Source organism: Vibrio rumoiensis 1S-45, from assembly GCF_000286955.2.
GTDB lineage: Bacteria > Pseudomonadota > Gammaproteobacteria > Enterobacterales > Vibrionaceae > Vibrio > Vibrio rumoiensis_A.
In genome coordinates this window covers 1-57,671 of the sequence record NZ_AJYK02000003.1, presented here as the reverse complement: position 1 = coordinate 57,671, position 57,671 = coordinate 1, and the positions used below count along the sequence as shown (strand labels likewise).

Annotated in this window: 50 protein-coding genes and 1 pseudogene (1 of these 51 running past the window's edge); 29 read left to right on the top strand and 22 right to left on the bottom strand. The window is 42.5% G+C overall.

The window, feature by feature from the left end; genetic code table 11:
• The 6 genes and pseudogenes from cytR to rraA form a co-directional block, all read left to right on the top strand.
• Window positions 1-213 carry the end of a DNA-binding transcriptional regulator CytR gene (cytR, locus tag A1QC_RS00795; protein WP_017025367.1) on the top strand. The gene continues 792 nt to the left of window position 1, outside the view, so 213 of the gene's 1,005 nt are visible here — the last part of the coding sequence; its start codon lies beyond the left edge, outside the window; it ends in the stop codon at window positions 211-213.
• A gap of 160 nt (window positions 214-373) precedes the next feature.
• Complete coding sequence (locus A1QC_RS00790) at window positions 374-955, top strand: SPOR domain-containing protein (RefSeq protein WP_017025366.1); 582 nt, start codon at window positions 374-376, stop codon at window positions 953-955.
• 210 nt (window positions 956-1,165) lie between these two features.
• Window positions 1,166-1,684: an ATP-dependent protease subunit HslV gene (hslV, locus tag A1QC_RS00785; protein WP_017025365.1), complete on the top strand. Its 519-nt coding sequence runs from the start codon at window positions 1,166-1,168 to the stop codon at window positions 1,682-1,684.
• A gap of 118 nt (window positions 1,685-1,802) precedes the next feature.
• A pseudogene (hslU, locus tag A1QC_RS00780) lies at window positions 1,803-3,139 on the top strand (HslU--HslV peptidase ATPase subunit).
• Window positions 3,140-3,247: 108 nt separating this feature from the next.
• Window positions 3,248-4,159: a 1,4-dihydroxy-2-naphthoate polyprenyltransferase gene (locus A1QC_RS00775; RefSeq protein ID WP_017025364.1), complete on the top strand. Its 912-nt coding sequence runs from the start codon at window positions 3,248-3,250 to the stop codon at window positions 4,157-4,159.
• A 126-nt stretch (window positions 4,160-4,285) separates the two neighbouring features.
• The gene (gene rraA / locus A1QC_RS00770; RefSeq protein ID WP_017025363.1) at window positions 4,286-4,807 is read left to right on the top strand and encodes a ribonuclease E activity regulator RraA; all 522 of its coding nucleotides are present in this window, start codon (window positions 4,286-4,288) and stop codon (window positions 4,805-4,807) included.
• 82 nt (window positions 4,808-4,889) lie between these two features.
• Here rraA and zapB read toward each other — a convergent pair whose 3' ends face one another.
• Window positions 4,890-5,132, bottom strand: coding sequence for a cell division protein ZapB (gene zapB / locus A1QC_RS00765; protein ID WP_017025362.1), 243 nt, complete (start codon window positions 5,130-5,132; stop codon window positions 4,890-4,892).
• A 345-nt stretch (window positions 5,133-5,477) separates the two neighbouring features.
• Between zapB and glpX the strand changes: the two genes are divergently transcribed.
• Window positions 5,478-6,485 (top strand): class II fructose-bisphosphatase, encoded by a 1,008-nt coding sequence (glpX, locus tag A1QC_RS00760; protein ID WP_017025360.1) that lies wholly within the window; start codon window positions 5,478-5,480, stop codon window positions 6,483-6,485.
• Between the two features lie 226 nt (window positions 6,486-6,711).
• The gene (locus A1QC_RS00755) at window positions 6,712-8,028 is read left to right on the top strand and encodes an MATE family efflux transporter (RefSeq protein WP_017025359.1); all 1,317 of its coding nucleotides are present in this window, start codon (window positions 6,712-6,714) and stop codon (window positions 8,026-8,028) included.
• A gap of 94 nt (window positions 8,029-8,122) precedes the next feature.
• Here A1QC_RS00755 and A1QC_RS00750 read toward each other — a convergent pair whose 3' ends face one another.
• On the bottom strand, window positions 8,123-8,542 hold the full coding sequence (locus A1QC_RS00750; protein ID WP_017025358.1) for a DUF805 domain-containing protein: 420 nt from the start codon (window positions 8,540-8,542) through the stop codon (window positions 8,123-8,125).
• Between the two features lie 34 nt (window positions 8,543-8,576).
• A complete protein-coding gene (locus A1QC_RS00745; RefSeq protein WP_017025357.1) occupies window positions 8,577-8,927 on the bottom strand; it encodes a 5-carboxymethyl-2-hydroxymuconate Delta-isomerase in 351 nt (116 codons plus the stop codon).
• 244 nt (window positions 8,928-9,171) lie between these two features.
• Here A1QC_RS00745 and tpiA point away from each other — a divergent pair, with 244 nt between their 5' ends.
• A complete protein-coding gene (gene tpiA / locus A1QC_RS00740; protein WP_017025356.1) occupies window positions 9,172-9,945 on the top strand; it encodes a triose-phosphate isomerase in 774 nt (257 codons plus the stop codon).
• Window positions 9,946-10,079: 134 nt separating this feature from the next.
• Here tpiA and pfkA read toward each other — a convergent pair whose 3' ends face one another.
• The 3 genes from pfkA to uvrD form a co-directional block, all read right to left on the bottom strand.
• Window positions 10,080-11,042 (bottom strand): 6-phosphofructokinase, encoded by a 963-nt coding sequence (gene pfkA, locus A1QC_RS00735; RefSeq protein WP_017025355.1) that lies wholly within the window; start codon window positions 11,040-11,042, stop codon window positions 10,080-10,082.
• Window positions 11,043-11,349: 307 nt separating this feature from the next.
• The gene (fieF, locus tag A1QC_RS00730; RefSeq protein WP_017025354.1) at window positions 11,350-12,249 is read right to left on the bottom strand and encodes a CDF family cation-efflux transporter FieF; all 900 of its coding nucleotides are present in this window, start codon (window positions 12,247-12,249) and stop codon (window positions 11,350-11,352) included.
• A 37-nt stretch (window positions 12,250-12,286) separates the two neighbouring features.
• Complete coding sequence (gene uvrD, locus A1QC_RS00725) at window positions 12,287-14,461, bottom strand: DNA helicase II (protein ID WP_026025853.1); 2,175 nt, start codon at window positions 14,459-14,461, stop codon at window positions 12,287-12,289.
• Between the two features lie 950 nt (window positions 14,462-15,411).
• On the opposite strand from uvrD, the gene A1QC_RS15790 reads away from it, so the two are divergent.
• The 8 genes from A1QC_RS15790 (at window position 15,412) to A1QC_RS00690 (ending at window position 22,101) form a co-directional block, all read left to right on the top strand.
• Window positions 15,412-15,720: a DUF4870 domain-containing protein gene (locus A1QC_RS15790; protein ID WP_084021833.1), complete on the top strand. Its 309-nt coding sequence runs from the start codon at window positions 15,412-15,414 to the stop codon at window positions 15,718-15,720.
• A 428-nt stretch (window positions 15,721-16,148) separates the two neighbouring features.
• Window positions 16,149-16,727: a DedA family protein gene (locus tag A1QC_RS00720; protein WP_017025352.1), complete on the top strand. Its 579-nt coding sequence runs from the start codon at window positions 16,149-16,151 to the stop codon at window positions 16,725-16,727.
• A gap of 1 nt (window position 16,728) precedes the next feature.
• Window positions 16,729-17,871 carry a hypothetical protein gene (locus A1QC_RS00715; protein WP_017025351.1) on the top strand — a complete coding sequence of 381 codons (1,143 nt, stop codon included), beginning with the start codon at window positions 16,729-16,731 and terminating at the stop codon, window positions 17,869-17,871.
• 89 nt (window positions 17,872-17,960) lie between these two features.
• On the top strand, window positions 17,961-18,524 hold the full coding sequence (locus A1QC_RS00710; protein WP_017025350.1) for a DinB family protein: 564 nt from the start codon (window positions 17,961-17,963) through the stop codon (window positions 18,522-18,524).
• Window positions 18,524-19,261 (top strand): NRDE family protein, encoded by a 738-nt coding sequence (locus A1QC_RS00705; RefSeq protein WP_017025349.1) that lies wholly within the window; start codon window positions 18,524-18,526, stop codon window positions 19,259-19,261. Before A1QC_RS00710 ends, A1QC_RS00705 begins: the two co-directional genes overlap by 1 nt.
• Before the next feature lie 31 nt (window positions 19,262-19,292).
• Window positions 19,293-19,757, top strand: coding sequence for a YHS domain-containing (seleno)protein (locus A1QC_RS00700; protein WP_017025348.1), 465 nt, complete (start codon window positions 19,293-19,295; stop codon window positions 19,755-19,757).
• A 32-nt stretch (window positions 19,758-19,789) separates the two neighbouring features.
• Window positions 19,790-20,326 carry a hypothetical protein gene (locus A1QC_RS00695; RefSeq protein WP_017025347.1) on the top strand — a complete coding sequence of 179 codons (537 nt, stop codon included), beginning with the start codon at window positions 19,790-19,792 and terminating at the stop codon, window positions 20,324-20,326.
• A 35-nt stretch (window positions 20,327-20,361) separates the two neighbouring features.
• Window positions 20,362-22,101, top strand: coding sequence for a lysophospholipid acyltransferase family protein (locus A1QC_RS00690; RefSeq protein WP_017025346.1), 1,740 nt, complete (start codon window positions 20,362-20,364; stop codon window positions 22,099-22,101).
• A 483-nt stretch (window positions 22,102-22,584) separates the two neighbouring features.
• Here the strand turns inward: A1QC_RS00690 and A1QC_RS15485 are convergent, their stop codons facing one another.
• From A1QC_RS15485 to ftnA, 4 genes are all read right to left on the bottom strand, one after another.
• On the bottom strand, window positions 22,585-22,737 hold the full coding sequence (locus A1QC_RS15485; RefSeq protein ID WP_017025343.1) for a hypothetical protein: 153 nt from the start codon (window positions 22,735-22,737) through the stop codon (window positions 22,585-22,587).
• Window positions 22,738-22,814: 77 nt separating this feature from the next.
• Window positions 22,815-24,041 carry an NAD(P)/FAD-dependent oxidoreductase gene (locus tag A1QC_RS00680; protein WP_017025342.1) on the bottom strand — a complete coding sequence of 409 codons (1,227 nt, stop codon included), beginning with the start codon at window positions 24,039-24,041 and terminating at the stop codon, window positions 22,815-22,817.
• 172 nt (window positions 24,042-24,213) lie between these two features.
• Window positions 24,214-24,537 carry a universal stress protein UspB gene (gene uspB, locus A1QC_RS00675; protein ID WP_017025341.1) on the bottom strand — a complete coding sequence of 108 codons (324 nt, stop codon included), beginning with the start codon at window positions 24,535-24,537 and terminating at the stop codon, window positions 24,214-24,216.
• A gap of 71 nt (window positions 24,538-24,608) precedes the next feature.
• A complete protein-coding gene (ftnA, locus tag A1QC_RS00670; protein WP_017025340.1) occupies window positions 24,609-25,139 on the bottom strand; it encodes a non-heme ferritin in 531 nt (176 codons plus the stop codon).
• A 249-nt stretch (window positions 25,140-25,388) separates the two neighbouring features.
• Between ftnA and A1QC_RS00665 the strand changes: the two genes are divergently transcribed.
• Both A1QC_RS00665 and A1QC_RS00660 read left to right on the top strand, forming a co-directional pair.
• Complete coding sequence (locus A1QC_RS00665) at window positions 25,389-25,814, top strand: universal stress protein (protein WP_017025339.1); 426 nt, start codon at window positions 25,389-25,391, stop codon at window positions 25,812-25,814.
• A gap of 71 nt (window positions 25,815-25,885) precedes the next feature.
• The gene (locus A1QC_RS00660; RefSeq protein WP_017025338.1) at window positions 25,886-26,761 is read left to right on the top strand and encodes a carboxylate/amino acid/amine transporter; all 876 of its coding nucleotides are present in this window, start codon (window positions 25,886-25,888) and stop codon (window positions 26,759-26,761) included.
• A gap of 144 nt (window positions 26,762-26,905) precedes the next feature.
• Here the strand turns inward: A1QC_RS00660 and A1QC_RS00655 are convergent, their stop codons facing one another.
• The 4 genes from A1QC_RS00655 to A1QC_RS00640 all read right to left on the bottom strand — a co-directional run bounded on the left by A1QC_RS00655 (window position 26,906) and on the right by A1QC_RS00640 (window position 32,451).
• On the bottom strand, window positions 26,906-27,664 hold the full coding sequence (locus A1QC_RS00655; RefSeq protein ID WP_026025851.1) for a hypothetical protein: 759 nt from the start codon (window positions 27,662-27,664) through the stop codon (window positions 26,906-26,908).
• A 234-nt stretch (window positions 27,665-27,898) separates the two neighbouring features.
• Entirely contained in the window at window positions 27,899-28,417 is a 519-nt protein-coding gene (locus A1QC_RS00650; RefSeq protein ID WP_158006020.1) for an ATP-dependent zinc protease family protein, read from the bottom strand.
• Window positions 28,418-28,452: 35 nt separating this feature from the next.
• Window positions 28,453-29,235 carry a class I SAM-dependent methyltransferase gene (locus A1QC_RS00645; RefSeq protein WP_017025335.1) on the bottom strand — a complete coding sequence of 261 codons (783 nt, stop codon included), beginning with the start codon at window positions 29,233-29,235 and terminating at the stop codon, window positions 28,453-28,455.
• 57 nt (window positions 29,236-29,292) lie between these two features.
• Window positions 29,293-32,451 carry an EAL domain-containing protein gene (locus tag A1QC_RS00640; protein WP_017025334.1) on the bottom strand — a complete coding sequence of 1,053 codons (3,159 nt, stop codon included), beginning with the start codon at window positions 32,449-32,451 and terminating at the stop codon, window positions 29,293-29,295.
• A gap of 217 nt (window positions 32,452-32,668) precedes the next feature.
• Here A1QC_RS00640 and asnC point away from each other — a divergent pair, with 217 nt between their 5' ends.
• Complete coding sequence (gene asnC / locus A1QC_RS00635) at window positions 32,669-33,133, top strand: transcriptional regulator AsnC (protein ID WP_017025333.1); 465 nt, start codon at window positions 32,669-32,671, stop codon at window positions 33,131-33,133.
• A gap of 140 nt (window positions 33,134-33,273) precedes the next feature.
• Window positions 33,274-35,163, top strand: a complete 1,890-nt coding sequence (locus A1QC_RS00630; RefSeq protein ID WP_017025332.1) for a PhoX family protein — start codon at window positions 33,274-33,276, stop codon at window positions 35,161-35,163.
• 155 nt (window positions 35,164-35,318) lie between these two features.
• Here the strand turns inward: A1QC_RS00630 and A1QC_RS00625 are convergent, their stop codons facing one another.
• Entirely contained in the window at window positions 35,319-36,857 is a 1,539-nt protein-coding gene (locus A1QC_RS00625) for a DUF3612 domain-containing protein (protein WP_026025849.1), read from the bottom strand.
• A 233-nt stretch (window positions 36,858-37,090) separates the two neighbouring features.
• Here A1QC_RS00625 and A1QC_RS00620 point away from each other — a divergent pair, with 233 nt between their 5' ends.
• Together A1QC_RS00620 and A1QC_RS00615 are read left to right on the top strand one after the other, a co-directional pair.
• Complete coding sequence (locus A1QC_RS00620) at window positions 37,091-39,277, top strand: malate synthase G (protein WP_017025330.1); 2,187 nt, start codon at window positions 37,091-37,093, stop codon at window positions 39,275-39,277.
• Between the two features lie 193 nt (window positions 39,278-39,470).
• A complete protein-coding gene (locus A1QC_RS00615; protein WP_241796507.1) occupies window positions 39,471-41,030 on the top strand; it encodes an isocitrate lyase in 1,560 nt (519 codons plus the stop codon).
• A gap of 147 nt (window positions 41,031-41,177) precedes the next feature.
• Here A1QC_RS00615 and A1QC_RS00610 read toward each other — a convergent pair whose 3' ends face one another.
• The gene (locus A1QC_RS00610) at window positions 41,178-41,801 is read right to left on the bottom strand and encodes a LysE/ArgO family amino acid transporter (protein WP_017025328.1); all 624 of its coding nucleotides are present in this window, start codon (window positions 41,799-41,801) and stop codon (window positions 41,178-41,180) included.
• A 128-nt stretch (window positions 41,802-41,929) separates the two neighbouring features.
• Here A1QC_RS00610 and A1QC_RS00605 point away from each other — a divergent pair, with 128 nt between their 5' ends.
• Entirely contained in the window at window positions 41,930-42,817 is an 888-nt protein-coding gene (locus tag A1QC_RS00605) for an ArgP/LysG family DNA-binding transcriptional regulator (protein ID WP_017025327.1), read from the top strand.
• A gap of 136 nt (window positions 42,818-42,953) precedes the next feature.
• Here the strand turns inward: A1QC_RS00605 and prlC are convergent, their stop codons facing one another.
• Window positions 42,954-44,996, bottom strand: a complete 2,043-nt coding sequence (prlC, locus tag A1QC_RS00600; protein ID WP_017025326.1) for an oligopeptidase A — start codon at window positions 44,994-44,996, stop codon at window positions 42,954-42,956.
• Between the two features lie 190 nt (window positions 44,997-45,186).
• Between prlC and A1QC_RS00595 the strand changes: the two genes are divergently transcribed.
• The 4 genes from A1QC_RS00595 to A1QC_RS00580 all read left to right on the top strand — a co-directional run bounded on the left by A1QC_RS00595 (window position 45,187) and on the right by A1QC_RS00580 (window position 50,579).
• Window positions 45,187-46,023, top strand: a complete 837-nt coding sequence (locus tag A1QC_RS00595) for a 23S rRNA (adenine(2030)-N(6))-methyltransferase RlmJ (RefSeq protein WP_017025325.1) — start codon at window positions 45,187-45,189, stop codon at window positions 46,021-46,023.
• 137 nt (window positions 46,024-46,160) lie between these two features.
• On the top strand, window positions 46,161-47,516 hold the full coding sequence (gene gorA, locus A1QC_RS00590; RefSeq protein WP_017025324.1) for a glutathione-disulfide reductase: 1,356 nt from the start codon (window positions 46,161-46,163) through the stop codon (window positions 47,514-47,516).
• A gap of 413 nt (window positions 47,517-47,929) precedes the next feature.
• Window positions 47,930-49,126 (top strand): hypothetical protein, encoded by a 1,197-nt coding sequence (locus tag A1QC_RS00585; protein ID WP_017025323.1) that lies wholly within the window; start codon window positions 47,930-47,932, stop codon window positions 49,124-49,126.
• Window positions 49,127-49,574: 448 nt separating this feature from the next.
• On the top strand, window positions 49,575-50,579 hold the full coding sequence (locus A1QC_RS00580) for an outer membrane beta-barrel protein (RefSeq protein ID WP_141705948.1): 1,005 nt from the start codon (window positions 49,575-49,577) through the stop codon (window positions 50,577-50,579).
• A 47-nt stretch (window positions 50,580-50,626) separates the two neighbouring features.
• Here A1QC_RS00580 and A1QC_RS00575 read toward each other — a convergent pair whose 3' ends face one another.
• The 5 genes from A1QC_RS00575 to A1QC_RS00555 all read right to left on the bottom strand — a co-directional run bounded on the left by A1QC_RS00575 (window position 50,627) and on the right by A1QC_RS00555 (window position 57,208).
• A complete protein-coding gene (locus tag A1QC_RS00575) occupies window positions 50,627-51,610 on the bottom strand; it encodes a Gfo/Idh/MocA family protein (protein ID WP_017025321.1) in 984 nt (327 codons plus the stop codon).
• Between the two features lie 96 nt (window positions 51,611-51,706).
• Window positions 51,707-52,651: an ABC transporter permease gene (locus tag A1QC_RS00570; RefSeq protein WP_017025320.1), complete on the bottom strand. Its 945-nt coding sequence runs from the start codon at window positions 52,649-52,651 to the stop codon at window positions 51,707-51,709.
• 2 nt (window positions 52,652-52,653) lie between these two features.
• Entirely contained in the window at window positions 52,654-53,637 is a 984-nt protein-coding gene (locus A1QC_RS00565; RefSeq protein ID WP_017025319.1) for an ABC transporter permease, read from the bottom strand.
• Between the two features lie 171 nt (window positions 53,638-53,808).
• Window positions 53,809-55,368: an ABC transporter substrate-binding protein gene (locus tag A1QC_RS00560; protein WP_017025318.1), complete on the bottom strand. Its 1,560-nt coding sequence runs from the start codon at window positions 55,366-55,368 to the stop codon at window positions 53,809-53,811.
• Window positions 55,369-55,492: 124 nt separating this feature from the next.
• Window positions 55,493-57,208, bottom strand: a complete 1,716-nt coding sequence (locus A1QC_RS00555; protein ID WP_017025317.1) for a dipeptide ABC transporter ATP-binding protein — start codon at window positions 57,206-57,208, stop codon at window positions 55,493-55,495.
• Here A1QC_RS00555 and A1QC_RS15580 point away from each other — a divergent pair.
• Window positions 57,127-57,381, top strand: coding sequence for a hypothetical protein (locus A1QC_RS15580; protein ID WP_198926392.1), 255 nt, complete (start codon window positions 57,127-57,129; stop codon window positions 57,379-57,381). The two genes, A1QC_RS00555 and A1QC_RS15580, sit on opposite strands and share 82 nt — an antisense overlap.
• The last annotated feature ends 290 nt before the right edge of the window (window positions 57,382-57,671 follow it).

Sequence of the window (57,671 nt, the reverse complement as noted above, 5' to 3'; positions counted from 1 at the left end):
CAAGATCTGTCTATCGTAGGGTTTGATGATATTCAATTCTCTCAATACTGCGATCCGCCTTTAACTACCATTGCGCAGCCAAGATATGAAATTGGTAAACAATCGATGTTAATGTTGCTCGAAGTCCTAAAAGGTCGTGAAGTCAGAGCCGGTTCTCGCCTACTAGAAGCCAACTTAGTCGTACGCAATAGCGCCGCGCCTCCTCGCTCATAAAGAGCAACATGGCGGCCACGCCAAATCAACCAAGAATAGCCACAAGAATGCCGGAAAATTCGGCATATTTGTGGCTACCTTTCATTATTAGTCATGGTATTGCTCAAAATTCTGGATTAACATATGGCTCCTTTTTTATTCTATTGAGTTGTTACATACCGTGGCTAATCGAGATTACGTAAGAAAAAATCCAGCTCCTAACAAAAAAAATAACAATAGAAATCAAAGAAGGCCTGCGCCGAAAAAAAAACCTGCGCCACGTGCAATCCCTTGGAAAGCCGCCATCATCGCCGTGATCCTATTAGCCGGGCTGATTTCATTGTTATCAATGCTTAGTAATGATCCTGAACCAACAAAACCTGTTGTGAACACAGTTCCTGTTGCCGCTAAGCCAAAACCGAAAACCAACGACGCTCTACCTCCACCCCCTGAAGAAAAATGGGATTACATGGAGACGTTGCCAAAACGTGAGATCGAAGTACAAGCAAAAGAAGTTGTCGTACCTAAAATCCCATACATCATGCAATGTGGCGCATACAAAAGTGCCGCACAAGCAGAGCAACGCAAAGCGAATATCGCGTTTCAAGGTCTAAACAGTAAAGTTATTAAACTGGAAGGCAGCAGTTGGTATCGCGTGATTTTAGGGACTTATAAATTCAAGCGTGAAGCAGTAATCGATCAACACGTTTTACAGCGTGCAAAAATCGAGCCTTGCATCATCATGAAAGACACGCTGAAATAAATTAAACAATGGAAGTTAAAGATTAATATAAAAAAAGAGTCGGTTTTATCCGGCTCTTTTGGTTTTGCTTTCACCAAATTCCCTCTCTCCAATCATGTTTACCTCCTGTCAATTTTGTAAAGATAAAGTCACTTACCATTTATCACCCTTGAATTCATTTAGCACCAACCTCATATACTTTTAAACAGCACAATAAATAAGAGGTTTCTCGTGACTACCATTGTATCTGTACGCCGAAATAATAAAGTCGTCATCGCCGGTGACGGACAAGTCTCACTAGGCAACACCGTCATGAAAGGCAACGCAAAAAAAGTTCGCCGTTTGTATCACGATAAAGTCCTCGCAGGCTTTGCGGGTGGCACTGCCGACGCATTCACCTTGTTCGAGCGTTTTGAACGCAAACTGGAAATGCACCAAGGGCATCTAACCAAAGCCGCCGTTGAACTGGCAAAAGAATGGCGCAGTGATCGCGCATTAAGAAAATTAGAAGCTTTGCTGGCTGTCGCCGATGAAACCGCATCTTTAATCATTACCGGTAATGGCGATGTGGTTCAGCCTGAAAATGATCTTATTGCGATTGGCTCTGGTGGCAACTACGCTCAAGCAGCGGCTATCGCATTATTAGAAAACACGGATTTAGAAGCACGTGAGATTGCTGAAAAAGCATTGAATATCGCGGGTGATATTTGTGTCTTCACCAATCACCATCACACCATTGAAGAGCTATAACTCGATAGCGAATCATACCCAGCTTGGTCGCTCATGCATTCAGTCACTATGACACGGAGCATCCAGCTTTCACCTGAGCCAAAATGCTCAATCCCGATGTAGGTAGAAGGATAATTTTATGTCTGAAATGACACCTCGTGAAATCGTTCACGAACTCAATAAACATATTATTGGACAAGATAAAGCCAAACGCGCCGTGGCTATAGCCCTGCGTAATCGCTGGCGCCGTATGCAGCTAGATGAAGGTCTACGTGCTGAAGTCACGCCTAAAAATATTCTGATGATTGGCCCAACCGGTGTTGGTAAAACTGAAATTGCCCGCCGCCTAGCCAAACTGGCGAATGCCCCTTTCATTAAAGTTGAAGCAACCAAATTCACTGAAATTGGTTATGTGGGTAAAGAAGTAGAATCAATCATCCGTGATCTGACTGACGTGGCGATCAACTTAACCCATCAACAAGAGATGGAAAAAGTAAAATTCCGCGCTGAAGAGCAAGCAGAAGAGCGTATTCTTGATGCGTTATTACCACCCCTCGTGAAGGTTGGGGGCAAGATGATAAAGCACAAGAAGGCAGCTCAAATACTCGTCAAGTGTTCCGTAAAAAATTACGTGAAGGACAATTAGACGACAAAGAAATTGATATTGAAGTCGCTGCACCGCAAATGGGTGTTGAAATCATGGCACCTCCCGGCATGGAAGAAATGACCAACCAACTGCAAGGCATGTTCCAAAACCTAGCGGGCGACACCAAAAAAAGCCGTAAGATGAAAATCAAAGATGCCTTCAAAGCATTAACGGAAGAAGAAGCAGCAAAATTAGTCAACCAAGAAGATCTAAAAGAACAAGCCATTTTCAACGTAGAAAACAACGGCATTGTCTTTATCGATGAAATCGACAAGATCTGTAAACGCGCCGATCAAAATAGCGGTGGCGAAGTGTCTCGTGAAGGTGTTCAACGTGATTTGCTTCCATTGGTTGAAGGCAGTACCGTTTCGACTAAGCATGGTATGGTCCGTACTGATCACATTCTATTTGTCGCATCAGGCGCGTTCCAAGTCGCTCGTCCATCCGATTTAATTCCGGAATTACAAGGTCGCTTACCGATTCGAGTAGAACTTGAAGCATTAAGCAGCCATGATTTCGAGCGAATCTTAACCGAGCCAAACGCATCGCTTACCGAGCAATACCGCGCGTTAATGGCAACCGAGCAAGTAAATATTGATTTTACCAAAGACGGCATCACTCAAATTGCAGAGGCGGCTTGGCAAGTCAACGAAACCACTGAAAACATCGGTGCTCGACGTTTGCATACCGTTATGGAGCGTTTGATGGATGAAATTTCTTTCGATGCAACAGACAACCCAGGTATGACCGTGTCGATTGATGGTGATTACGTGAAAAAACGCCTAGGTGATTTTGTTGCCGACGAAGATTTAAGCCGCTTTATTTTATAATATTCACGGTTTAATCAAAGGAAAGCTCGCACGGTGCGGGCTTTTTCTTTTTGGGTATATATCAACAACTTGATATACTTGCTTTATTCACCTTAACTGTAAAACTATATGAAATCATCTTTTGCTATTTGGCTTGATGCCGCAAGACCGAAAACCCTCTTACTTGCTATTGCCGCGATTGCGACAGGTAGCAGCCTTGCCTATTCTGCTGGCCACTTCTCTTTTGCTATTTCATTTTTGGCCTTAATCACGGCAACACTTTTACAAATTTTATCTAACCTAGCTAACGATTATGGCGACGCAGTTCAAGGCACCGATAATGAAAATCGCATTGGTCCTATTCGTGGCTTGCAGCAAGGCGTTATCACTCAATCTGGCATGAAAAAAGCCATCATTGCCAATATTGCCTTAATCATCATTAGCGGCTTAGCTTTGGTATTTTACGCGCTCCAAAGCCCAACTAGCATCATGGCATTTATAGGGTTAGGCTTATTGTCGATTCTAAGCTCAATTGCTTACACTATGGGCAGCAAACCATACGGTTATGTTGGCCTAGGGGATATTTCCGTGTTCTTATTCTTCGGTTTACTGGCCGTTTTAGGGACTTACTTCTTACATACCGGAACGGTGAATTCTTCCTTACTTTTGCCAGCCATCGGTTCTGGGTTCTTTTCCATGGGCGTATTGAATATCAATAATATGCGTGACGTAGAGAACGATGCCATCAGTAATAAACGAACGGTTGTGGTTCGTATTGGCACCGAAAAAGCCAAATGCTACCACTTAACCTTATTGTCACTCGGCTGGCTGGCTTTCACAGGTTACCTCTTAGCGAATGTAACGCCAATCTGGCTAACATTATTCATGTTATTGCCGTTAGCATTAGTGATGAAACACGGAAAAACCATTTGGAAGATACAAAACTCAAAAGAATTTATTCCGATGATGCCAGAAATGGTGAAATGCGCATTTATATCAAATATCGTATTTGCTATCACATTGGTGTTAAGCAGTATTTAAAGCACAGCGGCACTGCTGCTTTTCGCAATCAGATCAAACTCTGGTTAGGAAAATGCGCTTTGTCATTGCAAAGCAATATTGACCCTATATACTCGTTAATCATCCCCCGCAAAGAGAAAAACCACTATGGAATATAATACCTCTGCATTGTGTGATATTTACCAAGACCAAGTTGATGTTGTTGAACCTATGTTCAGTAATTTTGGTGGGTTAAACTCATTCGCTGGCCAAGTTACGACAGTGAAATGCTATGAAGATAACGGCATTATTCGCTCCATTTTACAAGAAGATGGGACTGGGCGTGTATTATTGATTGACGGGGGTGGATCACTGCGCCGCGCATTAATCGATGCAGAAATTGCCGCCATAGCAGAAGATAACGACTGGGAAGGGATTGTGGTTTACGGTTGCGTTCGTGAAGTGGATGAACTTGAAGAAATGCAAATTGGTATTCAAGCCATTGCGTCTATTCCTGTAGGAGCGAACCAAGCCAATATTGGTGATATTGATGTACCAGTAAACTTTGGCGGTGTGACTTTTCTTCCAGAAGATTTCTTATATGCCGACAGCACTGGTGTGATCTTATCTCAAGAGCCTCTAGACATTGATCTTGAACTCAATGACGAAGAAGTTGAAATCGACGATTAATCGATCCTTTAACTTAAACGGTACACATAAAAAAACAGAGCCAAATAGCTCTGTTTTTTTGTATTCACTGAACAAGTCAACCTTATTCAACGTCATCCATTTTACCAAGTAGGTTACGGATACGCTCTTGCCACGCTTGTTGCTCTTCACGCAATGTTTGCGTTTGTTGTTCAAGCTCAACACGGCCTTCTTTTAGCTCGCTAGCTTCAACAACAAGTTGCTCGTTCTTCTCTTTAAGTTCTTCAACTTCCATTTGTAACAATGCAATGGTATCAACTGCAGTTTGGATTTTTACTTCTAGCTGTTCTAATACTTCGAAAGACATCTCGGCTACCTGTTTAATGATCATGATGAATGGTAGCCGGATGTTATTAACAATGACGCAGCTACCACAAGCGTTACACACATTCTACTCAGCTTACTTTCAAGCGCCACACTCTTATTCAATTATTTATGTTCACATGCTCAAAAAAACAACAAACCTTACCAAATTATGACATTTACCCGCTCATTTTAAGCGATTTCATACTCAAAGCTTGGTGCAATCTGGCTTTCTCTATGCGTTTAAAATCCTTTCCCCTCTTTTAACTTCAAAAAAGCAAACGTTACCGTTGTGGCTGTGATAAAATCTGCCGCACAAATTTTTCCCTTTGTTTTGTTTGGAGTCCGTATGAAACGCGATTTAGCATTAGCATTTTCTCGAGTCACAGAAGGTGCTGCCCTTGCCGGATATAAATGGTTAGGCCGTGGTGATAAAAATGCCGCCGATGGCGCTGCAGTTGCGGTAATGCGCACCCTACTGAATGACACAGAAATCAGCGGTGAAATTGTCATTGGTGAAGGTGAGATCGATGAAGCACCAATGCTGTATATCGGTGAAAAAGTCGGCTTAGGTGGCGACGAAGTCGATATCGCCGTTGACCCAATCGAAGGCACCCGCATGACGGCAATGGGTCAATCGAATGCGCTTGCTGTTCTTGCGGCAGGCGAAAAAGGCAGCTTCCTAAAAGCACCTGACATGTACATGGAAAAATTAGTGGTTGGCCCTGGCGCGAAAGGTTGTATCGATCTTTCTATAACGCTAGAAGAGAATATCCACAACATCGCAAAAGCATTAGGCAAGGCTTTAACGGAATTAACCGTGATTACTCTAGCCAAACCTCGCCACGATGAAATGATCGCTAAAATGCAAAGCATGGGCGTTCGTGTATTTGCCGTGCCAGATGGCGATGTTGCAGCGTCCATTCTTACTTGTATGCCAGACAGCGAAGTCGACATGATGTACTGCATCGGCGGCGCACCAGAAGGCGTTGTTTCAGCAGCGGTTATTCGTGCGTTAGATGGCGACATGCAAGGTCGTTTGTTGCCTCGTCACGAAGTGAAAGGCGATACCGAAGAAAACCGCACTCACGGTGAACTCGAGCTGCAACGTTGTGCTGAAATGGGCGTAAAAGCCAATGTCATTCTAAAAATGGATGATATGGCGCGTAGCGACAATGTCGTTTTTGCAGCAACCGGCATTACTAAAGGCGATTTGCTTGAAGGTATTACCCGCAACGGCAATATTGCAACAACGGAAACCTTAGTTATCCGTGGAAAGAGCCGCACCATTCGTCGCATTAAGTCGATTCACTATTTAGAACGTAAAGACGACGAAGTAAAACAACATATTTTATAAGCTAGCGAACGCTTAGAGTGACACCACAAAACGCAGCTTTCGAGCTGCGTTTTTTCTTTTGCCACCTTTATACCCAAGTAAATTCAAGATGGATGAAGTATAGACGCCCTCTATCCAAACTTAAGGTTAACTAAATTGAAACCCACACATGGTCGATATTTTAGTACAATAAACATTCATGCTATTTACCTCACCCTCTAACCAAAAGCCTCCGCCTGTGAATTCAATGATTACGCCATCTCCAGCTCGTCAACTGTTTAGCCAAACATGGCCAATGTTGTTTGGCGTATTGTCTTTAATGAGTTTTCAATTGGTCGACAGTGCCTTCATCGGGCAACTTGGCGTATTACCGCTGGCTGCGCAAGGCTTTACTCAACCGATACAAATGGTGATCATTGGCTTACAAGTTGGGCTTGGCATTGCCACTACGGCTGTTATTTCAAGAGCATTAGGGGAAAATAAAATACGATACGCTCAACAACTAGGTGGCCTCGTTGTGATGATTGGCGCGGTGGGAATTGCGTTTTTTTCAGTGATTATTTATGGCTTAAGAAATCCAATTTTAGATTTATTAGGCGCACCTGACACCATTCATCCGATTATTCAAAGCTATTGGGTTTATTGGTTACTTAGTACATGGTGTGGCGCTCTTTTGTATTTTTTGTACAGCCTATGTCGCGCCAATGGCAATACCATGTTACCCGGCATAATGATGATGGTGACCAGCCTTTTAAATATCGCGCTCGATCCTATTTTCATCTTTACCTTTAATATGGGGATCAATGGCGCAGCAATGGCGACTTTAATTTCCTTTTCTATAGGCATTGTCGTAGTCGCACCCACTGTTTTTCGTAAACATTGGATGTCCTTTGATTGGCATGATTTAAGTGTTCCTAAAAGTATCGCTTCACTCACCTCAATCATGGGGCCTGCCATGATCAGCCAGTTACTTCCACCCGTATCATCAATGCTGGCGACCAAATTGCTCGCCAGCTTTGGTACGACTGCGGTGGCCGCTTGGGCAATTGGTTCACGTTATGAATTTTTTGCCATCGTGGCGGTTTTAGCTCTGACTATGTCAATGCCGCCTATGGTAGGGCGATTGCTAGGGGCAAAGCAATTTGATCAAATAGAGAAACTCATCAGCATTGCGATTCGCTTTATTTTGATCTTCCAGTTCGCCATTGCGCTACTCACTTTCTTCGGAGCCAGTTTCTTATCCAATTTAATGACCAGCGATAAAGACGTCACCGCTATTTTGCATTGGCACTTAACATTAGTGCCGATCAGTTTAGGGACATTAGGAATATGCATGCTCATGGTGTCGCTTTCAAACGCCATTGGCCAATCTTATTACGCGTTATTGATTTCGGCATTACGCCTATTTATTTTCTTCTTGCCATGCTTATGGTTAGGGGCAAAGCTGGGTGGCATTAAAGGGTTATTTATCGGTGCATTGATAGGCAATATTTTGGCAGGCTTAAATGCTTGGTGGATCTTTAAGAAAAATTTCACTCGATTAACTCAAAAATCCACCGGTTAAATCTTATCGTTTTAGGTGAGCGGCTCGACTGGCTTTTCTATGATGAAAGACCTAAGCCGCTCATGAATCTTAATCAACTAAAAGTAACCGCGGGTTATTGCGGTTCAGAACCGTATTGATTATGACCCGATGTTCCTTTCATAAAACCACACTCAATCAACATCCAAATTCCGCAAGCCAAAGCAATTAAGCTGACTGCAATCTGCATCGTGGTCGGTTCAGCCATTGCCGCTTCGGGTGCATATAATCGCCCAGCAATGAGAGGAATATGCATCAATAACCACCCATTAGATTTATTACGATCATGCCAACGCTTTGCAGTGACCGCTAAATCTGGGATTAATAAACCTGCGGTAATAATCAATAAAATATAATTTGCGCTATTCCCTAAGCCACTTTGACTTAAAAAAACGCCTAACCCTAAAATCACAGCATAATAAAAAAGATTCCACATCCAGAAACGTTGGCGACCAATCCGTCCCTCAAAAGAGAATAACCACTGCTTTATTGTCATTATCTTGCCTTATACCCTGTTAAAATTGCTATTGTTAAAAATTGGTCACTTTTTGGAAACACCCGCGATCCATATCTCGAATGTTCACCGTTAAACTGGCGACAAAGTCCGCCTTTGCTTGTAATGCTGCCATCAAAGATTCCGATAATGCTTTCTTTTGATCATCGGTTCGACCATCCAAGAGTTCGAGTGTCACATGAATAAAATCCACGCTATCGTCTAAATCACCAATCATCCAGTGGTGCGTTCTCAATGTTCTAGACTTCACATCACGAATACCAAATAGCTCACTTTGAATCGTGACTTGATGCAAATCTTCCAATAATGCTTGTACGTTGACGCGCTCTTCAATCGAATTTGAATATTCCATCACGACATTTGGCATGGTAGCTTCCTTTTTTATAAAATGATTAACTAGCAAAATTATCGGTAAATATAACTCAGTTTCACTGGATTCCTAGCACTGCGCCCTATTTTTGCCTACAAAATCACGATGAAAAAAACGAGAATATCAGCTAACGTAATTGATGTACTTTGAGATGATGAGAATCATGATCTCATCACATTATTCTGTTATATTCCTTGATAGATAAAATATTTCGATACTTAAATTAAATGGAGAACATCCTATGCGTCATCCTGTAGTTATGGGTAACTGGAAACTAAACGGCAGCAAAGAAATGGTTGTTGATTTGCTAACTGGTCTAAATGCTGAACTTGAAGGCGTAACTGGCGTCGACGTTGCAGTAGCGCCACCGGCACTATTCATCGATCTAGCAGAGCAAACTCTAACGGATGCTGGCAGCGCTATCATTCTTGGCGCTCAAAACACTGACCTAAACAACAGTGGTGCATTCACCGGTGACATGTCTCCTGCCATGCTAAAAGAATTCGGTGCAACTCACATCATCATCGGTCACTCTGAGCGTCGTGAATACCACAATGAATCAGACGAGTTTGTGGCTAAGAAATTCGCATTCCTAAAAGAAAATGGCCTAACGCCTGTTCTTTGTATCGGTGAATCAGAAGCACAAAACGAAGCTGGCGAAACTGTAGCAGTTTGTGCTCGTCAAATCGACGCAGTGATCAACCTTCTAGGTGTTGAAGCACTTGAAGGTGCTATCATCGCTTACGAACCAATCTGGGCTATCGGTACCGGTAAAGCAGCAACAGCTGACGATGCACAACGCACTCACGCACAAATCCGCGCTCACATTGCTGAGAAAAGCGAAGCGGTTGCGAAAAATGTTGTGATCCAATACGGCGGTTCTGTTAAACCAGAAAACGCAGCAGCTTACTTCGCACAACCAGACATCGACGGTGCTCTAGTTGGTGGTGCAGCACTTGACGCGAAAAGCTTTGCCGCTATCGCTAAAGCAGCAGCTGAAGCAAAAGCTAAATAAGCTCGCTCGACAAAATAATAAAGGCTGACCATGTGTCAGTCTTTTTTTGTCTCGCTTTTCATTTATTTAGGAATAAAAAAACCGCTGATGATCATCAACGGTCTTCATTTCAAATAGCGTTAAGTCTTCTAAAGTTAGAACAACTCTTCTGCCATTTTGTACAAATCTTTACGTACTGCACGCTTCATGTTTTCAATCGCGTCAATGATGTCGTGGTGAACCAGTTCTTCTTTTTGAATGCCTACACAGCGTCCGCCATGACCATCCATTAATAAATGAACAGCGTAGTTCCCCATGCGAGAAGCTAAAACACGGTCAAATGCCGTTGGTCGACCACCACGTTGAATATGCCCTAAAACGGTCGCACGGGTTTCACGTCCAGTTGCCTCTTCGATATCTTTCGCAAGATCATCCGCATCCATTTGTAACTCAGTTAATGCGATAATTGCGTGCTTCTTACCTTTTTCAATACCGGCTTGAATGCTTTCAATTAAAGCCGCTTTATCTAGATTATTTTCAGGGGTAATAATGTATTCACAACCACCTGCAATTGCCGACATAAGCGTTAAATCACCACAGTGGCGACCCATGATCTCAACAATCGAAATACGTTGGTGAGAAGACGAGGTATCACGCAAACGGTCAATCGCATCAATAACGGTATTCAATGCTGTCATGTAACCAATGGTGTAATCCGTTCCAGCGATATCGTTATCAATAGTGCCAGGAAGACCGATACATGGAAAACCCATTTCAGTCAGTTTCTTGGCACCCATGTACGAACCATCACCACCGATCACAACGAGTGCTTCAATGCCGTGTTTCTTTAAGTTTGCAATTCCCTTCTCACGTACTGCAACGTCTTTAAACTCTGGGAAACGAGCTGAACCTAGGAAAGTACCGCCACGGTTGATCACGTCAGAAACACTCGAACGCTCAAGGAGTTCAATACGATCTTCAACTAAGCCTAAGTAACCATCGTGGATACCATAAACTTCGATATCTTGACTAAGTGCCGTACGGACGACGCCACGAATCGCTGCGTTCATACCCGGTGCATCACCACCACTTGTTAAAACACCAATCTTCTTAACCATGCTCACCCTCTAAAAATTTTTAAAAAACGAAACTCGACACTTCAATGATCTAATGGCTATGATTTATTTTTCTAGCCTCTACTGAGTCGATCACTGAACTAAAATCTTCCACACAACGATGAGTCGTGAAATACCATGACTCAATTAACACTGAATGCAATATACAAGCTTGAGATGAAAGAATGTTGATTCACATCACTTTCACCTGACTTTTTATCTTTGCCCATAAGATAGACAATTGTGTGTTATTTGTCTCTAGTATAATTGAGCCAAGTCACATAATTTTACGCTATCTCGCGCTGTGTCGCTAATTTAATGGGTGATATTTTGCCGCAGGAACCACTGAAATTGGGTCTTGATGAATAATGACATCTGAATGTGGGAATAATGCGTCTAATTTATCTTCAACTTCATCTGAAATTCGGTGAGCTTCTACTAATGGTAAATTATCATCCAACTCAATGTGCACTTGAATAAACCTCACCGGTCCCGACATCCGGGTACGCAAATCATGAGCACCAAGTACCCCTTCAATCGACAGACAAGCCGAATGAATCGCTTCGACCTCTTCTTCTGGAAGCTGACGATCAAGCAGTGATTGCACCGCTTCGTTGGCCATTTGGTAAGCGCTGTACAAAATATAAATACCAATACCAACCGCAAACACAGCATCAGCTTGCTTTAAACCATACCAACTTAAAACCAAGGCAATCATGATCGCAATATTCATGAATAAATCAGTTTGATAATGTAAGGAATCGGCGGCTATCGCTTGGCTACCTGTTTTTCGTACCACATGCTTTTGAAAAACCACCAAGCCGGATGTGAGTAAAATAGCAAAACCACTCACCCATACACCCAGTTCTGGTGAAACCAATTCTTGTGGTCGGAAAAAACGATCAACGCCATTTAGCACAAGAAAACACGCAGAGCCCGAGATAAACATCGCCTGAGCAAGCGCCGCTAACGATTCTGCTTTGCCGTGACCAAATTGGTGCTCTTTATCCGCGGGTTGAAGGGCATAACGTACGACCAATAAATTGGTTAATGAAGCCGCCATATCCAACAAGGAATCCACAAGTGAGGCGAGCAAGCTAACCGAGTTGGTTTGCCACCACGCCATTAATTTCACCAATAACAAGATGGTCGCAATGATCATTGCCGCCCATGCAGCCGAATTCACTAATTTGGCGTAACTTTTTTCCATTATGGATTGACCCTTCATATCCTGAACGTAAAGTAATTTATAGTCGCTCTAGTTTAGCAAATTCCGTTACTAACCATTTGATCCCTTCGCCATTGAAAGCAACTTGCACGCGACTTTGCTGACCACTGCCTTCAAAGTTTATAATAGTCCCTTCTCCGAATTTAGGGTGTTTAACTCGCTGACCTAACGCATACCCCGTACTGTTGAAGGTTTCTTTTACAGCGCTGGATCCAAAACGTCCCGAGGTTGCTGGGCGGCTCACTTGCGCTTTCATTCTGACTTCTTCAACACAACTTTCTGGGATTTCGCGAATAAAACGTGATGGTTTATGGTTTTTATCTTGCCCGTACACTCGGCGCATTTCAGCATAGGTGATGTAGAGTTTTTCCATCGCTCGAGTCATGCCAACATAACAAAGACGGCGTTCTTCTTCTAAACGCACCGCATCTTCTGCCGACATTTGATTGGGGAACATGCCTTCTTCAACGCCCACCATGAATACCAGTGGGAATTCCAAACCTTTGGCACTGTGCAGCGTCATTAATTGCACCGCATCGGTAAATTCATCCGCTTGACCTTCACCAGCTTCTAAGGCGGCATGGGATAAAAATGCCGACAACATGCTCATGTCATCTGCTTCTTCTGGCTTTTCAAATTGACGAGCCGCGGTTACCAGCTCTTCTAAGTTCTCAATACGAGCCTTGGATTTTTCACCTTTTTCTTGTTCGTACATGGTGAACAAACCTGAAGATTTAATCGCATGATCGAACTGTTCATGCAGCGCTAAATCATAAGTGTCATCTTCCAGCGCGGTGATTAATTCCATAAAGCGGCTGAATGCCATCGCCGCACGATTCGGCAGTACTTTCTCTTCGATCAATTGCGCCCCCGCTTGCCATAAGGTAATGCCACGATCGCGCGCTGTCATACGAATGGTTTCAAGGGTTTTATCGCCGAGACCGCGAGTGGGAGTATTCACCACACGCTCAAACGCCGCATCATCATTACGATTATTCATTAAGCGTAAATAGCTAAGGGCGTCTTTGATTTCTTGGCGTTCGAAGAAACGTTGCCCACCATAAATCCGATACGGCAGACGAGCTTGGATTAGCGCTTCTTCTAATACACGTGATTGGGCGTTATTACGATACAGCATGGCACAACTGGTCAGCGGGGTGCCTTTTTCATGCCATTCTTTGATTTTATTAACAGAGAAACGCGCTTCGTCTAAATCGTTATAGGCAGAGTAAAGGGAAATCTTTTCGCCTTCATTACCATCTGTCCATAAATCTTTACCCATGCGCTCAGTATTATTGCTGATCAACTCATTGGCAGCGTTAAGAATATTCTTAGTGGAACGATAGTTTTGCTCCAAGCGAATGGTGCGAGCACCAACAAATTCACGTAAGAACTTTTGAATATTTTCAATTTGTGCGCCACGCCAACCGTAGATGGACTGATCATCATCCCCAACAATCATGACTCGTGCATCGGGGCCTGCCATCATGCGCAGCCAAGCATATTGAATGTTGTTGGTATCTTGGAATTCATCCACCAAAATGTGCTTAAAGCGCGCTTGGTAATGTTCTCGAATGTGCACTTTATCGCGCAGTAATTCGTGGCAGCGCAGTAGGATTTCTGCAAAATCGACTAAGCCGGCGCGATCACACGCCTCTTGATAGGCTTGGTAGATTTGCAAATAGGTTTTAGCAACCGGATCGTGATAGGTATCAATGTGACTAGGCCGCAGACCTTCATCTTTTTTGCCGTTGATCCACCAGCTTGCTTGTTTGGCGGGCCACTGCTTTTCATCCAAGTTTTGCGCTTTAATTAAACGGCGCAGTAAACGTAATTGATCTTCAGAATCTAAAATCTGGAAATCTTCGGGCAGTTTGGCATCCATGTAATGAGCGCGAAGAATGCGATGACAAATCCCATGAAAGGTACCATTCCACATGCCCGATGAAACGCCCATCATTAACTCTTCAATTCGACCACGCATTTCAGCGGCGGCTTTATTGGTGAAGGTTACCGACATAATAGAAAACGGTGAGGCTTGCTCAACCGATAATAACCAAGCAATTCGATGGACCAATACGCGAGTTTTACCACTGCCAGCCCCCGCAAGTACAAGCAAATTCTCAAGCGGTGCCGCGACAGCTTCGCGTTGTCGGTCGTTCAGACCATCAAGTAATAAAGAAGGATCCATCATCATTTCACTGGTTATTTATACATGGGCGTCAGTATATACCCAAGTAACTTCAAGATGCGAGTTTCAGCGAGAATAAAACCCGTTTTAGGCAAGGAAAATTGAAGGCAATTATACTCGTTATTTCTAGTCAATTTAACCTAGGGGTAACGCTTGTTTTACTCCCCCTTCGATAGCTTCATCCCAACGTTTATAGATCGGGAGATTAACTGGAAAGGTCGTATTAAACTCAGGTCGTTAAGGTTGATGTCAATAGGTCATGTAAATGTCAGAATGGGGTGCGTATTCTACGCTTATCATTAATTTATAAAATAAAACCATGCCCAAACAATGAATCATATTCTTCATAGTTTTATATGCGTAATTATATTCACTCGCGTTACTTTCAAGCACCCGTTTAATATCCCATAGTACTGACTATATCTATGTAGCCACCAATAAAGAATTAGGAAATACGGTTGCACTGTTTAATTCTTCACAGGAAAAATTTAAAAAGTCCAAGAGTTTGACGCCGGTAGATTAGGCACTGGGGATCTTGAAATTCCCGCTTTAAAAAAAGACAGCACTCACCCGCTGGCAAACGGTGATGACCCGCTTATTTCCGCTTATGGCGTAACATTAACTCAAGATAAGAATTACTTATTGGTCGTGAATGCTGGAGACGCCAGCATTAGCTTAATGAAAGTTGCCAGTGATGGATCATTAAATTCTCCAATGCCAATGGCCAACTTACAAAAGAATCTACGGTCGATGGGCTTCCTCTTTTAGGTACTTATGGGCTAGAAATCATCAGCAAGTAAATCCTTCCTATCATCCTTCCCATCAAAGCCAAACCAACCTCGTTTTTTTGGCTTTATTTCTCCTGACTAACCAATGTCTAAAATTTTCTCTGAAACTGCATTTGACGTGACTTGGGTATACACTAATTCAAGTGGTTAGAAAAAGGGCAATGTATGAATCGAGGAAACTCCAACGTTGTGGCCATGATTATGTGGGGACTAAGCATATTCTTTAGCATTTTATCTGGGTTGCTATTCTTTCTCTTACGCCGCCATGATCCTTATGTACACGCGCAAGCAAAGGAATCATTAAACTGGGGGATCACGTTATTTTTGGTAGTGTTGTTGATTTCATTTTTTGAGATAAGAATATTATTTACTCTGCTTGGTGCCGTTCACCTTTGTTTTTGCTTGTTAGGTGTTGTGTCATCACTTCAAGGCAAACCTTATCAAGTCCCTATTTCTTTGAGGTTCATTAAGTAACCATATACCCAAGTTACTTGGGTATATGGCTACTTATTAGCTAACTAATGACACCTTATTTACCTCAATATGTATACCAAGGCAATTAAAGCTAGGTGAATGATTATCCAGACCATTTTTAATGAAATTTAATAAATAAATCACCTTGTTTAATTTTGTCCTTTCCTACAAAACACCTACCATACTATATAAACCTGATGATGCATTTTTACCTCAATCACCATAGATAAAATGGAGAAAGTATCAATTTAGCGTCCATTTTTCATTGATGAGAAATATCACTTACACATGAATTATTTATCGTGTTTATCATCGGTCTATTTTCGGATTTTTCTGACGAAGATTTCACCGACAATGAAATTTAATTCCGTTAGCATAGTTCTATATCCAGTGTTAACGGTGAGTTTAGCTTACGAGTAGCCATCTTTATGGACGAATATTTTACATTGTTACAAGAGAATATCTGGGTAGCCTTTATTGGCATCGTGCTGTTGTCTTATCTTTTAGAGGATTTGGCTATCATTACTGCAGCTGTATTAGCAAGTAATGGTTCGGTATCTCCATTTGTTGCGCTATTGGCCATTTTTGTAGGGATTGCCAGTGGTGATGCCCTACTTTATGGGTTGGGTTTATGGGCTCGTCGTTGGCGAGGATTACGTTATCGTTTGCTAACTATGCGTTACTTACGAGAAGCGAAACGTCGCTTAACGTCCCATGCAGTGGTGAATATTTTCATCATTCGATTTATACCTGGGTTGCGCAGTGTGAGCTTTACTTTATGTGGTTACTTTCGCATTCCTTTTTCCCAGTTTTTCTTAGCGGTGTTATTGGCAACGGCTGCTTGGACATTAATTGTTTTCGGTATTATTTACCAACTAGGTAACGCGGATTGGTTACAAGACCAGACATGGAAATGGCTATTAGGCCCTCTGGCATTATTAATTTTATGGGGCTTTAATCGCTGCGCAAGCCACTCATTGCGGCCTCTTTCGAAAGGTGGATTATAATATGTACTCTAATGCAGAAAAATGCACCGCTCCATTTGAAGTGCAACCAATTAAACCCAATGATGGCATGCCTAAAATGGACATCAGTGGTAAAGCTGTGTCTCGATTTGAATTTTGGCCAACGTGGTTTTTCTACACACCAGTGGTCTTGCAAAGTATTTGGCATGGCATTAAATATCGTGATTTTCGTCTGCCATTAGTTGCCAATCCATCGATTGAGCTCAGCGGTATGGTTGGCGAATCGAAAACCGATATTCTGGAATTGGCGGGGGATTATGCTAAAAATTGGATCCCAGGCTTCACCACCCTGACAAAAAATGAAGACCCAATCGACGATCAGTTGATCATTGCCAAACATCAAATGGCCAGTAATCAACTAAGCTACCCTATCGTTGCTAAGCCAGATCAAGGCTGTCGAGGCGTTGGGGTGCAACTTATCAAGTCCAATGAGGAATTGCGTGAATACATCACCGACTTCCCGATTGGTGCACGCTACATGTTACAAAAAAAATCACCGTATCAAGCTGAGGCTGGCGTATTTTATATTCGCTATCCTAACGAGAAGAAAGGCCAAGTTTTTTCAATCACTTTAAAGTATTCCCCAGTTGTTATAGGCACAGGTCAACATACGCTGCGCCAACTCATTGAAAATGATTCCCGTGCCTCTCAACTCGCCCACTTATATCTCCCTCGTCATCAAGAACGATTGGAGGATGTTATTGCAGAAGGCGAAAGCTTCCAACTGGCCTTTGCAGGTAGCCATAGTCGAGGCTGTATTTTCAAGAATGGCAATGCATTCATTACCGATCAATTGGCGGCGCGACTTGATACGATTTTTGATGATTATCCCGGCTATCACTTTGGACGCTTAGATGTGAAGTTCAAGGATATTGAGTCGCTGATGCAAGGCAAAAATTTCGATATTTTAGAAATGAATGGAGCAAGCAGCGAAGCGGGACACATTTGGGATAGTAATACCCCTCTGAAAGAGATTTTTTCCACATTGCTCTATCAATATCGCTGTTTATATCAGATCGGAGCATTGCAACGAGAAGCTGGCCATCGCGTGCCTACTTTTACGGAACTGTTTAGCGCATTAAAACGCGAAAAAGAACTCATTAAGCAATATCCGTCAACCGATTGAAACATAAGGCGAGTAACACTGAGCCTAATAAGGCTAATGAAAGTGCCCTCAACTTTATTGATTAATACAGAATATTAAGAAGGTATTGGATGTCTTTACAAACCTCGTCCATCAACATCGCTAAACCACACGGCATTGCTCACCCAATGCTAAAGGGAAATTTAGAAGGTATCGAGCAAGCCATCACCTTACTCGAGCGTTTGAATGATGAGCAATATATTTATGTGGCTAGCCCTTATGTGCAAAGCAGCATTGGCTCGCATCTTCGTCATATCATTGACATGTATTTTTCCTTGATGGGACACACCAAGCATCAAGATCTTGTCAATTACGACCAGCGCCGTCGTGGCGCACAAGTTGAAACTTGTCGAGAAACTGGTTTACAAGAGTTACAGCTAATCAAGACATGGCTACTATGCTTAAGCAAGGACGAACTTCAGGCTACGCTTACTATCCAAAGTGAAACCTCTATTTACCAACAACACGTTTGTGAAATAACGTCTAGCTTGCAAAGAGAGCTGTTATTTGTCTCTAGCCACACTACTCATCATTTTGCGGTAATGCGCGTTACGGCAGTGGTATGCAACATTGAAACTGATGGTATTTTTTCTTACGCCCCTGCAACCGCAAGCTACTTACGGAGTTTGGGTTAATGTGTACGGTAACGTGGCGCATCACATCTGGTGGATACCAAGTGTTGTTCAACCGAGATGAGCAACGCAGTCGCAGTATCGCATTGCCACCGAACGCATTTACTCAAGAAGGCTGCACAGCTTTCATGCCAATTGACCCGGATGGTCAAGGCAGTTGGATTGCTTGTAATACCGCAGGATTAAGCCTTTGCTTATTGAATTACTATCAAGGCAGCAAGCCTGCATCGGCAACACAAAGTCGTGGTCAACTGATTCGTCAACTTGCGCACTGTCAGTCTAAAGAAGACGTTCTCTCTCATTTAGAACACCTCAATTGGCAGCAGTTTCCACCGTTTACATTGGTGATCTTCGACCCTAAACAATTGACAACATCGGCCAAACCGCCTTCGATCATTTGGGATGGCATTACCGTTCAACACGTTGAGCAAACAAGCCCCATCACGTCCTCTTCTTACGAATTTGAATCGGTAAGTTCTGCCCGACAATCGCACTTTCAGCAACTAGGCAGCAACAAACCAAGCTTATTTCAGCTGTTAGCTTACCAAATGAGCCATGATCCCCAAAAAGGATCGCATTCAGTATGTATGCACCGCGATGATGCGCATACCGTCAGCTTAACCATCATTAATGTCGAAGAAGGTACCGTGAGTATGGACTATCACCAAGGTTCACCTTGTTTATCTAACATGATGACCACCATTTCACAGTCAAGAAAATCGATTCCCAAGATCACTTAAATCGGACAATAAATATCATGGAGATACACCAATGAAGCATTACTGGAAATACCTCACATTAACCTTGTTGCTTGCCACTCAGGCTTTATTTAGTACCCAAGCACTGGCGGCAAGTGATCCAATTTATACCGGTTACTTTAGCAGTAAAGCACTCGAAGGTTACGACTCCGTTGCGTACTTCACCGAAGGTAAGCCAGTAAAAGGGAACAAGGCTTTTAAAACCACTTACCAAGGTGCCGACTGGTTATTTTCCAGCCAAGAACACTTAGACCTATTTACTGGTGATCCGGAAAAATATGCGCCTCAATACGGTGGGTATTGTGCTTGGGCGCTGGGTTCTGAAAAACAACTTGCCCCTGGCGATCCACTACAATGGACTGTCTATAACGGTAAGCTTTACGTCAATTACGACAAAAGCGTAAAAGAAAAATGGTTACCAAATAAAGATACCTTTATAAAAAGTGCAGATGCTCAATGGCCTGCCATTCTTAAATAAAATTTGTATCCGAGTGACTTCAAGGAAAATACATGAAAACTTACTTCAATCTTAAAAATGTTTTATCGGTGGTTATCGCCTTTATTTTTATTCAGTCGATGTTTTTTAAATTTGCTGGAGCACCGGAAACGGTTTACATCTTTACCACGCTTGGTAACTGGGTTGGTCTGCCTTGGTTTGGTCAGTATGGTGGCTACATGGTGGGTTGCGCTGAGCTTATCGCCAGTATATTGCTGTTTACTCGCTGGCATGGCTTTGGCGCATTAATGTCATTAGGGATTATTTCTGGCGCAATCGTCTTCCACTTATTCACCCCACTTGGCATTCCAATGCCAACTTATGGTGAGTCGTTGCTAGTAGGCAGCGATGCGGCAATACAGGCATTAGCCGCCAGCGCCAGTGATTTAAAATACAACATTATTATTGGTGACCAACTCTATATTCCAATTGAATTTGACAGTGGCACACTCTTTATTATGGCTTGCGTCGTGTGGCTAAGCGCATTTGTTCTGACTGTAAGACAATTGAAAGATCCACAGAGTACATTGAGAAAAGTATTGAATCGATAAGATTCAAAATACCGATACCTTAGGAGGATCTTGATATGGAAAGCAGCCCTTTTCGTTTGCCCAAAGTGACCCCCTTCCGTGTGCTTGAACGCGCGGCGGAAAGAGTGACAGGTCTTCATACCTTGGATAATTATTACCAACAATTACCCAAGAATTTAGACAGCAAAGCCTTTTTGCGTCGCACATTAGAAACCCTTAACATTCACTACAATGTGTCGTCTGGTCATTTTAGTGGTATTCCGGCAACAGGACCTTTAGTGGTGGTGGCTAACCATCCATTAGGGGCAGTAGAAGGCGTTATTTTGGCCGAAATTCTGTTGCAGGTTCGCCCAGATGTCAAAGTCCTCGCCAATCAATTTCTCAAAAGGTTACCAGAACTGGCACCGCTGTTTATCAGCGTCGATGTATTTGAAGGTAAAGGCGCGGTTAGCGCTAATATGAAGGCGCTACGCCAAGGGCTACAGCACTTACAAAATGATGGCGTATTACTGGTTTTTCCAGCAGGGGAAGTCTCCACATTCGATAAAAAAGGCCAACTCAACGACAAGCCTTGGAGCCGTTCCGTTGCCAAACTCATTAAACGCAGTAACGCGAATGCATTAGCCATGCATATCAATGGTCACAACAGTAAACCTTTCTATTGGGCAGGCATGGTTCACCCTTATTTGCGCACCGCAATGTTAGGCCGTGAAATGCTCAATAAAGGTAAGCAAGTGATCGATATTGCTATCGGTGAGGTTATTGAAAATAAAGAACTTGATTCATTGAGTAGTGAGCAAAAAATCGTCGATTACTTACGCTTAAATACCTATTTGCTGGCCCCTCGCGCCGAGTATCAACCTCAACCATTGGCGAGTCAAGCACCAATGATTGCGCCAGTGCAACAGAGCCTCTTGATTGATGAGATCACTTCATTACCAAGCGAGGCACACCTGCTTAACTTTAAAAACTTTGATGTCTATTGCACTCAAGCTGCGCGAATTCCCCACTTATTGCAAGAAATTGGTCGAGTGCGTGAAGCCAACTTCCGCTTGGTCAATGAAGGTACAGGTAAAGCCTGTGATATCGATGAATTTGATGATTACTATCAACATTTATTCATTTGGGATAACGAAGCTCAACGCTTAGTCGGCGCTTATCGCTTAGGGTTAAGCGACCAAATTATGCCTGAAAAAGGGGTGAAAGGATTATATTCACGCACCCTATTTCGTTACGACAAAAAGCTTATTGGCCAATTTGGTCATGCGATTGAAATGGGGCGTTCAGTGATCGATCTACCTTATCAGCGCAGCCTCACTGCCTTGCTTTTATTGTGGAAAGGGATCGCGACCTACGCTTATCGTAATCCACATTACACCCACTTGTTCGGCCCGGTTAGCATTAGCAGCGAATACAGCCCAACCGCCCGGGAGTTAATGGTTTCAACACTAGAAATGCACCACTTTGACAAAGACAGTGCCAGCCTCGTCAAAGCGACCAACCCACTCAAGAAAAGCCAAAAGAACTTCTGGCGCGCAGACATGCTTTCTTCACTGGCCGATATCCAACTGCTGTCTAAAGTATTAACTCGCTTAGGGCAAAAAAGCATTCCGGTGCTGTTAAAGCAATATCTTAACCTTAACGGCAAGTTGATCAGCTTTAATGTCGATAAAGACTTTAATGATGCGCTTGATGGGTTAATCGTCGTGGATTTACGTAAAGTCCCTGCCCGCACCTTAGCTAAGTACATGGGCAAAGAAGAAAGCCAAGAATATTTGGAAAGGCATAAAGCGTAACTTAAGCACTTCGTTTATCGTAACTCATTTTTCTAAAAAACAAGGCCGAAAGCAGTGGATATCTCTCGGCCTTGCTACTGTTTTACAAAAATACTAGTCGAATAACGAGAAGCTCTACAGTCCAAACACCCATGCCGCTAACGTATAGCTAAGCGCGGTAATGATAAAAATACCCATAATATTCAACATAAAACCAGCTCGAATCATCTCTTTAATTTTAAGCTGACCAGAGGCGAACACGATACTGTTATTTATAAAGAAATGAAAAGAATCAAACTCCAAAGATTAAAAATAAATCTTCCGCAGGGATCCCAACTTTTCGAGCTTTAAAAATCACATCGTCTGGAAGTGTAAATCCACCCGTACTGACTAATTTTAGGGAATAAAGAAGCCCAGGGTTTGATTCAAAAATACGAATAAATGAGAGGAATAAACGAGGACTCAACACGATGGTCGTGGGTTGATGTATTCGAATATTTAATGTTAAAGCGAACAACGCTGACAGGCTAATTGCTCTTTTTCAGCTACATACCACAACAATTTAAATGGCTTTATTGCTGTTTGTTTTGGAGAAGTAATATGTTCAGATGTCCAAACCGGTAGCGCACCAATAAACTCAGTATTAAATATCGCCATTTAACTGCTATCAATTAGCGTGTATGTAAGCCGTAAGACCTTTGATTTAATCAGCTAACTTTATTGTACACACAAAACTACACCCACTGCCCCGCAACAAAGCCACTGCTCCAAGCCCATTGAAAATTATAGCCTCCGAGCCAGCCGCTGACATCCATCACTTCACCAATAAAATACAATCCTTCAATATTTTTGCATTGCATGGTTTTAGACGATAAATAATCCGTATCGACACCGCCCAAAGTGACTTCCGCAGTACGATACCCTTCCGTGCCATTCGGCAACACTTGCCAGTGTTGCAGTTGATGGTCAATTGCATCTAATTCTTTCGCGTTAAATTGCTTTAAGGGCTTATCCACCAGCATTTTTCGATCGATTAACACTTCCACTAATCGCTTCGGCAATACTTTCGCTAAGGTGTTTTTTAAACTTTGGTTAGGGTGCTTTTCCCGAGATTGAGTCAGAAGATCTAGCACATCAATTTCTGGTATTAAATTCACCGTCACAGTTTGCCCTGCTTTCCAAAAAGAAGAGACTTGCAATACAGAAGGGCCTGACAAGCCTCGATGGGTAAACAACAACGCTTCTTTAAACACAGTGCCATCTTGAGCGGTAATTTCCGCAGGAATAGCGATACCAGACAGTTCAGCAAAATCTTCTTTGTCTTCTTTATGCAAAGTGAACGGCACTAATCCAGCCGTGGTATTGATAACAGGTAAGCCAAATTGCTCTGCCACCTTGTAGCCAAATGGTGTTGCGCCCAGTTTTGGCATAGAAAGCCCACCAGTGGCAATCACCAATGAATCACAAGTAATTTCGCCCGTGTGCTCTTTAGTGGCGGAAATAGAATGAAATGAAAAGCCAGTATCTGTTTTGTTGATGTCCTGAACATCACAACGATACCACTGAGATACATTGGGTAAATCACATTCACTGAGTAGCATTTCAACGATTTTCTTTGCTGGGTTTTTATCCGCTTCATCAGCCGATAAACAAAATAGCTGGCCATGATCGCGTTCTTCAAAATCAATACCGTATTTCGAGACCAAACTAATAAAATCCCAGTTGGTATATTGTGAAAGTGCCGATTTCACAAAATGCGGATTTTGGCATAAGAAGTTATTCGCACTTACATCATAGTTGGTAAAGTTACAACGACCACCACCAGAGATTAAAATTTTACGCCCTGGCTTTTTAGCATGCTCGATGACTAGCGTTTTACGACCGCGCTTGCCTGCTTCTGCCGCACACATTAAACCTGCGGCACCAGCACCGATGATCACAACATCAAAATGACTACTCATAACTACTCTTTAATTAATAACGAAAAACCGTCTGTACGACTATGCCCATACCAAACACCTATACCCAAGCAACTTCAAGTTGCCGTGTTCAACAAGAATAAAAAAGGACGCGCGATTTTAACGCACATCCTTTAAATGTCACTCTTTTCACATCAGCCACGTTTCACAAGATTCATATCATAATGGCTAACAGTAATGTCACAAAAGTTAGACCAGAACTTAAAACAAATAACTCTCGTACTTTACTGCATTTATTAATAAACACATCTTCATGGTGATGGAGGTATTCTTTATCTTTCAGGTAATGATAGAGACGAACTTGCTTTGCAACATTACCATGTGTACGGAAGAAACCTCTGCCATCCACTTGTTGATACAACAAAGGATGCGCCTCTCGCATGATAAAAATAAGCGACCGGAGTGCGGTAAAATAACGCACTAAATTGATAACGGTAACGAATGTTAAAGCCGTTAATAACGTATCTGCACTGATCATCCTTCCCTCCAAAACACCGCTGAGTGCGACAGGAGAAAAAGACGATCACAAATGGATGCTTTTGCTTCGACTTATACTGGAGCCGAACCTGCCATCACCGAAGATGTACCTTGTTTTGCTAACTCAGCTAGATCCTTATCAATGAAGAATAGTGCTTTACCGTCTTCACCAACTAACTCTAACTTGTCGAGAATGCCTTTAAACAGCTTTTCTTCTTCATGTTGCTCTGCGACATACCACTGCAAGAAATTAAAGGTTGAGTAGTCTTGGCAAGTAAACGCCAAGTGCGCCAATTTGTTGATGCACTGGGTGATCATTTGCTCATGCTCATAAGTTTCACGGAACACATCACCTAAGCTATCAAACTCATGTTTAGGCGCATCAATAGCACCTAAGATCGGCAGCCCACCAGTTTCACTCACATAAGTGAAAAGGCGTTGCATATGCTCCATTTCTTCTACAGCATGCTTACGCAAAAATTCAGCGGCCCCTTCAAAGCCTTTGTCTTCACACCAAGCACTCATTTGTAAGTATAGATTGGATGAGAAAAATTCCAGATTTATTTGCTCATTCAATTGCTCGATCATTGGTTTGGAAAGCATGATGGACTCCTTGGAAATACATTAATTAATCAATATAGGCTGACTATAACACGCTCACCCCTATATTTGGGCTGAAATAGGCAAAAGTTTGTTTCATTATTGAAAGCTAACTTTCAGCACAAACACTATGATACTGGGAGATAACCAACACTTTTTCAACTATGGTAATGGTAGGCTCGCAATCAATAATCTAGTAATAAATAAACTTAAAACTGTCGTCGGAAAATAAATTCCTTTGGAGAAAAGACTATGACTTATAAACATATTTTAGTGGCGGTTGACTTGTCGGAAGACAGTACAATACTCATCAAGAAAGCCAGTAAGCTCGCCCAAGCCTGCAACGCTCAATTATCTTTGATTCATATTGATGTAAACTTCACGGACATGTACACAGGCTTTATGGAAATTAATTTTGCAGAAACCCAAAATGCCATGTTGGAATCGGCTCAGAAAAAAATTAAAACCTTAGTCGAAGAAATCGATTTCCCGATTACTGAAACCATCGTTTCAAGCGGTGATTTATGTAATGAGATCTCTCATTCAATTGAAACGTTACATGTTGATCTGGTTATTTGTGGTCATCACAAAGATTTTTGGAGCAAGCTATTGTCCACCTCAAGACAACTGATTAACAATGCGGCCGTCGATATGCTGATCGTACCTTTAGAAGATTGATAGCCAAAGCGGCCACGATTTAGGTAGACTGCGCATCCGACTCACTTTGTTTCACCACACACGGATGCGTTATGTTCTATCTTTCAGCAGTTACCCTTTTATGGGCCTTTTCTTTTAGCTTAATTGGTGTATATCTTGCCGGCCAAGTCGATGCTTGGTTTTCGGTGTGGATAAGAGTCGCACTTGCCAGTCTTGTTTTTATTCCTTTCATTAAATTCAAAGGCATTCCAAAAGCGTTTATTGCTAAATTAATGGCGATAGGTGGTATTCAGCTTGGCTTAATGTATTGTTTTTATTACCAGTCATTCTTATTGCTGTCAGTACCAGAAGTGCTGTTATTTACCGTCTTCACGCCTATTTATGTCACGCTTATCTACGATCTCTTAAAAGGTCGATTTTCTCCTTGGTATTTAGTCACGGCTCTTACTGCGGTTGTGGGTGCTGCGATCATTAAATTTGCCGGTGTGAATGACAACTTTCTAACTGGCTTTCTCGTGGTACAAGGGGCGAACCTATGTTTTGCCATCGGACAAGTGGGTTATAAGTATTTAATGGAAAAGGAAGAGGTGGAACTGCCGCAACATTCTGTCTTTGGTTATTTCTATTTAGGGGCATTAGTGGTGGCGACCATTGCCTTTGCCCTATTAGGCAACGCCGACAAGCTGCCTACTACCGGTCTGCAATGGGGTATCTTGACCTACTTAGGTTTGATCGCTTCAGGTCTTGGCTATTTTATGTGGAATAAAGGCGCTTGCATGGCTAATGCTGGGGCGCTTGCCGTAATGAACAATGCGTTAGTGCCAGCCGGTTTAATCGTTAATATTGTGATTTGGAATCGCGATGTCGATTTACCTCGCTTACTGCTTGGCGGCGCGGTGATCATGTTGTCGCTGTGGGTCAACGAGACTTGGGTAAAGAAGAAAGCGATACACAAAGCGAATGCTTAAACCGCTTATATTTTTAGTAGCTTAGGTTTTTAGTAGCTTGAGTTTAAGTAGCTAGAGTTTTAAGTCGCTTGGCGTTACATCATCTTCCTGATAAAGAAAATGGGCGACCGGTTTAGGTCGCCCATTTTCATTTTATCATTAAGATTAATGCAGAGCTTTTACCTGATTGCGCTTATCAATTTGACCTACCGCTAGCTTCCCCATTTCAGCCTTACCTAACGCTTTGTTGGCTAGCGCAGTAAGAGGAAGCTGTAAGCGAGCAAGTTGTTGTTCGATTCTGGCATCTTGCTTGGCTAATTTTGCTTCTTGCTTATTCAATTTCAACTCACGCTTTAACACTTTATTGTGTTTTTTCGCGAGCTTTCTTTGCTTCTTAAGTAGCTTCTTCATCACTTTTTGCTGTTTCTTTTGCCCTTTGAGGCTTTTCTTAATCAGCTTTAATTGAGCTTTACTTAATAGCGGTAATAACGGGCTAATGTTGCTGACTTTAGTTTGCGGGACAGCGTCAGCGAGATCTGACGAATTGATCGAGGCAAGCGTGGCCGCAGCAGGCGGTGGAGAAACGACGTTAACACCCAGGTTGCTGACTGTGATTACACTGCTTTCTGCTATGTGTTGATGGGCTTGTTCTTGCTCCCTTTGTGCTTTTAACGCTTTCGCTTTAGCGACCACTTCAGCCACATTTTGAGCGATAGGAAGATTAGACACAGGTATGTCCATTTTATGTTTCATTGTCATTTTTTTACGAGAAGATGCCGCTAAAGAAACAGGCTTGCATAACACGTTCTTTTGATTCGAGGATCGAGCACACGATCCACAAAAGAACGTCGACTCCGAGACTAACTTATTGATATTGCTAGCCTTGATATCTCGACGAGAATATTTACAAAGAGATTTCGCCATCAACTGCACACCTTAAAGTGAAAATGACAATCTGCCTTTAATAATAATACGCATCAACGCAAAGACAAATAATAACAATTCTTATTTACTTATAGCGTTCAATGAGTGCGGATGCAAGTGAAAATTACTCGTATTGAGTCAATGTGAGAAGTTCAGTGTTGATGAAAAATGTTGACGCAAATAAAGAGAAAAGGCTCATCGTTAATGAGCCTTATTATTTGAGGATATGTCGCCTTACTTTTGAATGTATTGCTGCTCCACATCCACCACTGCAACATGAGTTAAGAATGAGCGGCCGAGTAAAATCGAATCCAGCATGTGGCTACGATCCACTAAATCAAAGTCGGTTGTATAGGTTTTTTGCCCAATTTGAATATCAAAAGAGACGATTGGTCTTTTTGATGCGGTTAAGGTCGAGGATTGTTTAATATGAACCCAACGTTTCACCGGCAACGTCACGACATCACTTTCTGCATCTTTGGTTTTAATTTTAAAATCGACCATATCTTTGCCATCTTTTTGATAGGTTTTAATATCAGCAGCATTGATTGAAGATGTTGTCGCACCGGTATCCACTCGAGCAATGGTTCTTTGTTTGCTCGAAACAACAGTAACCCATTCTTTCTGCCCTAAGACAATTTTACTGCCTAATTCGTCACAATTATTGGTCGCAGCAGCGGAGCCATCATCGGCGGCTATTGCGGCCATTGGCATCAACAAACTAAGTGAAAGTAACGCTGTTATGGTTTTCATCATTCAACCTCATTGTGGTGATATTTTTATATCCATTAATCGCTCATCGATGCTTTAACATAAACATCAAAACGATTCTTTTTGGTTTCAATTACCATACTCGGCTTTTGATTGTGTAACCAAGGTGCATAATCTGGGCGTTTTACGACCACACGTTTACTCGCTAACGCTAACGCGGGTTCCAGTAAATCATCGGCGTCATTATCCGCGCCAACTAATGATTGAAATACACGCATTTCTTTTTTCACTAATGCCGATTTCTTTTTGTTTTCAGGATGCGGGTACATAGGATCGAGATACACAACATCGGGCTGAATAAAATCATCTTGCGCCATTAATTGCTGCAATGCATCGTGGCTTGAAGCATGCAACAGGCTCATACGCTCGCTTACCCAATGACCAATTTCCGCATCTTGCTTGGCTCGGGCTAAGCCATCATCCAATAATGCAGCAACCACCGGATTGCGTTCGACCATTTGCACCTTGCACCCTAAAGAAGCCAATACAAAAGCATCTCGTCCAAGCCCGGCTGTGCCATCTAAAATCGTCGGCGTTGCCCCTTTATTGAGTCCTGCTGCTTTGGCAATCGCTTGACCTTTCCCACCACCAAATTTGCGACGATGCGCCACTGCGCCCCCCGCTAAATCGACGTAAATAGCCCCTAATTTAGGTTCATCTATTTTGCGCAGCTCTAAACGCTCACTCGTCAACACCAAAGCAAAGGCACTGTCTTCTTTATGAGTTAAATGCCAACGCTCGGCTATTTGTGTTAATTCAAATTGTCTTTGTGGATCGTCGCAACGTAAACTCAGCTGCACAGGTTACTCCTGAGAAAAAATAGGTCTAAAAGTTAAAATAATAAATATAGAGAGGGGCTACTTAATCTCGGATGAATGAGTGAGACGCTCAACTAATTCCGCTAATGGCGTTGGGGCGCAAATTAAATACCCTTGGGCATAATCGATACCAAGCTCTTTCAAACAAGACAGAATTTCTTCATTTTCCACAAACTCTGCCACGGTTTGCTTGCCCATCTGTTTGGCTAGATCATTAATGGATTTAACCAGAATATAATCCATTTCATCGGTGTGAATATCTCGAATGAAACAACCGTCAATCTTCACTATATCCAGCGGCAGCGTTTTTAAGTATCCAAAAGAAGATAATCCCGAGCCAAAATCATCTAAAGCAATCATACAACCTAGCTCTTTCAAGCGAGTGAAGAAATGCGTTGCTTCACGCATATTGCCCACGGCGGCAGTTTCGGTGATTTCAATGCAAATTTTATCCCGCGGCACTGTCGTGTTGAGTAATAGATCAATCAGAAATTCAATAAAATCTCGATCGCCCATTGACTGGCCAGATAGATTAATAGAACAACGACCTAATTTATCAATATTTTCAGTATGTTGCTCAAACCATTCCAACGTTTTTTTGAACACGACTCGGTCAATTAAATACGATAAGTTATAACGCTCAATTGCCGGCATGAAAATGCCTGGGGACATGAGCTTATTGTCTTGGTCACGCAACCTCACCAAAATTTCAAAGTGCATCTTGCCATTTGGGTTGTCACTAATATCTAAAATTTGTTGAGCGTATAAATCAATACGATCATGAGCAAGTGCGTCATACACTTGATTAACGCATTCCATTTCCATTTCACGGTGGCGGACATGCTCATCATCAATACGATATAAGTGCGAGCGATTTCGTCCTTCTTCTTTGGCTAAGTTACATGCCGTATCGGCTTGTGCATGAACCATTTGAGGTGATTTAGCGGTGTAATCAATCACTCGAATACCAATGGAACAATTGATGTTAAGGTGAATACCTCGCCAAGTAAATTGACCATTATTTAAGGTTTTTAAGATCATTTGAGCGAATGTGTCGATTTCAGCGTCATCACAATCTCGCAATAAGATTGCAAATTCATCGCCACCTATTCGTGCTAACACACTATTGGGAGGCATAAGCTTAGACAGGATATCACCACTATAAACTATCGCAGCATCGCCAGCTTCATGGCCAACGGTATCATTGATCAGCTTAAACTGATCAAGGTCAAGATAGTACATCACATGAGAGCGCAGATTACCTTTCACTTCTTGCAGCGCAACAATCAGTTCTTGCTCAAAGTGATTACGATTATACAATCCCGTTAACGTGTCATGATGCGCTTGATAATCTAACTTAGCGGCTAATAAATGCGACTCCGATATATCTTCGCCAACAATAAAAAGTTCTTTCGAATCTAATATCTGACGAATGTTTTCTCTAATCCATACAATGCGTTTATCTGAAGTGATGTATCGAACATCTCGTCGCCATACTAATGCATGCCCTTTCTGTGGTTTCAGCAGTACTTGACGAGCACTCAGCTCATTATTATCCGCATAAAACTCTTTGAGCTTATGGCCTAACATTTCTATGGCTTCATAACCAAGTAATTCACTGGTGAACTTATTGACTGATTGAATACTGTTATGCTTATCCAAAGTCACCATCATCATAGGTTGTAAATCGTAATAATTTCTAAAATTCGATTCACTCTCAATTAAACGACTTTCGGTGGATTTTCTCGCGGTAATATCTTTGGCTTCCAGCAAATATTGCTCACCATCCCCAATAAAGTCAGGTAATTGTTTTAACGTAATATCAAACACCGCAGGTCCAATATTGCTGTGATTCACTTCACCTTCAAAGCGTACTATCCCTTTCTGACGAACTTCGATAAAACCTTGTTCCATTTTTTTTCTGCCAGATTCTGCCCATCCAGAATAATCCCAAATAGGGTCTTCTCGATTAAATGAGGGGTCATAAACCAACTCTTGCAGCCGTTGATTACTCGATAAAAGTCGCCCTTCGGAATCCAAAATACCCATATTTTGATGGCTAACATCATAAATGGTTTCAAGCAAATACTGGCTCTGGCGTGATTGCTTTTCACTCAACCTCACTCGCTTTAAGTGCTTTAGCATAAAAAGAATGATGACGCCAAACACTCCGCTGTAAATAAAGAACATGACAATTTCATTTTTATGCCCGACCCACAAAGGCTTGGGTTCATTAAAAACAAACACACCAGGCGCTGGTTTCAAATTCCACTTTTGAACCATCCCGTGATCAATTTTTAATATGCTCGGTAATTCAATTGGCGTGGGTAGTTCTTGCTCGGGCTTTTGTAAATATTGAGCAACTAGCTCACCTAGCTCGCGCCCTTGGGTATACTTTAACTCATTTTCAGCGTCGGTATTTAAGTCAAAATCAATATAAACTGGTGCATTCGCTACTTTTAATAATGATTTCATCGACACGATGTCATTAACTTGACCGGCTTTATTTCTGAAATACGTCCAATAAAAAATCGCACTATTCGGGGGAAGGTTAGCAAGATCGTGTAATTCACTGCGCTCATCATCAGGGATTAAGCTCACAATTTTCGGCTGTCCAGCGCTCACTCCATCGTTATATCGTTTCAAGATAAGTTTATGGGTACTTTCTCGCGCTTGCACTCCGGTATTGGAATAATCCGTTACCACATAAATATACTTCACACTTGGCTGTGTTTGCTTAATCAACTCAATGGCTTTTTCTGCGGTAATCGGGCTATACACCCCAGTCATGTTCAAATGTTGATATTCATTTTCTTGGAAGCTATCAATGCCAGTATAAAAGATAGGCGTACGATCAATTTCAGGGCGTAAACGGTTCAGGAGTTCGAGAGCTCGATTGTCGCTCACAACAATCGCATCATAAGTTCGGTTTTTGAACACTGTTTTATAAAGGTGATATAGGCGATCTTTATACTCTAAAGATTGAAAATGTTTACTGTCTAGGTAATGAACATTAAGAGCGATATTTTTAGGTAACGTTTGATCAAGGCCATCTTGCAGTTCATCGGTCCAAGCAAACCCTTGGTGATAGGAGTGCAGAATTAACACGTTACTTTGTTGAGGTGCGTCATCAGCCCAGCTCACTAAAGAGCCAAAAGAAAATAGCATGAAGATAAAACAGCGAAGAATAAAATGCATTTAAGATAACTATTTTATGGGTAATGAAAACAAGGACATGATTATCCCTCTTAAAGTTTAAGCTATTGTGATGACATTAAAAATCACACCGATAGATAATAATGACTCATGTTGTCAGGGTTACCAACTATTTTGCATATTTTCTCTTTTTTCATGTCATTATATCGACAATAAACGTTATCTTTATTGGCAGACTTCAAATAACAGGAAAACAGCCATGCAGCCCTCAACCAACCGATTAGACGACTTAGACAAAGCCATTCTCAAAACGCTCATGGCCGACGCACGTACACCGTATGCCGAAATGGCCAAACAATTTGATGTCAGCCCTGCCACGATTCATGTACGTATTGAGAAAATGCGATCAGCCAACATCATTGAACGTACCGAAGTTGTGATTAACGAAAAAAAACTGGGCTACGATGTATGCTGTTTTATTGGTATTAACCTAAATGCTGCGCGCGATTATCACTCTGCAATCGAAAAACTCAACGCATTAGATGAAGTGGTTGAAGCCTATTACACTACCGGGGCTTATAATATTTTCGTCAAACTGATGTGTAAAAATATCGAAGAATTACAATATGTTCTGATTGATAAACTGCAAGCCATCGATGAAGTACAATCCACCGAAACTCTAATTTCACTGCAAAACCCGATTAACCGAAATGTGAACCCGTAAGCGTTAAACACGGTTAATTTAAAGCAGTCATTACAGCCATAGTGAATGACGCATTTACTTCAACAAACGATCACACTTTGTTCACACAACTCCCTTAGCCTTTTGGAACATTAAAACCAAACAGACTAAGGAAAGCAATCATGAGTCATGTTGAGCAAGATGATCATTCAAACAATTTAAACGCTGAGTCTTCCGATTTTTCACAAATCGTCGAAAAAGGCTTAAGCCGCCGCCGATTTTTACAAGCCAGTGCCGCCACCAGCACCATAGCTTTTTTTACTGCCTCACCATTAGCCAATGCCATGGCTCGTCCACCAAAAACGCAATCTTTGTTAGGCTTTGATCCGATTGCTGCCTCCACAGCAGACACAGTGATTGTGCCAAGAGGTTATCAAGCCCAATCATTCATTGCTTGGGGCGATGCGATTCACCCAAGTGCGGCTGCCTTTTCTCAAACCAATTCTTCCGCTGATCAAGAAAACCAATTTGGTGATAACAATGATGGCATGACGTTCTTATTACTCGACCGCAATCGCGCGGTATTGGCAGTCAACAATGAAAGCACCAGCTACAGCACTTTATTTGAAGATAGCGGTAACACCTTAACCGCCGAGAAAGTGCGTCGCTCTCAAGCGGCTGTTGGCGTCTCAATTGTTGAATTGCAACGCGCACATCGCGGAGATTGGCAAGTCAATGTCAATGGGCGTTTAAACCGCCGAATTACCGCTTACACTGAAATGGAATTGACTGGCCCAGCCGCCGGTGACGATAAACTTAAAACCCATGCGGATCCAAGTGGCACTCAAGTATTAGGTACATTCAACAACTGCGCCAATGGCTCAACCCCTTGGGGCACTTACTTAACCTGTGAAGAGAATTTCAACGGTTTCTTTGGCAGCCAAAACAAGATTGACGTACCAGATGAAGATGCACGTTATGGCATTAACTCAGGCGATGGTTGGTTTAACTGGCACCAGTTTGATGATCGCTTTGATATTGAAAAAGAACCCAATGAAAATCATCGCCATGGTTGGGTGGTCGAAATTGACCCAATGAATCCGCAATCTAAACCGAAAAAACGCACCGCACTAGGGCGATTCAAACATGAAAATGCCGCATTAACCATTAACAAAAATGGTCGTGTAGTGGTGTATTTAGGTGATGATGAACGTGGCGAGCACTTGTATAAATTTGTATCTAAAGGCAAATACAACGAACACAAACCAGAGAAAAACCGCGATTTATTGGATGAAGGTACTTTATACGTTGCCAAGTTCGATGCGAAAGACGGTGAGATGCATGGTGATGGTGAATGGATTGAACTGACTTTTGGTCAAAATGGTTTAACCCCAGAAAACGGGTTTAACAACCAAGCAGACGTATTGATCTTTGCTCGTCAAGCCGCCACTCAAGTTGGCGCAACAACAATGGATCGCCCTGAGTGGGTTGCGATCAATCCAAAATCAGACCAAGTATTTTGCACCCTGACCAATAATAAATATCGTGGCGTACGTGAAGGTCAAGAAATCAACGCTGCTAACCCACGAGAAAATAACATTTATGGTCATATCATCCGCTGGGAACCTAAAAATGGTAACCATGCTTCCAGTAAATTTTTCTGGGATATCTATGTGATGGCCGGCAACCCAGAGCTCTATTCTAACGATGATCCTCGCTCTGGCAGCACCAACATTACTGCGGACAATATGTTCAACAGCCCAGATGGTATTGGTTTTGATAACGCGGGTCGCTTGTGGATCCAAACCGATGGTAATTACTCAAACTCCGGTGATTTCGCCGGCATGGGTAACAACCAAATGTTGTGTGGCGATCCAAATACTGGTGAGATCAAACGCTTTTTAAGCGGACCGACTGGTTGTGAAATTACTGGCCTCACCTTTAGCCCAGACAACCGCACCTTGTTTGTTGGCATTCAACATCCAACCGGTGACTTCTCGGCAATTGATGGCATTCCACGATCCACAGTGATCAAAATTACCCGTGAAGATGGTGGCGTGATCGGCGCATAAACATCGAGCTTTAGCTCCCTAGAATGTTTTCATCGCTTTAAATACATAAAAACCAGAAACGCCACTGCGCGTTTCTGGTTTTTTATGCTGATAACACTGCGGTAAGCCTCTTCCTAAAAACTCGACATTAGACAGTAAACATTAGACATTAGACATTAAGCATTCGAGACGAGAGACTTTTCTTTATAGCATCTTGGTTGCCTTGGGCACATTCCCCCTCGAGCGCAGATCACTCGCGCTTCGTTTTCAATGCCACGTTCAATCCAGTTGATATTCAAAATTCTAGCAACCGTTAATAATTGCTGTTTGATCTTATACGGGATCTCGCATTGCCCGCCTTTTCGTACACATTCTTTTTGTAATGCTGTGGCAATTTCGACCGCATCTTCACCTTGCGCTTCTAACGCTGGATTTAAGTCCACCCCAGAACACAACACATGATAATTGCCCGCCATGTCTTTAACTTTGACCGATTCACAACAATAAATATGCGGAACACCATCTTGATTCAGCACGGAAATTTGCGCCACTGGCGTGTTACCAGGAATACCAATCATGCGAAATACCGACCAATGCTGACACGGATCTTCCACCATTCGCATATTGCCCCACGGCAATGGAATTCCATTACCGCGATACACCGCTTTTAATTTTCCAGGATTATATGCATCGAAATAATGCCAATGAGGATAAGAAGACACCGCGGTCATACGGCGCATCACCACCGATTCAGAAACTTCAATCAATTTACTGACGCTGATTTCATAGCCGTGCCGGTCAAGTAACTGACGAAACGGTACTTTCGGACACAATAACGCGCCAGCAAAAAACGAACATTCAAAATCACGCCACGCTTGTAAAATATGCTTGGAATCTAAATGACTGACATCGCGAGTTTTATTAAATTCCGGTTTTAAGGTCGATAAATTACGATTATCCGAAGCGATAACATTCTTCTCACCATCACTGTTGTGCAACACTTTATGACCGATGTGTACCGCTAAATCGTATTTTAATTTTTCTGGCGTGTCTTTAAGAGCGCGGTTAATCCGAACAACACTGCTCTCTTCTGAGTACGAACGCACAATATGCTTAGATTGAATGCCGTGGCTATCAATCACATCTTGCGACGGTTCATCAAACCATTTTATTTTGACACCCACCTCTTTGCAGATGTCGAGTAAATCAGCCACCGACAACGGCATGCGTTTTTGACCCACTTTTTCCGCTGCTTTTTCAAGATCAGGGAAATGATTTTGATGATGTTCTTGGTGAGCACGGATCAACAAGTGAGCAAATTGATGCCCTGTCGTGCCGGTTTGTGACAGCATTTCCGGGATAGCAATTTGAAGAATGTCATTAGAAAATAAAAAGCTAGGTTCAAGCACCATGCCGTTGATGCCGCCTCTAGAACCTTTTTCCGGTGTGATCTCTTTTTCTTCATTCGCATCATCCAAAAACCAGTGCAAAGGTTTTTGAAATACTTGTGCGATCACATCCAACATACCTTCGCTTGGTACTCTTTTACCGCGTTCAATCATAGAAAGGTACGACACCGACGGGGCATCTTCCGGATCGATTTTTACGCAACGAGAAGACAAGTCTTCCAATGTTAAACCGTTACGTTTCCGCAAGTTACGTACTTTCGTACCTAAAAAATGCGACTGCCTATTCAACGAATTTGTCGTCTTCATCCATGACCTCAATTTTGTAAAATTTACACTGTGTAATTTTCTTTGTGAAATTTTAGTAAATTTATCGCTATTCTTTTAGTCACAGGATGAAAATACACAATTTGATGTTCAGTTTTAAGACCACCGTCACTAATTACTTTACTAACAATAGCGACAACGTCTTCGAAGTTTGTGAATTGCGCACCAAATTATGACTATAGAAAGTTATTACACAGCAACACGAGGGAAACATTATGAACTTAGCTCAGACAATCAATAGCAATACCACACCATCGATCGCTCATCAGATCAACGCTGGCCTAGTTCAATTCGTCAACCAAGATGTGTTGCCTCTGACTGGACTTAATCAAGAGCAATTTTGGCATAACTTCAGTCAATTACTGAATGACCTAGCGCCCAAAAATCATGAGTTATTAGAAAAACGTGATTCATTGCAGCAACAAATTGACGGCTGGCATCAAGCGAACCCTCAATTTAATGCCAACGAATACCAAGCATTTTTACAGCAGATTGGTTACCTAGCGCCACAGGGTGACGATTTTCAAATCAGCACACAAAATGTTGATGAAGAAATCTCAACCATGGCAGGTCCACAGTTGGTAGTGCCAATTAAAAACGCTCGCTTTGCTTTAAATGCTGCCAATGCTCGTTGGGGAAGCCTATACGATGCTGCTTACGGCAGTGACATCATAGCCCAATGCGATGGCTTGAAAGCGTGCAAAAAATACAACCCAGCTCGTGGTAAGCATGTGATTGCTTTTGCCAAAACGTTTTTAGATGACAACTTCCCATTAAAAGAAGGTTCTCATCACGATGTACAAAGCTACTCGGTGTACTTCCACCATTTATTGGCAACCTTCCCAGATGGTAGCCAATCGGGTTTAGCGCAACCTTGCCAGTTTGTAGCGTCAAGTAACCCAGATGTAGATCCAACATCTATCGTTTTGAAAAACAATAACTTACACATCGAACTTATCATTAACCGTAAAGGTGAGATTGGTAAAACCGACATTGCGGGTTTAGACGATATTCAAATTGAATCGGCACTTTCTACCATTATGGATTTTGAAGATTCGGTTGCCGCGGTTGACAGTGAAGACAAAATTGAAGCGTACCGTAACTGGTTTGGTTTAATCACCGGCAACCTAACAACCACGATTAATAAAGGCAACCAAACACAGATCCGCCGTTTAAATTGCGACCGTAGCTACACCCATAAAAATGGTGACGACTACAACTTACATGGCCGCTCATTATTAATGGTGCGTAATGTTGGTCACTTAATGACTAGCGATCTGGTGCAAACGCCGAACGGTCAAAACATGCCAGAAGGCTTGATTGATGCTGTGATCACCGCGTTGATTGCTTCGATTGAAATCAAGAACCCACAAGCATGTCGCGTTACCAACAGCCGCACTGGCAGCATTTATATTGTTAAACCGAAAATGCATGGCCCTGAAGAAGTCGCGTTTAGTAATGAAATTTTTGAACGTGTTGAGCAGATGCTAGAACTTGCACCGAACACCATCAAAATGGGCATTATGGATGAAGAGCGCCGCACCACGGTAAACCTAAAAGAATGTATCCGCGCTGCACAATCTCGCGTGGTATTCATCAACACAGGTTTCCTTGACCGCACTGGTGATGAAATCCACACCAGCATGCAAGCAGGCGCATTCAAGCCAAAAGGCGACATTAAACATCAAGCATGGATCAGCGCTTACGAAAACAACAATGTAGAAGTGGGTCTAGCGTGTGGTTTTGCTGGCAAAGCACAGATTGGTAAAGGCATGTGGGCGATGCCCGATGAAATGAAAGCCATGATGGATGCAAAAGTGACTCACCCACAGTCGGGCGCGAATACCGCTTGGGTACCGTCACCAACGGCAGCGACTTTACATGCGATTCATTACCATCAAGTGAGTGTATTTGAACAACAAGCAAGCGTTGTAAACCGAGCACCAGCCAAACTTGAAGATTTGCTAAGCATTGAACTATTAAGTGAAAACGAGCTGACCGAACAACAAGTTGAAAACGAACTGGATAATAACATTCAAGGCATTTTAGGCTACGTAGTTCGCTGGGTAGAAATGGGCATCGGTTGTTCAAAAGTGCCTGACATCAACAATATTGAACTAATGGAAGACCGCGCCACCTTGCGTATTTCAAGCCAACACATTGCGAACTGGTTATTACACGGCATCTGCCGCCCAGAGCAAGTGATGGACAGCATGCACAAAATGGCGCAAGTGGTCGATACACAAAACCAAGGGTCAGCAGGATACAAACCAATGCTGCCAAAAATTGAACAAAGCTTAGCGTTTCAAGCGGCAAGAGAACTTATCTTCCAGGGTCGCAATCAGCCAAGTGGCTACACCGAACCGCTATTGCATCAATATAGAGCTTGGGCTAAAGGATAAAACATTAAGGCCTAATCCAATAATTTACGAAACTGAAAATACTAACATCCAATAACTGAAACGAAGAATAAGAACATCCTAGCCACAAGAAGCGAAGTGTTCTATCTCAAATAAAAAGAAGGGATTCATTATGCCAACGACTAATACAACTCAACAAAACAGCTACAAGCAACAGCTTTCTGATGCAACCAGCATGATTGAAAAACAAGGCAGCACTTGGAGCGCTATCACGCCAGAATACGTAGCTCGTATGCGCCTACAAAACCGCTTCAAAACCGGTTTGGATATCGCTCGCTACACCGCAAAAATCATGCGTGAAGATATGGATTCTTACGACCGTGATTCTGCCAACTACACACAATCTCTAGGTTGCTGGCATGGATTCATCGGCCAACAAAAAATGATTTCAATTAAGAAGCATTTTGAAACTACTCGTGGTCGCTACCTTTACCTTTCAGGTTGGATGGTTGCAGCAATGCGCTCTGAGTTTGGCCCATTACCAGACCAATCCATGCATGAGAAAACGACAGTACCAATGCTGATTGAAGAGCTGTACACCTTCTTAAAACAAGCTGATGCTCGTGAATTGAATCATCTATTCAAAGATCTCGATGCAGCGCAAGCGTCAGGCGACCAAATAAAAGTACAAGCCGTACAAAATCAAATCGACAATTTTGAAACGCATGTTGTTCCAATCATTGCCGATATCGATGCCGGTTTTGGTAACGAAGAAGCGACTTACCTACTGGCCAAGAAAATGATTGAAGCGGGTGCATGTTGTATCCAAATCGAAAACCAAGTGTCAGATGCGAAACAATGTGGTCACCAAGACGGTAAAGTAACCGTACCACACGAAGATTTCTTAGCGAAAATAAATGCGGTTCGTTACGCATTCCTAGAAATGGGCGTTGAAGATGGCGTTATCGTGGCACGTACCGATTCACTAGGTGCAGGCCTTACTCAGAAAATCCCAGTGTCTCAAACTGCGGGCGACCTTTCTGACCAATACAATGCCTTCATCGATGGCGTAGAAATCACTTCTTTATCAGAGCTTGAATCTGGTGACATGGTATTAAAACAAGGTGATGCAGTGATCAAACCCACTCGTCTGCCAAACGGTCTGATTCGCTTCAAACCTGATACAGGTGAAGATCGCGTAGTACTAGACTGCATTACCTCTCTACAAAACGGTGCGGATCTATTGTGGATTGAAACGGAAAAACCACACGTTGAGCAAATCGCTGGCATGGTAAACCGCATTCGTGAAGTCATTCCAAATGCGAAACTGGTTTACAACAACAGCCCATCGTTCAACTGGACGCTAAACTTCCGTCAGCAAGTATTTGATGCATGGACAGAAGAAGGCAAAGACGTTGCGACTTACGACCGCGCACAATTGATGAGTCAAGTGTACGACGGTTCTGAGTTAGCACTAGAAGCGGATGCGAAAATCCAAAGCTTCCAACGCGATGCAGCAGCGCAAGCGGGTATTTTCCACCACTTGATTACGCTACCGACTTACCACACAGCAGCGCTTTCAACTGATAATTTGGCGAAAGACTACTTCGGTGAGCAAGGCATGTTGGCTTATGTTGCAGGCGTTCAACGTAAAGAACTGCGTCAAGGTTTAGCATCAGTGAAACACCAAGATATGTCTGGTTCTAACATTGGTGATGACCATAAAGAATACTTCTCAGGCGACCAAGCACTGAAAGCCTCTGGCGAAAATAACACCATGAATCAGTTCTCGTAACACAGCGATATTCGAACCTCGAGTGCTCCACCGCTCGAGGTTCGAAAACGATTAAAATTCCCTTAATCAAAAGGCTTCCTTATTTCTCAGTTGGCGAGAATGCGGGAAGCCTTTTTTTATGTTCGAATATTGTTTTTCACGTACTTTCTATGAGTTCAAAAGCAGCGTCCTTAATAATCCAATGGCAATCGAAAACATAATCACCGCAATCACACTATCTAACACTCGCCAGGTACTAGGTTTGGCAAATACCGGAATGAGTTTTTTCGCCACATATGCCAAACCATAAAACCAAATCGCTGAAGCCGATAATGCGCCGATTAGAAACCATTGTTTCTCATCAAAATTCAATGACGAGGTAATGCCACCCAGAACCACAATAGTATCAATGTACACATGCGGATTCAGAAAGGTCATGGCTAAGGTCATCATCGCGACTTTGATCCAATTACGACTGACTTCGCTGTTATCAATATCCAAATGACTTTGCCCACGCCACGCCGATTTAGCGGATAACCAACCGTACCAACATAAAAAAACAATGCCGCATAAGGTTAAGATTTGTGTCAGCATTGGTGATTGTTCTAATAATGCCCCAACCCCAAGAATGCCAGTGCTGATCAGTAAAATATCGCCCATGAAACAGATGGTCGCCACCATCATCACATGGTTATTTTTCAAACCTGACTTCAGCAAAAAAGCATTCTGACTGCCAATGGCGACAATCAAACTGCCAGAAACAAACGCCCCTTTTAATGCCACACTTAACATTGTTTATCCCTTAATTCACAACCTTACCGAATAACCGTATATTGCACTCAAACCAACTTAAGTTAAAATTAAAAAAACTTATCCTACATTAAATTTACTTAACTAGTTGTTTTCAATAAGGGCCGATTATGTTTGACTATAAATTACTAGAATCCCTAGAGCGCATTGGGGCACTAAAAAGCTTTGAAGTGGCCGCACAAGAATTGAACATTTCTCAATCGGCGATATCTCAACGCATTACCAATCTAGAGCAACGAGTAGGCAGTATTTTAGTTCGCCGAGGAAAAAGTCTCTCACTAACCCCAACCGGTCAAGCGCTTGCTGACCATGTCATAAAAGTCAAACAACTCGAATTAGAAGTGAATCATCGGCTTAACATTAACGATCACGCTCATCAATTAAAAGTCGTGGTCAATGCAGATAGCCTCGCTACGTGGTGGCTCAGTGCTGTTCAAAGTTTTAGCCAACAACATAAAGTGGTGTTTGATTTAGTGATTGAAGATCAAAGCCAAGGGCTAAAACATTTGGAAGAAGGTTTAGTGCTCGGCTGCTTATGCAGCTCAAACAAACCGCTAGCCGGTACTCGTTGTGAGTATTTAGGTACGATGGAATATCGCTTTTATTGCTCGGCTAGTTTTCATCAGCAGTATTTTGAAGATAATAAGTCCATTGCACAACAACAAGCCATATTGAGCAAAGTGCCAGCCGTTATTTTTGGTGCGGATGATAAGTTGCAAAAGCAGCAATTTCAAAAGTGGGGGTTTAATGAGAACTTTCCTTATCATATTTGTCCATCCAGCGAAGGGTTGGCCAGCATGATAATCAATGGTCAAGGCTACGGAATATTACCAGTCATACAAGCTCAGCCTTTCGTTGATGAACTGATGGATATATTCCCAGAAAAAGAAGGAATACACGTCCCACTATACTGGCATTATTGGCAACAAAGTGGTTCGTTATTGGAGAAGTTATCGAATGTGTTGGCAGGAGATAAAACCAAGAGGTTGATTAGATAGTGACAGTTTCTCGGGCAAGCTTTTGATACGTGCAAATCATTATCTAGATAACATAAAAGCGATCCCACTTAACATAGGATCGCCTTCTCTTTTTCAAGTCACGAGCAATAAAGCGCCCGAGACTCCGCATTCATTTTTACCCTTCTATTCCCGCATGACGCAACATCGCATCAATCTGTGGTTCACGGCCACGGAAGCGTTTGAATAGCTCCATCGGCTCTTCACTGCCACCCATCTCAAGGATATTGTTTAAGAAGCTCTGACCGGTTTCTTTATTAAAAATACCTTCTTCTTCAAAGCGTGAGAACGCATCGCTTGAAAGCACTTCGGCCCATAAGTAGCTATAGTAACCAGCGCTGTAACCACCAGCAAAAATATGACTGAACGCGTGCGAGAATCGGTTCCACTCAAGCCCTGGCAATACCGCCACTTTAGCTTTCACTTCGGCCAGCGTTTCTAACACTTTCGCGCCAATGTCTGGATCGTATTGCGAGTGTAGTGTGAAGTCGAATAGACCAAACTCTAATTGTCGCAGAATAAACATCGCCGATTGGAAATTCTTCGCCGCCAGCATTTTATCTAACATGTCTTTAGGTAATGGCTCACCGGTTTCATAATGACTCGAAATGAAAGATAACGCCTCTTCTTCCCAACACCAGTTTTCAAGGAACTGACTTGGCAGCTCAACCGCATCCCAAGGCACACCATTAATGCCAGAAACCGCAGCCACTTCCACTTGAGTTAACATGTGATGGATACCATGACCAAATTCATGGAACAAGGTCACCACTTCATCATGAGTAAACAAGGCTGGCTTATCGCCCACGGGTTTGTTGAAGTTACACGTTAGGTACGCCACTGGTGATTGAATTTCACCGTTTGGCAAGTTACGGCGCACACGACATTCGTCCATCCATGCACCGCCACGTTTGTGTTCACGGGCGTATAAATCTAGGTAGAAACTGCCACGTAATTGACCTTTTGCATCTTTAATTTCAAAGAAGCGAACCGAGTCATGCCACACTTCCACACCTTGCTTTTCCGTTACCGTCATACCAAACACTCGGTTTAGCACTTCAAATAATCCGGCCACCACTTTTGACTCAGGAAAGTATGGACGCAGTTCTTCATCGGAAATTTGGAAAAGCTTTTGTTTTTGCTTTTCACTGTAATAACCAATGTCCCACAAGTTCAGCTCGGTGACACCAAACTCTTGCTCGGCAAATTGGCGTAACTCTTCAACTTCACGCACACCTTGAGGCTTCACTTTCACCGCTAAGTCGTTTAAAAACCCCATCACTTGCGCAGGCGTTTCTGCCATTTTGGTCGCCAGTGATTTTTCAGCATAGGAACTAAAACCCAATAAACGCGCAATTTCATGACGCAGCTTTAGCTCTTCAGCCATCACTTCGGTGTTATCCCACTTACCGGCATTAGGACCACGATCAGAAGCACGAGTCACAAAGGCTTCATACATTTCTTGGCGCAGCGCTTGGTTATCACAATAGGTCATCACTGGAATGTAAGATGGCATCTCCAATGTGAGCAACCAACCGTCTAATTCTTTTGCTTCGGCATTAGCTTTTGCCGCTGCCATTGCCGATTCAGGCATGCCAGCCAGTTCCGCTTCATCGGTCACATGCTTTGACCACCCCATAGTGGCGTCGAGTACATTGTTTGAGAAGGTTGAACCTAATTCAGATAAACGCTTACTGATGTCACCATAACGTTTTTGCTCATTAAGCGGCAAACCAATACCAGATAATTCAAAGTCTTTTAAGGCATCGGTAATCGATTTTTGTTGCGCGGTATTGAGAGAGGCAAATTCATCACTGGCTTTAATGGCTTTATACGCTTCATATAACCCTTTATGCTGGCCAACCCAAGTGCCATATTCCGACAACAACGGCAAACACGCTTCATAAACTTCACGCAGTTCATTGCTGTTTTTCACTGAATTTAAATGGCTGATTGGCGACCAAATACGGCTAAGGCGATCATCGGTTTCCGTTAATGGTTCACAAATGGTATCCCAGCTTGGCGCTTGCTCATTGGCAAGCACATTTTCAACTTGCGCTCGGCAATCGGCAATCGCTTGTTCAATTGCAGGCTGAACTTGTTCTGGTTTAATTTGTGTAAACGGAGGGAGATCGGTGAAGGTTAATAACGGATTAGACATGAATGCTTCCTTAATCGTGAAATGGGATCACTGCGTTTTACCGCTTTCATACTTCTTAAATGAAGCCATTCAATGCCAATTTCAATGGCGGCAAAAGTAATAATTCATTTCAGCCATCTTTTGTTACGCATCTCAAGCTATTCTTAGGTATCATTGAACACAATATTGACCCAATTTAACGAGATACCCGATGCTGAGTTATCGCCACAGTTTTCATGCCGGCAACCATGCCGATGTCGTCAAACACATTGTACAAAGCCTTATTTTGAATGCCCTCAAACAAAAAGATAAGCCATTTGTTTACCACGACACCCACGCAGGTGTTGGACGTTACGACTTAACGCATGAATGGTCGGAAAAGACTGGCGAATACAAACAAGGCATCGCACGTATTTGGGGGCAAGATTTACCTGAAGACGTCACCAGTTATCTTGAAGCGATTACAACGTTAAATGACGGTGAAGAACTTCGTTATTATCCGGGCTCTCCACGCGTAGCACGTGCTCACTTACGCAATCAAGACCGCATGGTTCTCACTGAGTTGCACCCTAGTGATTACCCATTATTGCAGCAAGAGTTTCACCGTGATCGTCAAGTCACCATTCATCAAAAAGATGGCTTTGAACATTTAAAAGCAAGCTTGCCTCCTAAAGAGCGTCGTGGTTTGGTGTTAATCGATCCACCTTATGAACTGGCACACGAATACCAAGATGTGGTGAAAGCCATTTCTCAAAGCCACAAACGCTGGGCAACCGGAGTTTATGCGATTTGGTATCCCGTGGTGTATCGTCATACCATTGATGACATGATTGAAGGATTAAAAGATCTCAACATTCGCAATATTTTGCAGATCGAATTGGGCGTCTCACCGGACAGCGAAGAGCGTGGCATGACCGCCTCTGGCATGATCGTGATTAATCCCCCGTGGAAATTAGCCAGTCAGATGGATCAGATTCTTCCTATTTTACAGCAAGCCATTGCACCAAGCACCGGACACAGTAAAGTGGAGTGGATTGTTCCTGAATAATCTAATTTTAAAAATAATCAAACCTAATTGGGGTTGCAGTTCACCTTAGCCACCCCCATTAATATTATAAAGATATCCATCAAATTTCTCGCATGCCGACAACATCGCATGCCCAAAAGACAGTTACGGAGAACACTATGACAACGCATTTTGATTACATTTGTATTGGTGGCGGTAGTGGCGGCATCGCATCAGCAAACCGTGCCGCTATGCATGGCGCAAAAGTGGCGTTAATTGAAGCTCAAGATCTGGGCGGCACTTGTGTCAACGTGGGTTGTGTACCAAAAAAAGTGATGTGGCATGGCGCACAAGTCGCTGAAGCAATTAACCTATACTCCAAAGATTACGGCTTTGATATCGATGTTAAAGGCTTCAACTGGGCCAAACTGGTTGAAAACCGTCAAGCTTACATTGGTCGTATTCACGAATCTTACGATCGCGTACTGGGCAACAATAAAATCAACGTGATCCGTGGTTTTGCTAAATTTGTTGACGAAAAAACCGTTGAAGTAAACGGCGAGCTTTACACCGCCGATCATATTTTAATTGCTGTGGGTGGCCGTCCAAGCATTCCAAACGTACCGGGCGCGGAACACGGCATTGATTCAAATGGCTTCTTTGAGCTAAACGAGCAACCAAAACGTGTTGCGGTGGTTGGCGCCGGTTACATTGCCGTTGAAATCGCGGGCGTATTAAGCGCACTCGGCACTGAAACGCATTTATATGTGCGTAAAGAATCGCCACTGCGCAGCTTCGATCCTTTAATTGTGGATACCTTAGTTGAAGTGATGAATGCCGAAGGCCCAACCCTTCACACCAATTCTGTCCCCAAAGAAGTCGTAAAAGAAGCCGATGGCAGCATTACGCTTCATCTTGAAAATGGTGAAAGCCAGAACGTTGACACCCTAATTTGGGCAATTGGCCGCCACCCTGCAACCGATGCAATTAACCTTGAGGTGACCGGTGTTGAAACCAACGAACGTGGTTACATCAAAGTAGATGAATACCAAGAAACCAACGTGAAAGGCATTTACTGCGTTGGTGACATCATGGAAGGTGGTGTTGAACTCACGCCGGTTGCCGTTAAAGCGGGGCGTCAACTGTCTGAGCGTTTATTCAATGGTCAAACCAACGCTAAGATGGATTATGCGCTTATCCCAACAGTAGTGTTTAGCCACCCACCTATCGGCACCATTGGCTTAACGGAAGCAGAAGCTATAAAGCAGTACGGCGAAGCTAACGTTAAGGTCTACCAATCTGGCTTTACCGCGATGTACACTGCAGTAACCTCACATCGTCAGCCCTGCAAAATGAAGCTGGTTTGCGCAGGTGACGATGAAAAAGTGGTTGGTCTACACGGCATTGGTTTTGCAGTCGATGAAATGATCCAAGGATTTGGCGTTGCGATGAAGATGGGCGCCACCAAAGCCGATTTCGATTCTGTTGTGGCGATTCACCCGACTGGTTCGGAAGAGTTTGTTACCATGCGATAGGTGCTACTCATCGCGTTAAATTGAAACAACAGCCTCGCCTAACCGCGGGGCTTTTTTATCGATGTTATTCTGCCGCGAGTAAAAGTTCTGTCAAATGATGCCTTTTAGGGAGCTTTTCATGGTCATTAAAGTGACAGAGCTTTCATGAAAGAGTAGACTTGCCGACCATTTTGTTCATTATTCAAACAAAAACTACTTACTTAGAACAAAATGTACATTTTACAGAAAGTGAAATGCCTTACGCTGGCTTGCACCACAAGGATTTTTGTCATATATCCATGACCCACCCTATTTATACCATTTTACTTGGATAAAGGAACAAGGACGAGAAATACCCCAGCAATGGGTTTGCAGCCGTCACCTCCGTTTCTCCATCTGCGCTTTAGTTCAGATAATAGTAAGAGTCTTCCTAAATGAATACTATTCACGCTTTTTATCGCTTATTGCCTGTCCGCATTACTCAAGTGGTCATTACCTGCTTGATGGCTTCGATGATTTTTAGCAATCTAACAATGGCAGCAGAAGACACCAGCGAAACTCAAGCTGAGCCTGCAAGCGTACGCGCTTATGATTTACCAACCGATCAACCAAGTGAAGCGGTTGGCATTCATTCTTATTCCAGCAGTATTGATGGCGATGATGACCGTTCTGAAGCACAAAAGAAAAATGACCAAATCTGGGATCACGTTTTGCCTTTTGGTGCTCAAGTGGCTATCTATAATGGCTATGATTTGCCTTTGCCTTTTGGAGTGAGTTTGATTTATAGCAAGACCAAGCAAAATCAACTGATCTCTAATCTAAATGTCGGCCATAACGGTAACGCTAACGTTAATGTCGATTCAATTGCATCATTCGACCGATTTGAAACCGATACCATAGCCCCTCAAATAAAAATAGATGCGTGGATCTTACCGTTTTTAAATGTCTTCGGTGTAGTTGGACATTCTTCCGGTACAGCCGATTTAAATGTCGATATTTCAGGGGATGGCCTATTAAATGGTCTTTCTGACAGTGGATTAGGTCCCAAGCTTATTGGGACAGCTAATGATTACTGCAAGAGTTTACCACCAGCAAAAAGAGCAACATGTTATGGCGCTGTACAGGGCGGAAAAGCCATTGTGAAAAACAAGTTGGCAGGAACAAGTTACGATCTTGGCGTAACTGCCGATGTCGGGGGCTATAATTACACCATAGGCACTATGCTAGCAGGCGGTGTACACAATTGGTTTTATGTGATGCCAATGTCTTATACCAAGAATGAAATGGCTTCAACCAATGTCGGCGGTGGTGTCGTTAATATCCAACCTAGGATGGGTTATAACTTCCACTTTTCAAATGGGAATAACCTCGCTTTGTATACTGGTGCCAGTTACATGGATATCAACCAAACCATCAGTGGTGGTTACACGCCTGGTGAAGGTGCCGGTAAAGACGAAGCTGGCCCTAAAACGCTCAACTTTAGTGTCGATCAAGAAAATGAAGATAAATGGGCGGGTATTATGGGGGTGAACTTAAGCTTGAATAAATCGCTCTCTCTGGCCATGGAACATACCGGTTATAAATCCGATAGCCGTAAGCAGACCTTAGTATTATTAAATGGCCGTTTTTAAAGATCATTATTGATTTCCCTATTCAACTCAACTTGCCACTCTAAGCAAACTTCGCTCTGGTGGCATTGAGGTAAAACATCCCCTTCCTCCTCCTTAATTTAACCTATTGTTTAATAGTTACTTACTTGTATATTTATTAAGATTATTGTTTTTTCTATCTAAAAACCATTAATATCACTCATTATGATATTGTATAGGTCATACAATAAGCCTATTTTATTGTTATAAATAAACCTCTTTTAAAAGAGATCGTCTGACTAGGACTCACGTCATCACTAAGTTAGGCTGTACTGTCACTATAATAGAAGATTAATGGATAATGACTCTATGTAACGCCCTAATGCACTGTTTTCATTTAACCTTATCAGTCCGATCAAGGCTTCCTTTCTTTCTGCTATTTGCTCCCATTTTTTATAGCCATATTGCCCTTGCAGATAACGAGGCGGGCTTGCATACCGTACCAATGGATTCAAAACCTGTCGATTCCTCGAGTATGAATAATGTTCTCGCTCAAAGTAAGCCACATAACCCTAACGATAAGGTTTGGGATCATGTGTTACCTTTTGGTGGACAGCTCGCGATCTATAATGGTTATGATTTGCCATTGCCTTTTGGGGTAAGTTTTCTTTTTAGCCATATTGAACAAGATCAATCGATCAGTAATTTAAAAGTGGGTTATGGTGGATCTGCCAATACCAATATCGACTTTTTGTCGTTTGATAAATTTAGAACGAATACCAATACTCCACAATTAAAAATAGATGCTTGGGTGTTACCTTTTTTAAATGTATTTGCCACTGTCGGCCGAATAAAAGGCACAATTGATATTAATATGAGCATGCCAAGGGGGAGCGTTGTAACTAGCGATCCTGTGACGAATGCAGTTAATGATGGTATTCAAGCATACTGCGCAAAGAATCCGGTAAAATGTCGAGCAGGCAGCTCATTACTTCCCGATACTCCACCCGATCTTTTCAATGGCGAACCTTGGCAACTAAATGCAGAAGCAGAAGTTGAGGGTTACAATTACAGCTTTGGCGCGATGTTAGCAGGCGCTATTGGAGATTGGTTTTATACGATGCCAATTGTCTACACGCAAACCGAAATGAAAAAAACCAATGTCGATGGTGGCACAATCAATATCCAGCCTCGTGTTGGTTATAATTTCCCACTCGATCATGGATTTGAGTTAGCCTTATACACTGGCGCAAGTTATATGGATACTCGCCAGACCATCAGCGGTGGATTTAATTTAGAAACCATGGAAGCAACCAAAGACTTTGATGCACCTCACACCATCGCTTTTGAAGTAGAACAAGAAAACACCAATAAATGGGCGGGTATTTTAGGGTTTAACTTATCGCTCAATAAGCACCTCTCCGCCGCTATGGAGTACACTGGTATTGTGGGTGATCGAACTCAACTCATTTTAATGATCAATGGCCGTTTTTAAATCATCTTCCCTAGCCTGTGTAATGCAAGCTAGGGAACTTCTTTACATTACACTTGGTCGGCAGGAAATATTACTCCAACCTGTTTACGCACTTCGGTTGTAATGCGAGATACCCCTAGCGCACGCGCTTTGGCTTTTTCACATAGCTTGCCTTGTTTGATTTGATCAGCAAAAACCTGTGCTTCATAAGTCATGGTGTTTTCCACTTGTGGCACTTGATAGGTCACCGCCTCTTCACCTCGAAGTTTCAACACAATATGATCGCACTCTGAAATATGCTCAATAATCATCGAGCCAGCTTCACCTTGAATTTCACTTGGAATAGTGGAATCTGAGACTTTAGAGTGTGAAATCACCACATCATGATCCGAGTATTGAAGTAAGACCGAGCCGTGAGCATCTACACCAGAATCCAGCAGGTGAGCACTCGCTTGCACGGTTTTAGGCTCGCCAAATAACGCCACCGCACTGGATACACAATAAAAGCCAATATCCATGATCGAGCCATTTGAAAAGGCAGGGTTAAAGGTATTTGGGTTTTCTCCATCCAAGTAACGCTGATAACGAGAAGAATACTGACAATAGTTAATAAACACTTTATGCATTTTTCCAAGCTTAGGTAAATGCTCATGAATCAGTGAAAAATTAGGGAGATACTCCGTTTTAAACGCTTCAAATAATACAACGTTGTTCTCTTCCGCAACTTTGAACATGTGCTCCGCTTGAACAATGTTAGAGGCTACCGGTTTTTCGCAAATCACATGCTTGCCATTTTCAAGCATCAGTACACTTTGTTCATAATGCAGGGAATTCGGGCTGGCAATATAAACAGCGTCAAAAGCATCACTACGCGCCATTTGTTCCAAATCGGTAAAACATACCGCATTATTGCTAAACGGTGCCGCAAATTCATTTGCGCGCGCTTGGTTACGAGAATATACCGCGGTGAGTTCAAACTCTTGCACTTCCAATGCTGCTTGTACAAATCGCTCGGTGATCCAGTTCGTACCAATAATTGCCAGACGTAACATAGCTATCCTTTTACTCTCTAATCAAAAAGAAAACCGCAGAAGTTACCCTCTACGGTTTATTATCATACTCATAGCTCCATCAGGAACCTAATAAGTTTAGCCTTTATATAGCTTAGGGTTAAACACATCACGTAACCAGTCACCGAGCAGATTGATCACCAGTACAATCGTCACTAACACAAAACCAGGGAAAGCGGTGATCCACCAAGAGCCTGAGAAAATGTAGTTAAAACCGATGCTAATTAATGAGCCTAGTGATGGTTGGTCTACCGGCAAACCTAAGCCAAGGAAAGACAACGCCGCTTCCGACATAATGGCATTAGCGATTTGCACCGTTGAAATAACCAAAATTGGCGACAAGCAGTTCGGCAGAATATGACGAAACATAATACGAGGTGAACGAAAACCCATCACTCGCGCCGCTTCAACGTATTCTTTCTTTTTCTCTGCCAATACAGATGCACGAATGGTACGTGCATATTGAGGCCATTCGGCAATACCGATAATTACGATCAACATTAATACCGCATATTGCCCGTAAAATTCACCACCAAAGCTGGCTTTAAAGATAGCCGAAACAATGATCGCCACCATCATGGTTGAGAATGATAACTGCACATCAGCAAAGCGCATTAGGAAGCTATCAATACGTCCACCAAAGTAACCAGCAGATAAACCAATAATAATGCCTAAAAACAGCTGCAACGCCACCGCACAAAAACCAATCATTAATGACAAACGTGAGCCATATAAAATGGTCGAGAAAATATCACGACCTTGGTCATCCGTACCCAACCAGAATGCAGAATCACCATATTCCATCCATGATGGTGGCAATTCTGAATCCATGATATCAATCGACGTCAGGTCATAAGGGTTACTTGGTGCGATCCAAGGTGAGAATAGTGCAGCAATGAAAAACACCATAAAAACAGCGAAGCTCACCATCGCGACTTTATCACGCAAGAAATAATAAAGAATGTCGGATTGTTTAAAGCGTTCCCAACGAGTAGGAACAACCGATGAAGTTTGTTGATTCATGATTACGCTCCTTTTCCAGTAATGTTCACGGTTGGGTTAACTAAACCGTACAGTAAATCGACGATGGTATTGGTAACAACGAAAATTAAACCAACGAAGATAACGTAAGCGGTAATTAACGGTGTATCTACACGGTTAATCGCCTCAAGGAAAAGGAAGCCTGTACCCGGCCATTGAAAGACGGTTTCGGTTAAAATGGTGTACGCCACCATAGTACCAATTTGCACACCACCCACCGTCAATACTGGCAACATAGTATTTTTTAAAGCATGTTGATAATAAATTTTATTGGTTGCTAAACCTTTAGCTTTACAGAACTTAATGTACTCCGAGCCCAACACTTCAAGCATTTCAGAGCGAACCAAACGGATAAACAATGGCAACATGATGGAAGCTAGTGAAACACACGGTAAAACAAGGTGAGCCAGACCATCAAGAGTAAATAATCCTGATTGCCAGCCCGTTCCTAGCACTTCAACCGTTTCACCACGGCCATAAGAAGGTAACCATCCTAATTCAATAGAGAATACGTACATCAGCATTATAGCGGTTAAGAAAACCGGAATAGAAATACCTACACTACTGAAACCCATGATGATTTTAGTTAAGAAGCTTTTAGGATGAATCGCTGAATAAACCCCTAATGGGATTGATAAGAAAATAATTATTATCGTGGCACCAAATACCAGCTCTAATGTGGCTGCCAACTTATCAAGAATGACCTCAGTTGCAGGTTTTTTAAAAAAATACGATGTGCCTAAATCACCATGCAGTGCGTTAACTACAAAGCGAGAGTATTTCACCGTAAACGGATCATTCAGACCCAGCTCATCACGCAGTGCTTGACGCTCTGCCTCAGAAACTGATTGTCCGACCAACTCACGCAACGGGTCGCCTAGGTTATCCTGAATGGAAAACGCTACTAGACTGATCACAAACATCACTATCAGTGCCTGAAACAGGCGCTTGACCAGAAACGTAAACATTCCTTGCCCCTTAAAAGTCCTTGAAAGCCAAGTGAACCAATCAATGGTTCAACTTGAGCTTTGTTATGCTGTCGGAAAATCACCAACAACACAAAATCTAAATGTGCCGTACCTAGGCTTTAAACCTAAGATACGGCTTACTTATTATTGTTATTCACCAATTAAATTGGCTTATTTTTCATCAACTACTAAATCGCCAAAGTATGGAAATTCCATCGCATTAACAATTGGTGTGATGTGAACATTTGATTTCGCACCCCAAGCAAGGTTTTGCCAGTGTAGAGGAACAAATGCCGCATCATCGTAAAGAATACGTTCTACTTTTTGCAGATCAGCGCTACGTTTCTCGGTATCGGTTTCGGTATTGGCTGTATTGATCAGCTTATCCACTTCAGGGTTTGAGTAATAACCACAGTTGTATTGACCTTTACCTGTTTTTTCATCACGCGTCATGGTTAAGAATTCAGTTAAATTCGCTGAATCTTCGGTATCTGCATGCCAACCAATCATCAACATATCAGCCGCACATTTATCAAACTCAGGCCAGTATTGCGCTTTAGGCATTGTTTTCAAATCAACTTTAATGCCGATTTTCGATAGCATCGCTGCTGCTGCTTGAGCAATTTTCGCATCATTCACATAACGGTTATTTGGCGCGATCATGGTTAAGCTCAAGCCTTTTTCATAACCCGCTTCTTTCATTAGTTCTTTAGCTTTCGCTAAATCGTAACGTGGTTTCAGCTCTGGATCATAACCAGCATAACCATCTGGGCTTTGTTGGCCTGCCGCAGTAGCAAAGCCTTTCATTATGCGTTTTGCAATCCCTTCATTATTGATAGCGTAAACAATCGCCTGACGAACACGCTTATCTTTTAAAGCTGGGTTGCTGTTTTGGTTCATTTGGAAAGTAATAATACGTGTGCCCGGTAGCGTCACTAAATCAATGCCATCTGCATTTTTCACGCGGTCGTGATCATTTGGCGCAACAGGGGCGATCATATCAACGCCACCAGAAAGTAACGCAGCGACACGAGTGGCATTTTCTTTGATTGGCTTAAGAGTAATATGATCCACATTACCTTTACTTTCTTTATCCCAATAATCGGCAAAACGTTCAAAATCAACTTTTACGCCTTGCTCACGTGAGGTGACGATGAAAGGGCCTGTACCAGAAATATGCGTTGATGCGAAAGAGTTACCGTGTTTTACAATGGCAGCTTTATCATTGCCTTGGTCATCTTTACCTGAGTAAAACTTGCTATCCATTGGGAAGATGTAGGTTGCAGATTGCAGTACAAGTGGGAAAGCATCTTTAGTCACGAGATCAAAAGTATAATCATCAACCTTCACCGCTTTTTCAAATGGTTCAAAAATAGCTTTGAAATCTTGAGATTGTTGCAGACGATTAAATGTCCACACCACATCATCGGCTGTCATAGTATTGCCAGAATGGAACTTCACGCCTTTGCGTAGATGAAAACGCATGGTTTTTTCGTCAATACGTTCCCATTTTTCAGCTAAGCGAGCTTCAAATTCAAACTTTTGGTTATAACGAACTAGTGGGTCGAATACCATGTGCGATAGCTGCAGCGTACCACCAGACAATTGCTCATGTGGATCAAGTGATACTGGATCAGCATCATAAGCCACGGTGATATCGGCAGCTAAAGCATTAAAGCTTAAACCTGCCGCCATTAGTGCAACCGCCAGTTTGGTCTTAATGGTTTTCATTGCATAACTCCTTCATGCGGGAATCTATCCCTATTGTTGTTTTTTAGAGTGTGTAAATATTGTGTTTCTTTGCATCTGTGATTGTTGGCTTAAAAATACCTAGCCAAGGCAAAGCGTAGACGCGTTATGCGCTTTTCGCTTCTTCTCTTAATCCTGTAAATTCAGGCATTAAGGAAATTAATTGTTTACTGTATTCATGCTGCGGATCAGTAAACAGTTGCTCAGTTGGGGAGACTTCCAGTAACTGCCCCATTTTCATCACGCCAATTCGGTCACACATTTGACGAATAACCGGCAAATCATGGCTGATAAACAGCATGGTTAAATTCAATTCATCTTGTAAATCTTTTAATAGATTCAAGATCTGTGCCTGAACGGATACGTCCAAAGCAGAAGTTGGTTCGTCACAAATGAGTAAACGAGGACGAGTCGCCAATGCACGCGCGATTGAAATGCGCTGACGCTGACCACCAGAGAATTCATGTGGGTATTTCACACCAGCCATTCGCCCCAAACCGACGTGATCCAATAGATCATGCACGATCTGACGGGTTTCGGTTTCATTGCGGGTTAATTGGTGAAAACGAATCGGTTCGGCAATGATGTCGAAAATTTTCATGCGTGGATTCATTGAGGTGTAAGGGTTTTGGAACACCATTTGCATTTGACGTCTAAAAGGACGACGCTCACGCTCTGATTTAATCGCAGTGAGATCAATTCCTTCGAAGGTCACTTTGCCTTCATTTGGGGCATATAGCCCCGCGATAACGCGCGCAATGGTTGATTTCCCTGAACCCGACTCTCCCACCAGGCCAAAGGTTTCACCTTCATGTACTTCAAAGCTAACGTTGTTAGAGGCTTGAACATACTCACGACGGGACTCAAAAAAGGAATCTTTGGTAGTAAAACGTAAACTCACATTTTCTACATTCAGCAGAGGTCCAGTATAATCACGTTGATCTTGGCTTTGACCTAACCAATGGGTTTTCACATCTAAAGGCTGATGCTCATGCGCTTCTTCGATATAACTCACCAATGGGAATCGATCGAATTTTTTATCGGAACGCGGCACTGCAGAAATTAGGCTATGGGTATAAGAATGCTCTGGTGTGCCTAATACTTTTGCTGTTGGGCCAAATTCAACCAGATCACCACGATACATCACCGCGACTTTGTCGGTCACGTTCGACACTACACCCATATCATGGGTAACCAACATACAACCAACGTTATTCTTAATACAAAGCTCGCGAATAAGGCTCAGAATTTGATCTTGAATAGATACGTCTAATGCCGTAGTAGGTTCATCAGCAATAATCAAATCCGGTTCACCCGCTAACGCAATCGCAATCACGACACGTTGACGCATGCCACCAGAAAATTGGTGTGGGTATTGTTTTAAGCGGTTTTCAGGCTGTGGGATACCCACCTGATTCATTAAAGATAAAGCGCGATCATACGCTTCTTGATCAGAAACCTTCATATTGGCATGAATGGTTTCCGTCAATTGATGCTCTACGGTAAACAGAGGGTTCAAAGAAGTCATTGGGTCTTGAAAGATAAACCCAATTTTAGAGCCACGTACTGAGCGCATTTCTTCCGGTGTTAACCCGGATATTTTTTCACCATCAAGATAAACTTCGCCACCAGCGATACGTCCTGGTGGGCTCAATAGATCAATGACCGCATTACCAACGGTGGATTTACCCGCGCCAGACTCGCCAACAACGCCGACGATTTCTCCACGCTCAATACTAAATGACAAAGATTTTACTGCGGCATGTACACCATGTCGCGACGGATATTCAATCCTCAGATCTTTTACTTCTAAAAGCGGCATTACCAGACCTCTACTGCTGTGACAGTTTCTACCCTGTCTTAAAAATATCGGCAATTTCTGTTATTCCAACAGGCCAATATAAAACGATTCCATTCGATGTAATGCTTAATAAGCACACACAAGTGACTTCAATTTGGCAAAAAATGGAAATAAAAGCAATTAATACAGTATAAAAAGTGGCACAGAGACTAACAAAAAGAACATTCGATTAACAATCATACAACATATCAATGTTTATTATTGTGATAACCATTAAAAACCGAACAAGATAGATTTGTTATTAACCAATATTAGTCTAAGGAAAAAGATACAAGGATAGATGAGACTTAAACTAAGAATTATATGACATAGGTAACAAGAAAGAGGTTTCTAGCATCAGACGATATTATGTGCCTGGAATTTAAATGCAAAAAAGCTCCGCATTTCTGCAGAGCTTTTTAAAGTGGTCGGTGAAGAGGGATTC

What these genes read in the sequence shown, in the direction of transcription:
- A1QC_RS00560 (WP_017025318.1), bottom strand. Translation starts at nt 55,368, where the DNA reads ATGAAAACCATTAAGACCAAACTGGCGGTTGCACTAATGGCGGCAGGT.
- A1QC_RS00555 (WP_017025317.1), bottom strand. Translation starts at nt 57,208, where the DNA reads ATGCCGCTTTTAGAAGTAAAAGATCTGAGGATTGAATATCCGTCGCGA.
- A1QC_RS00665 (WP_017025339.1), top strand. Translation starts at nt 25,389, where the DNA reads ATGACTTATAAACATATTTTAGTGGCGGTTGACTTGTCGGAAGACAGT.
- A1QC_RS00625 (WP_026025849.1), bottom strand. Translation starts at nt 36,857, where the DNA reads ATGAAGACGACAAATTCGTTGAATAGGCAGTCGCATTTTTTAGGTACG.
- A1QC_RS00700 (WP_017025348.1), top strand. Translation starts at nt 19,293, where the DNA reads ATGAAGCATTACTGGAAATACCTCACATTAACCTTGTTGCTTGCCACT.
- A1QC_RS00570 (WP_017025320.1), bottom strand. Translation starts at nt 52,651, where the DNA reads ATGAATCAACAAACTTCATCGGTTGTTCCTACTCGTTGGGAACGCTTT.
- A1QC_RS00695 (WP_017025347.1), top strand. Translation starts at nt 19,790, where the DNA reads ATGAAAACTTACTTCAATCTTAAAAATGTTTTATCGGTGGTTATCGCC.
- ftnA (WP_017025340.1), bottom strand. Translation starts at nt 25,139, where the DNA reads ATGCTTTCCAAACCAATGATCGAGCAATTGAATGAGCAAATAAATCTG.
- A1QC_RS00680 (WP_017025342.1), bottom strand. Translation starts at nt 24,041, where the DNA reads ATGAGTAGTCATTTTGATGTTGTGATCATCGGTGCTGGTGCCGCAGGT.
- prlC (WP_017025326.1), bottom strand. Translation starts at nt 44,996, where the DNA reads ATGTCTAATCCGTTATTAACCTTCACCGATCTCCCTCCGTTTACACAA.
- A1QC_RS00595 (WP_017025325.1), top strand. Translation starts at nt 45,187, where the DNA reads ATGCTGAGTTATCGCCACAGTTTTCATGCCGGCAACCATGCCGATGTC.
- A1QC_RS00615 (WP_241796507.1), top strand. Translation starts at nt 39,471, where the DNA reads ATGATTGAAAAACAAGGCAGCACTTGGAGCGCTATCACGCCAGAATAC.
- A1QC_RS00610 (WP_017025328.1), bottom strand. Translation starts at nt 41,801, where the DNA reads ATGTTAAGTGTGGCATTAAAAGGGGCGTTTGTTTCTGGCAGTTTGATT.
- A1QC_RS00655 (WP_026025851.1), bottom strand. Translation starts at nt 27,664, where the DNA reads ATGGCGAAATCTCTTTGTAAATATTCTCGTCGAGATATCAAGGCTAGC.
- A1QC_RS15580 (WP_198926392.1), top strand. Translation starts at nt 57,127, where the DNA reads ATGACAAAGATTTTACTGCGGCATGTACACCATGTCGCGACGGATATT.
- A1QC_RS00660 (WP_017025338.1), top strand. Translation starts at nt 25,886, where the DNA reads ATGTTCTATCTTTCAGCAGTTACCCTTTTATGGGCCTTTTCTTTTAGC.
- A1QC_RS00705 (WP_017025349.1), top strand. Translation starts at nt 18,524, where the DNA reads ATGTGTACGGTAACGTGGCGCATCACATCTGGTGGATACCAAGTGTTG.
- A1QC_RS00630 (WP_017025332.1), top strand. Translation starts at nt 33,274, where the DNA reads ATGAGTCATGTTGAGCAAGATGATCATTCAAACAATTTAAACGCTGAG.
- A1QC_RS00750 (WP_017025358.1), bottom strand. Translation starts at nt 8,542, where the DNA reads ATGACAATAAAGCAGTGGTTATTCTCTTTTGAGGGACGGATTGGTCGC.
- A1QC_RS00745 (WP_017025357.1), bottom strand. Translation starts at nt 8,927, where the DNA reads ATGCCAAATGTCGTGATGGAATATTCAAATTCGATTGAAGAGCGCGTC.
- rraA (WP_017025363.1), top strand. Translation starts at nt 4,286, where the DNA reads ATGGAATATAATACCTCTGCATTGTGTGATATTTACCAAGACCAAGTT.
- A1QC_RS00690 (WP_017025346.1), top strand. Translation starts at nt 20,362, where the DNA reads ATGGAAAGCAGCCCTTTTCGTTTGCCCAAAGTGACCCCCTTCCGTGTG.
- pfkA (WP_017025355.1), bottom strand. Translation starts at nt 11,042, where the DNA reads ATGGTTAAGAAGATTGGTGTTTTAACAAGTGGTGGTGATGCACCGGGT.
- glpX (WP_017025360.1), top strand. Translation starts at nt 5,478, where the DNA reads ATGAAACGCGATTTAGCATTAGCATTTTCTCGAGTCACAGAAGGTGCT.
- A1QC_RS00720 (WP_017025352.1), top strand. Translation starts at nt 16,149, where the DNA reads ATGGACGAATATTTTACATTGTTACAAGAGAATATCTGGGTAGCCTTT.
- A1QC_RS00605 (WP_017025327.1), top strand. Translation starts at nt 41,930, where the DNA reads ATGTTTGACTATAAATTACTAGAATCCCTAGAGCGCATTGGGGCACTA.
- A1QC_RS00620 (WP_017025330.1), top strand. Translation starts at nt 37,091, where the DNA reads ATGAACTTAGCTCAGACAATCAATAGCAATACCACACCATCGATCGCT.
- A1QC_RS00575 (WP_017025321.1), bottom strand. Translation starts at nt 51,610, where the DNA reads ATGTTACGTCTGGCAATTATTGGTACGAACTGGATCACCGAGCGATTT.
- A1QC_RS00585 (WP_017025323.1), top strand. Translation starts at nt 47,930, where the DNA reads ATGAATACTATTCACGCTTTTTATCGCTTATTGCCTGTCCGCATTACT.
- zapB (WP_017025362.1), bottom strand. Translation starts at nt 5,132, where the DNA reads ATGTCTTTCGAAGTATTAGAACAGCTAGAAGTAAAAATCCAAACTGCA.
- A1QC_RS00640 (WP_017025334.1), bottom strand. Translation starts at nt 32,451, where the DNA reads ATGCATTTTATTCTTCGCTGTTTTATCTTCATGCTATTTTCTTTTGGC.
- fieF (WP_017025354.1), bottom strand. Translation starts at nt 12,249, where the DNA reads ATGGAAAAAAGTTACGCCAAATTAGTGAATTCGGCTGCATGGGCGGCA.
- uspB (WP_017025341.1), bottom strand. Translation starts at nt 24,537, where the DNA reads ATGATCAGTGCAGATACGTTATTAACGGCTTTAACATTCGTTACCGTT.
- A1QC_RS15790 (WP_084021833.1), top strand. Translation starts at nt 15,412, where the DNA reads ATGAATCGAGGAAACTCCAACGTTGTGGCCATGATTATGTGGGGACTA.
- tpiA (WP_017025356.1), top strand. Translation starts at nt 9,172, where the DNA reads ATGCGTCATCCTGTAGTTATGGGTAACTGGAAACTAAACGGCAGCAAA.
- A1QC_RS00650 (WP_158006020.1), bottom strand. Translation starts at nt 28,417, where the DNA reads ATGAAAACCATAACAGCGTTACTTTCACTTAGTTTGTTGATGCCAATG.
- A1QC_RS15485 (WP_017025343.1), bottom strand. Translation starts at nt 22,737, where the DNA reads ATGGCGATATTTAATACTGAGTTTATTGGTGCGCTACCGGTTTGGACA.
- gorA (WP_017025324.1), top strand. Translation starts at nt 46,161, where the DNA reads ATGACAACGCATTTTGATTACATTTGTATTGGTGGCGGTAGTGGCGGC.
- A1QC_RS00565 (WP_017025319.1), bottom strand. Translation starts at nt 53,637, where the DNA reads ATGTTTACGTTTCTGGTCAAGCGCCTGTTTCAGGCACTGATAGTGATG.
- uvrD (WP_026025853.1), bottom strand. Translation starts at nt 14,461, where the DNA reads ATGATGGATCCTTCTTTATTACTTGATGGTCTGAACGACCGACAACGC.
- A1QC_RS00755 (WP_017025359.1), top strand. Translation starts at nt 6,712, where the DNA reads ATGATTACGCCATCTCCAGCTCGTCAACTGTTTAGCCAAACATGGCCA.
- A1QC_RS00775 (WP_017025364.1), top strand. Translation starts at nt 3,248, where the DNA reads ATGAAATCATCTTTTGCTATTTGGCTTGATGCCGCAAGACCGAAAACC.
- A1QC_RS00715 (WP_017025351.1), top strand. Translation starts at nt 16,729, where the DNA reads ATGTACTCTAATGCAGAAAAATGCACCGCTCCATTTGAAGTGCAACCA.
- A1QC_RS00710 (WP_017025350.1), top strand. Translation starts at nt 17,961, where the DNA reads ATGTCTTTACAAACCTCGTCCATCAACATCGCTAAACCACACGGCATT.
- asnC (WP_017025333.1), top strand. Translation starts at nt 32,669, where the DNA reads ATGCAGCCCTCAACCAACCGATTAGACGACTTAGACAAAGCCATTCTC.